We start from the raw sequence: 57,671 nt of genomic DNA, 5'->3' as shown, positions 1-57,671 counted from the left end.
ATGTGCAATTGGGGACCCAATTGCTAAAAAGGAAGCTATAAATAGCTTAAAAGATAGTAATAACTCATACCCTGTTTTAATACATCCTAGTGTAATTTACTCTGATAGAGTATTGTTTGGTGAAGGATCCATTATATGTGCTGCAAATGTTATAACAACAGATATAAAAATTGGTAGTCATGTAATAATCAATTTAGATTGTACTATTGGTCATGATGCTACCTTAGGTGATTATACAACGGTTCTTCCAAGTGTCAATGTATCTGGTTTCGTAGAAACAAAAGATTGTGTAAGTATTGGTACAGGATCAGCGATAATTCAAGGAGTGACAGTTGGAGAAAACACTGTAATTGGTGCAGGTTCGGTTGTAGTTAAGGATTTACCTGCTAATTGTACAGCTGTTGGGGCTCCTGCCAAGCCAATAAAGTTTCATAGTTAATAAAAATGTCATACTAATAATATATGTTTAATGACAAAATTGAACATTATCCTTATATATTGCCTGAAGTTATAACTTAAGAGTGTGCCCTTGTTAGGAGAATGTAGAGAAATGAAAATATTGGTGTTAAGTAACCTGGGTATGGGATTATATAAATTTAGAAGGGAACTCCTAGATAATTTATTGAGTCAAGGTCATAAAGTTTATGTATCTCTACCTAATGATAAATATGTAACAAAATTAGAAGAAATGGGTTGCAAATTTATAGAAACACATGTAGATCGGAGAGGCACTAACCCATACAAGGATTCTAAGCTTTTACTCAATTATATAAAAATGATCAAAGAAATTAAACCTGATATTGTACTTACCTACACAATTAAGCCAAACGTATATGGAGGGTTGGCCTGTAGAATAACAAAAACCCCATATATTACAAACATAACAGGACTTGGTACAGCAATGGAAAATAAAGGGTTGGTTTCTAAGCTTACAATATTATTATATAAGTGGGGACTTAAAGCATCATCATGTATTTTTTTTCAGAATGAAAACAACAGAAATTTTTTTGTTAGGAATTCTATTGTAAAAAATAAAACAAGATTAATTCCAGGTTCGGGAGTTAACCTAAAAGAGCATAGATTTGAAGAGTACCCAAGGATTAATAATCCAATTAGTTTTTTATTCATTGGACGTATTATGAAGGCTAAGGGTGTAGAAGAACTATTTGAAGCTGCTATAAAGGTAAAAGAAAAATACCCAAATATACAATTTGATTTAGTTGGTGCTTGCGAGGAAGACTACACCGAACGGTTAGCGAAATTAACCAAAAAAGGTATTGTTAAGTACCATGGACAACAAGATGATGTTCATTCATTCATTAAGGACTCTTACGCAACTATTCTTCCTTCATACCATGAGGGTACAGCTAATGTCCTATTAGAGTCTGCCGCAACTGGACGACCAATACTAGCAAGTAAAGTTCCAGGTTGTATAGAAACGTTTGATGAGGGGATTAGCGGTTTTGGTTTTAAAGTAAGAAATGTTGATAGTTTAGTTGAGTGTTTAATAAAATTTATTGAGCTAGAACACAATGAAAAAAAGATTATGGGTATTAATGGTAGAAGTAAGGTAGAAAGAGAATTTGATCGTCTCGATGTAGTTGGGGCGTATACCGAAGAGATTAACCAATTAAAAAAATTAAGCTTATTAAAGTAGAGCATTTACTAGTGAACAACCCCCATGGTTAAAACCTTTGTGGGGGTTAAAAGTTAAATTTTAAATGTATGTTTTTAAATAAAGAGAGGGGTACATTGAATGAAAATACTTTATATATCTTCTTCTATCGTGCCATCTAATAATGCTAATAGTGTTCATGTAATGAAAATGTGTAATGCTCTAGCAAAAAATGGACATGAAGTAACTCTAATTGCTACTAAGGGGAGTGAGGTACAAGAACCTTATGGCTATTATAATGTAAGCCCCATATTTAAACTTGTTTTAGTACCACAAGGTAAGTTTGGGTTGTCTCCTATTCTAAGAATACTTAAAGCTATTCTATTAAAAATGAAGGGGGTTGACTTAATATATACTCGCTGGCCCTTAGCTTCATTCACTTTTTCTAAACTATCAAATAATAAAATGATTATTGAGTACCATGGTAAACCAAGTTCAAAATTAAATGAATATTTTATTCGAAAATCACTAGAAGCTAGACCAAAAAATATTTTTAATACAAGTTCATTAAGGAGTTACTTTTTAAGTAATCTTCCTAGGCTTGAACAGTTGAATACTATGGTACTGCATAATGGTGCAGATAGTGTAGTCAAACAAAAGAAGTTTCCTAATTCTTCAATAAATTGTGGTTATGTAGGATCCTTTAAAAAAGGCAAAGGAGTAGATACTGTTGTTAAAATTGCAGAAAAACTCCCAGAGATCCAATTTCACATTGTGGGAGGAACAAAGCAAGAGATAAAAGAAATGAAAGCTCAAACTATTGCTAAAAATATTATATGGTATGGATTTTTACCTCAAGGAGAAATTTCAAGAGTAATGGAAAAAATAGACATATCATTATTGCCGAATCACCCTAACGTATATGTGGATACAAAAAATAAAAATGATATAGGTGATGTTACTTCTCCTATAAAAGTTTTTGAATATATGTCATATGGGAAAGTAATTATTGCTTCTGATCTACCAGTAATAAAAGAGGTATTAAAACATGAGTATAATGCTTTACTAGTTAAACATGATGATATTGAGGGATGGAAAGAACAAATTATTAAGGTTATAACTAATGAAGAATTAAGATTAAATTTGTCAGAAATTGCCCTTAAAGATTTTAATGAAAATTATACATGGGAAATACGTGCAAAAAAGGCTTTAGAAGATATATAATAGCAATTTTAATTTACAAATAATACTTATTGAATGCTCTGTATTTATGATTAAGATTTAAACTTATTTTTAAGACCATTTATTTTTTTAGCTGAAATAACAACAAATTTTTTAGCATGTATTATATTTTTCAGGGGGATTTTATGGAGATTTTGTTGTTCTTTCTTTTGTTGTTAATGTTAGTGTTTACCATATTGGTTGTAAAGACACTTATTCATCCTTTAGTTATTTTAAAAAGTATTTGTACATTTAGTGCATTTATTCTTATATTCTATTCTAAGATATGGCAAGTATCAATATCGTTAGATACTGTAATTATCTTCATATTAGGTTTATTGTTTGTTGATTATGGCTATTTATTCATGTTCTATATATTTAATAAAAAAAGAAAAATACCAGCAATTTCCCCCATGCAGAGTAATGAAATGAAGGAGAAAGAATATAGTACGAAAATAGCACTATTATTTTTTCTATATATTTTAGGGCTTATTATTGTCGTTATTAGTAAAGGACAACTCAATATCAATAATGGTATTGATGACTTATCAGAATCTATTATGACATTAAAAGTTGATCGTAGGGATGGGAATGTTGAAGGGTTAGGAGTTTGGCAATACCCGATAACTTTTGCGACTGCAGTTGGGCTAACATATACATTGGTTAGTCTTAAAGAATGGTTTAATAAAGGTATAAGCAAGAACTTAATAATATTTCTCTTACCTGTAATATCTACATTATTACTAACTTATTTAATGGGTAGGAGAAGTTTTTTATTGATCGTTATAATTGTGTCATTAATACTATCATATGAATTTATTGTCAAGAAGAATAATGGAATTACGTTGAAACAACAAGTAAGATACCTTTTTGCTTCTGTTACATTACTAACATTATTTTACTTCTTTTTTGTTTCAGTTGGTGCGTTGTTTAATAAAAACCTCCATGGAGGAGCGTTTAATGTCTTTGCAATATATTTATCTGGTGGGATAGTTGCTTTTGATTATGTATATAAAGATTATATCCTAACTAGTGAATTGTTCGGACAAAATTTGTTTCGAATAGTCTATGTAGTTTTAAACCTTTTACCTGGTGCAAATTTTAATACTGATACTATCACACAAACAATTTATCTATCTAAAGAGTTCGCCACAAATGTCTATACAGTTAACTTGCATTATATGGCAGATTTTGGGCTTATAGGAGTAATTATTGGTAATGTAATGATTGGAATAATCCTTGGATTTGTTTATAACAAAAGTAAGAGAGAAAGAGAAATAGGGTTTTGGCATATCTTATCTGCCTTTTTTATGTTCAAATTACTTTCATATACTGGTGCTGAAAAATATTTTGTTTCTATGACTATAAATATCCAACAAGTATTTATTTTTTTATTATTATTAAAAACACCTTTGTTGTATAAAAAAGCAAATTTAAATAAATCCAACAAAAATAAAAGTAATGAGCCAATATATTGATTGAGTAAGTTAGTAAAAATTAAAAGAGGGAGGTTGGAAATGAAAGCTTTATTTGTCCATAGTCATATATTTAAATATGATAGTAATAATATTTTTTACTCTGGGGGACAATTTCCATACAAAATATTTGAGAGTAGATATTTAAAGTTTTTTGACGAGGTAATAGTAGCATCTAGAGTAGAAAAGAATGAAGACATAAAAACACTAAATGTTTCAAGTGGACCTAGAGTCCAGTTTGTAGCCTTACCTAATTTATCTACTATTAAAAATAGAAAGCGTAATACGAATTATATGGAGAAAATTTTAGAAGAGAATATAAAAAATGTTGATGTGGTAGTAGCTAGAATGCCAAGTGAACATGCCTACCACGCCATTAAGATAGCAACAACAATGCAGAAGCCTGTTGTGGTTGAGGTAGTTGGAGATGTTCTGACTTCTTTATGGACACATGGTAGTGTTGTAGCAAAATTACTTGCACCGATATACTATATTAAATATAAAAATGTAATTAAAAGAGCAACAAATTTAATATATGTTACTGAAAGGACATTACAAAGAAGGTATCCGTATAACCCAACAGCTATTACTATAAATGCCTCTAATGTAGAAATACCTGTGGTCCCAGAAAGTATTCTTAAAAGTAGAAAAAAGAAAATAAAGGATATTAATAAAGGTAAAAAAATTACTATCGGCCTTATCGGATCCTACTCTTCAAAATACAAAGGAATAGATACAGCAATAAAGTCTTTAAGAATACTAAATGATTTAGGCTGGGATTGTAACCTTTATATTTTAGGCGAAGGTAATAATAAGTGGTTAGTTGACTTGTCGGAAAAACTACATGTTCAAGATAGAGTTTTTTATGAAGGTGTATTGCCAGGTGGGGAAAAAGTTTTTGAATGGCTTGACCAATTAGATATATATATTCAGCCTAGTTTAACTGAAGGTCTCCCTCGTGCGTTAATAGAAGCAATGAGCCGTGGACTACCTTGTGTAGCCTCTTCGGTAGGAGGAATTCCAGAGTTAATCAACAATGATCTTACTCATAAACCAAAGTCAGAAAAAGAGTTAGCAGAGAAGATAGATTACTTGTTAAATAATCAAGTAATGATGTTAGATGAAGCCAATAGAAATTATTTATACTCGAAAAACTTTACTACTGATGTGCTAAATAATAGAAGAAAGTTATTTTGGGAAAGTTTTTTTGAAAGAGAGATTATAGAAAGTAAATAAAATTATAAAATATGATTTTTATTGTTTTACACTAGTAAAACCTATAGCCTAATACCTTAAGATATTATATGAACTTATTTTACCTTATAATTTAATAGCACAAAAAATGAGATGTATTTTAGGGGCGAACGTAATGATAAAGTTGAAACAATTATTAAAGAAAAAATTTATAAGAAATGTTGTGATTATTGCAACGGGTACTGCTGGTGCTCAAGCAATTAACTTATTATTTGCTCCTATTATTACTAGAATCTATGGGCCTGAAGCTTATGGAGTTTTAGGCGTATTTATGGCTGTAGTAAATATTATTGCACCAATAGCTGCATTAACTTATCCAATAGCTATAGTATTACCTAAAGAGGAAAAGGACGCTATAACAATTGGAAAAGTATCAATATATATTGCTGTTTTTCTCTCGTTAATTACCATGTGTATATTATTCTTTTTTAAAGAAACTATTGTAGCAATTCTACAGATAGATGATATAGCTCCTTTTTTATTCTTAATCCCTGTAGTAATATTATTTTCAGCATTTCTTCAAATAATTGAACAATGGCTAATCCGAAATAAACTATTTAAAATTAAAGCAAAGGTAACTTTTTTGCAGTCGCTTGTCATGAATATTGCAAAGGTTGGAGGTGGTATATTAACCCCAGTTGCATCTGTACTTGTAATTCTGGCAGCAATTGGTAATGGTTTAAAGGGAATAATGTTATTATCTAGTGCAGTCAAAGTGGATAATAGTATTAAAGAAAAATTCCTTAGTAACAAAAGTGATATTACATCATTAAAGGAAATGACGATAAGATATCGTGATTTCCCCTATTTTAGGGCACCACAAGTATTGGTTGATGGTATCACACAAAACTTACCAATTCTAATGCTTACAGCATTTTTCGGCCCTGCGGCTGCTGGATTTTACTCTATTGGGAGGACTGTTTTAGGTGTTCCTTCACAATTAATTGGTAAAGCAGTTGGGGATGTTTTTTATCCTAGAATTTCAGATGCAGCAAATAGTGGAGAAAACTTACCTAAATTAATTAAAAAAGCTACACTAGGTTTAAGTATTATTGGAATAATCCCATTTGGAATAGTTATTATATTTGGTCCTTGGCTCTTTAGTATTGTATTTGGTTCTGAATGGGATGTTGCAGGAGAATACGCTCGTTGGATTGCTATTTGGGCGTACTTTAAGTTTCTAAATCAACCTAGTATAAGAGCTTTACCAGTATTGTCAGCACAGTCTTTTCATTTGAAATTTACCATGATAATACTTACTATTCAATCCCTTTCATTAGCTTTGGGGTATTACTGGTTTAAAAGTGATTTAGTAGCAATAGCATTCTTTGCATGTACAGGTGCAATTTTAAATATTATACTTATTTATTGGACTATAAAAATTAGTGAAAAATATGTCTGATATCATAAGAAAATTGTAATGCAGTAGGTTTATTATTTATTTGATGAGTGTTAAATACTTTATTATTAAGATTTTTTCTAGGTTTTAGCATTTTAAAAAACTTACAATATATATATGAGGTGAACCATGGTTTTAAGGAAGTTTAATAGAAATTCAAAGTTTTTAATTACTGGTGGGGCAGGTTTTATTGGAAGTAATTTAGCAGATTTCCTATTAGGAAATGGTTTTGAGGTCCGTATTTTAGATGATTTGTCCAATGGTAGAAAAGCAAATATTGGTGAACTAAAGTCTAAATATGATTTTGAATTTATAGAAGGTAGTATTCAAGATATAGATTTTTGTAAAGCAGCAACAAAAGGAGTAGATTATGTTCTACATCAGGCAGCATGGGGATCTGTTCCTCGTTCTATCAAGATGCCATTGATATACGACCAAGTTAATGTTCATGGAACATTAAATATGTTAGAGGCTGCAAAAGAGAATGAAGTAAAGAAGTTTGTTTACGCTTCTTCTTCATCGGTATATGGGGATGAAAAATCCTTACCAAAATTTGAAGGGAAAGAAGGGAAACCGTTATCTCCGTATGCTATAACTAAAAAAGTAAATGAGTTATATGCAAAAAACTACTTTGACCTTTATGGTTTAGAGACCGTAGGATTAAGATATTTTAACGTATTTGGTAGAAGACAAGATCCACATTCTACTTATGCAGCGGTAATTCCTATTTTCGTTAGAGAATTATTACAAGATAAAGCACCAACTATTAATGGAGATGGATCACAAACAAGAGATTTTACTTATATAGATAATGTAATAGAAGCCAATTTATTATCATGTTTGGCTGGGAAGGAAGCAAGTGGCGAGGCTTTTAATATTGCATATGGTAAAAATATTACTTTAAATGAACTATATAAAAATATTTGTGATCTCTTAAACAAGGATATCAATCCAAGCTATGGTGAGCCAAGATTAGGAGATATTCCACATTCATTAGCGGATATCTCAAAAGCTAAAAAACTATTAAATTATGATCCAAAAATTGATGTATTTGAAGGTTTGAAGAGGACAATGGAATGGTATGTAAATAACTTAAGTGAAGAAGTTAAGTTATAGTGAAAATTTATTCTATGAATTATAAAAGTAATAACGACTATATGCGTTATTACTTTTTTTTATAAAATTAAAATTAACTTGAGGTGTGCATAAACATGAACAGAAAAATAGGTCTTGTTGGGTTAGGATATGTAGGTTTACCAGTAGCAGTTGCATTTGGACAAGAACATCAAATTGTTGGTTTTGATATTAGTGAACATCGAATTAATACTTTATTACAGGGTGAAGACTTTACGAATGAAGTTGGGCCTCATGAATTAGAAAAAGCGAATATTGATTTTACAACTGAACCTTCTCGCTTAAGAGATTGTGACTTTATCATTGTTGCAGTACCTACACCAATTAATGATAATAAACAACCAGATTTAACTCCTTTAGAAAAGTCTTCAGAAACAGTTGGTAGGAACCTTACTAAAGGAGCTATTGTTGTTTATGAATCAACAGTATATCCAGGAGCTACAGAAGAAGTGTGTATTCCAATCCTAGAAAGGGAATCTGGATTAAAAGCTGGTCAAGATTTCTTTGTTGGCTACTCTCCAGAGCGTATTAACCCAGGAGATAAAGAACACACATTCAGAACCATTCGTAAGATTGTTTCTGGACAAACTCCAAAAGTATTAGACATTGTTGCTGAAGTTTATGAGAGTGTAGTTGATGCTGGGGTCTATAAAGCTAGCAGTATTAAAGTAGCTGAAGCTGCTAAAGTAATTGAAAATACACAACGTGACTTAAATATTGCACTAATGAATGAATTATCTATTATTTTTGATCGATTAGAGATCGATACAAAGGAAGTCTTGGAGGCAGCTGGAACTAAGTGGAATTTCCTTCCTTTTTCACCTGGTTTAGTAGGTGGACATTGTATTGGAGTAGACCCTTACTACTTAACACATAAGGCGGAATCGACAGGATACCATCCACAAATCATTCTAGCTGGTCGACGAATTAATGATGGAATGGGTAAACACATTGCTACATCATTAATTAAAGAAATGATTCATAAAAACATGCCGATCCAAGGGTCAAGAGTAACTGTGTTAGGTCTAACTTTTAAAGAGAATGTTCCTGATCTTCGTAATTCAAAAGTAATTGATGTTATTCGAGAACTTGAAGAGTTTGGAGTAGAGGTTCAAGTGACAGATCCTTATGCATTCCCAGAAGAAGCACATGAAGAGTATGGTGTGGACTTAATAAACTATGAAGCCTTAAAGCCTGCAGATGCAGTAGTTTTTGCAGTACCTCATCGTTTCTATTTAGATAAAGGATGGGAGCAATTTAACCACGTTCTTAAGCACGGTAAAGGAATTGTCATGGATGTTAAGAGTAGCTTAGATAAGGCCACTGTGCCAGATGAGATTACTCTTTGGAGATTGTAACTACTTTTAGAAAGTAAATGGGGTTAATTATTTTTTATACCTAGGAATAAATGACAAGTAGATAATGAAAGTTTAGTAAGCTAATATCAAATAGATAACCTGAAAATAGTTTAGGTTGTTTTTTTGATTGGAAGTCTGTTGTACTTCCGAGTATTTAAAGGAGGTTAGTGAATGAGGGTACGAAAAGCTATCATTCCTGCTGCAGGTTTAGGAACAAGGTTCTTACCTGCAACAAAAGCTCAACCCAAAGAAATGCTCCCAATAGTAGACAAACCTACAATCCAATACATCGTTGAAGAAGCGATTGCATCAGGCATTGAAGATATCATTATTGTTAGTGGCCGCAGTAAGCGTGCGATTGAAGACCATTTCGATAAATCATATGAACTAGAGGAAACACTACTAAAAAAGGGCAAAATGAAAATGCTAGATGAGGTATCAGCAATTTCTAACATGGCAAACATTCATTACATCCGTCAAAAAGAAGCTCTAGGTCTTGGGCATGCAATTGCTTGTGCAAAGTCTTTTATCGGTGATGAGCCTTTTGCTGTTTTACTTGGTGATGATATCGTTCAATCAGAAAAACCTTGTTTAAAGCAATTAATGGAAGTGTTTGATCGTTATCATTCATCCGTTGTTGGTGTTCAACATGTTCCAGATGAAGATGTATCGAAGTATGGAGTTATTGATCCAAAAGGCTCAGAGATTGAAGAAGGGGTAATTAATGTCCAGTCTCTAGTTGAGAAGCCAAAGCTAGAAGATGCGCCTTCCAATTATGCAATTATGGGACGTTACGTATTACGTCCAGAAATCTTTGAAATCTTAGAAACTACTCCAACTGGATCTGGCGGAGAAATTCAATTAACTGATGCGATTAAGCAATTGAATGAAGAGCAAGCGGTTCTAGCATATGATTTCCAAGGTATTCGTTACGATGTCGGGGATAAGTTTGGTTTTGTAAAAGCAACGGTTGATTTTTCTTTAGACCGTGAAGATTTACGCGGTGACGTGTTAGAATACCTTAAAGAAATTATGGAAGCTCAATTAGTTTCGAAATAAGCGGAGGTCAAAGACATGAAAATTGCAGTAGCTGGTACTGGTTATGTTGGGTTATCTAATGCCGTATTATTAGCACAACATAATAATGTCATTGCACTTGATATTGTGGAAGAAAAAGTAGATTTGATTAATAACAAGAAGTCTCCAATTGTTGACCAGGAGATTGAGGAGTTTTTAGCAACAAAGCCTTTAAATCTTGTCGCAACAACAAACCCAGAGCAAGCATTTAAAGAAGCGGAGTTTGTTATTATTGCTACTCCTACTGACTATGATCCAGAGACAAATTATTTTAACACTCGCTCTGTAGAGAATGTAATAGATACGGTTTTATCGATCAATCCAAATGCTGTTATGGTCATTAAATCAACGATCCCAGTTGGTTATACAAAAGAAATCAAAGAAAGATTTCAAACGGAGAATATCATGTTCTCACCAGAATTTCTACGCGAAGGTAAAGCTTTATACGATAACTTATACCCATCACGGATTATCGTTGGGGAAAAGTCTGAACGTGCGAAAGTATTTGCTGACCTTTTAGCTCAAGGGGCTATGAAAGAAGATATTCCAGTTTTATTTACGGAGTCTACTGAAGCGGAAGCAGTGAAATTATTCTCTAACACATACTTAGCGATGCGTGTCGCTTATTTTAACGAGTTAGATACGTATGCAGAAGCAAATGGCTTAAATACTAAAGACATTATTGAAGGTGTCGGACTAGACCCACGTATTGGTGGGCATTATAATAACCCTTCTTTCGGCTACGGTGGTTACTGCCTACCGAAGGATACAAAGCAATTACGTGCCAACTTCGAAGGCATCCCAAATATCATCATTGGTGCCATCGTAGAAGCAAACGACACACGAAAAGACCACATCGCCTCACAAATCATTGCAGCTAAACCAAACACTGTCGGTATCTACCGCCTAACAATGAAAACCGACTCTGACAACTTCAGAGCATCTGCCATCCAAGGCATTATGCAAAGAGTAAAAGAAGCAGGTATTGATGTAGTGATTTATGAGCCAGTGTTAAAGGAAGACCAGTTTGAAGGGTTTACGGTTGTACAGGATTTAGGAGAGTTTAAGCAAGTTTCTGATATTATTGTTTCTAACAGATTAGATGCGGAATTGAGTGATGTTAGAGAGAAGGTTTATACTAGGGATTTGTTTAATAGGGATTGATTTATGTATTGAAACTAAGAGAGCCTCAAATGACCATTAATTGGTCATTTGAGGCTTATTTGTGGTCTTATGCTTTTCACAGATTATATTTTTAGATCGGGCAGACTCACCAAAAAAATGAAGGATTCGTCACTGTGACACCCCGTTCAATTAGGAGAACCGTCCCACTGCTTCCCAGTTATAAAATTTGCGATAATAGCGGGAAACATAATTTTTTTAATCAGGCTTTTTTATTCAATGAATCTAATATTCTTTGTAACAAATTAATTATTTCCGCAATCGCTAATAACATAATAACAGTTAAAAATGTCCCTATCCAGTAAATAAGGGCCAACGTCCATACAAACTCATATTCTGTACGAGTATGATACGTCCCCACTTCATATGTATCAAAACCATATATAATTCCTGCAATAAACCCTAAAAATGCTTGAACCATCGCTAATATTTTTATTGTTTTTGCGATTTTATTTTTCATCTCTACAAACCCTTTTATTATTTTATTCTTCGCTAGATGTGTAATACTTACCTAACACTTCATTAATTTTGTCGTTGTTTTCAAATATTTCTTCCCTTTTTGCAAAAAGCTCATTACTTACCTTTACAAACTCAGGTGTTCCAGGGTTTAATCTATCAAAAATATTAATAAATTCCTCAACCATAACAAGACCTTCTAAAGAATATTTTTGAAGTAGCAACGCATCATCTCTTTTTGTTTCATAATTTGATAAGAATTCGTAGCTTTCTTTTTGATTTATTAAAATAAATTCCTGAATACAGCTGTATCCTTTATCTTCACCAATACTATAAACACAATACAAGGCTTCATTTCGAACTGGATAAAAATATTCATCCATCGCACCTCGAAAATCCCATACCTCTTCGTATTTAGCTGTTTCATAATAAGAATAAGCAACTACCCCAAATACAGAAACAATTAAAAATGAAATCGTAATTAAAATAATTTTTAATGTTTTACTCATTGTCTTCACCTTCTCATTCCCCAATTTTTATATATTAATTCTTATTAAAACAGTACCAAAAATGCATTTAATTTCCGAAAAAAGATAGGCGTTGTCCCCCACCGCTTTAACGCAGTGGGGGGGCAGACCCTGTTTAATAGGTAGCAACGATAAAAGTATTTCCAAATGTTCAGTAATAGGACCATTTTGCTTTTGTTTACTTGCAGGATAACTAATAATAAACGTATTAAAAGTTCTTTAGTCAAAGAAGGACTCCTTTATATAATAGCTCCGTTTTGATTATAGTCGACAACATACCAATCTTTTTCGAGCCTTTCGTAACCAATGGACCCAGGTCCAGATATACTATATAAATCTTGATAATAGGATTCGACCGTTTCGCTTTATACTTTATGGCCATCAAACAAAGAAACAAGAGAATGTTTGGTGCTTCTTCTGGCACAACACTAAATGAGAAATGATAGCTTAGCTGTTATGTTTTGTGGATATGTTTTGTATGGGATATCCTTTAATTTGGTTACTGTTTAAAAGGTAGTAGTAAAAAATAGAAGGTTGATCAACCTTCTATTTCATCTTTATAGCATTAACGTGGTGTAATCGAGCTTGCTAGAATAAACGGAACGGTCACTCGGCCAGCTGCAACGCTGTCATATGTGTACGTATCTAATAAAGTTCCTTTGACTGAAATAATGCTACCTTCTAAAAGGGTAGGCGGGCTTTCGAGGATTTCTACCCAGACAGCATTGTTAGAGCTATAATTATTAGGATCAGAGATATTCACTAAGAAAGACTTAGAAGTGTCACTAAGTGCGAACTCATCATATTCAATCACTTGAGTCACTTCACCAGAGACTTCGATTTGTTTACCTAGTAATTTATCAAAGTTTTGCTTTAAGTCTGTTGCGGTTACCTGCTCGAAGGATTCCTCTACATGTGTTTCTTCAAGTGGTTCTTCATTTTCTGTTGTTTCCTCGACTTCTTCGACTTCTTCAATGGGTTCTTCTTCGATCTCTTCAACCTTGAAAACTTTATCAGGCATGGTCAGTTTATTCGCTGAAGTCAACTCAATTGAATAAGAGTTAGGGTCATTGCTTGCTGATAGACTAACAAAAGAAGAGTCCGAGTAAACTTCTTGCATGTCAGTAAACGAACCAGCAATCGTTTTATTATGTAGTAATTCGCTGTTGCTTGACTCACTAATGAAAAGCTTTAATAGTAAGTGGTATTCCTCATCATCGTTTATTTCTTCTCTAAGTTGTTCGTTAACAGTGAACACAACCTGTGAAAGGTCTGCTTCAATCGTATAGTCTTCCAGTTCAAAAAGAGGTTCAGCCGCAGCATCTAATATATATAAACCTTCTAATTTCGTTCCGTTTGGAAGATTGCTGGAAAATTTAACTGTTAATTCTAATGTTTCTTCATCAAACTCGAATTGCTTTAAAACTACTTCGAGTAGCTCTCGTTCTACGATTACCTCTGAGTTTGTCTCCGAATTCGCACCGCACCCAGTGAGAAATAAAGCAGATATAATAAATAAAATGAACAGTGTATTTCTCATTTTTTTTCTTCCTTTCAAGTTTTCCTGGTTGTGATATTTTATCTATTACTATTTTCTTATACTACACGATTTAGGAAAAGATTGTCACTGTTAATTAATCCCTTTTTGTGGCTTTTTTTCGTCGGGAAGAGAGGGGTGTTAACATAAAGTTAAGTGCTATGGCCAGTTATAGGCGCTTGTCCTCAACACGTTGTACTATTCTATATATTAAAATCAACTATGAAACTCTTTCTCAAAAAATATGTGATATTTAATCACTTCCAGTTTTTTAAATAAAATAGTTACTTTTGAACTATTAAAAGTCTTTTTAAAAGTAGCTTCTTGGTGTATTATTTATCTATCAAATTGGTGGAGGTAACAAGTTGGAAGTGATTATTGGATTTATTGTTGTTGTATTAATGGCTTGGTTAGCTTTAATGGGAGTATTGTTCCTTTGGGCAAAGATTAGTGGGCAGAAAGAGGACAATAACTTTGAACGTTTTATGAAGGAACAAAAAATTATGAAATATAGATGGACTAGGTTCTTTGATAGTCAATATTTAATCTATGATTATGGACGAGAGTGCTTGTGTGTTGCAGCGTCACAGTGACACCCCGAAAAATCTTGTTTCACAGAGTGTTTCACGCAGAGAGAAGGGGACGGTTTGATTACTTTTTTAGTTTCGAAAAACGAAGGGAAGGAGAATCTGTCACTGTGACAACCCGAAAAATCTTGTTTCACGGAATGTTTCACGATGGTAGATGATTAATGATTAATTATTAATCAATTAAATGAAGAACAAGCTGTTCTAGCTTATGATTTCCAAGGTGTTCGTTACGATGTTGGAGATAAGTTCGGTTTTGTTAAAGCAACGGTTGACTTTGCTTTAGAACGTTGTCTTTTAAAGAATTATTTTTAGCCCTAGAAATAAGTTTCACTTTCTAAGAGAAAAGTGCCTGACCCCCAGTGCAGTAATACTTTACTGTATCGGGGGTCAGGCACTCTAATCACAGGCCAATTGTGAAATATTTTTTTCTAATGAACTGTATCGTTTGACTATGCATGCTTTCATTATTTTTTCATGGAGGGGGATATAAAAAGGAGCTTAAAAATCGCAATATTATAACTTCCGTATTACACCCTCTTTAATTCCAGTAATATAATCCCCGTAAATATTCCTTGTTAAAAACTCATTTTGTACTCCTAAACTCCATTTTTCTTTTGAAGCAGCAATATAATACTTAAACATATCTTTAACATGTAAATTACTTGACTTTTTATGATAATTCTCATAGCTACTAAATGAACTTATATACCTACAAAGTATTTCAAAAAGGAGAGTTTCATCAAAATAACTATCCCCTATGAAACTGTAAGTATTGTCATTTCCAAAAAAGAACTGTGTCATTTTTAAAATTAGGTCAAACTGATGCTCTTCTAGATCAAACCACTCGTTATCAAGATGTTTAGGCTTTTCTGGTTCTGCTTTATCATAACGAATTGCAGATGTAAGTTTAGAAATATAACTACCGGTTATTACCACTAACATATCTGCTAATTGTAATCCAACGAAATCTTTAGAATCCTGATCTACCAGCACTTTTCCAAATCCGATCTTTTCAAATGGCTCAGAAGGTATACCTTGGTCAAGAATTAACGTTGACTGCTCAGGTTGCCATATGTCTTTAGAGAATCTGTCACTGTGACAACCCGAAAAATCTTGTTTCACGGAATGTTTCACGATGGTAGATGATTAATGATTAATTATTAATCAATTAAATGAAGAACAAGCTGTTCTAGCTTATGATTTCCAAGGTGTTCGTTACGATGTTGGAGATAAGTTCGGTTTTGTTAAAGCAACGGTTGACTTTGCTTTAGAACGTTGTCTTTTAAAGAATTATTTTTAGCCCTAGAAATAAGTTTCACTTTCTAAGAGAAAAGTGCCTGACCCCCAGTGCAGTAATACTTTACTGTATCGGGGGTCAGGCACTCTAATCACAGGCCAATTGTGAAATATTTTTTTCTAATGAACTGTATCGTTTGACTATGCATGCTTTCATTATTTTTTCATGGAGGGGGATATAAAAAGGAGCTTAAAAATCGCAATATTATAACTTCCGTATTACACCCTCTTTAATTCCAGTAATATAATCCCCGTAAATATTCCTTGTTAAAAACTCATTTTGTACTCCTAAACTCCATTTTTCTTTTGAAGCAGCAATATAATACTTAAACATATCTTTAACATGTAAATTACTTGACTTTTTATGATAATTCTCATAGCTACTAAATGAACTTATATACCTACAAAGTATTTCAAAAAGGAGAGTTTCATCAAAATAACTATCCCCTATGAAACTGTAAGTATTGTCATTTCCAAAAAAGAACTGTGTCATTTTTAAAATTAGGTCAAACTGATGCTCTTCTAGATCAAACCACTCGTTATCAAGATGTTTAGGCTTTTCTGGTTCTGCTTTATCATAACGAATTGCAGATGTAAGTTTAGAAATATAACTACCGGTTATTACCACTAACATATCTGCTAATTGTAATCCAACGAAATCTTTAGAATCCTGATCTACCAGCACTTTTCCAAATCCGATCTTTTCAAATGGCTCAGAAGGTATACCTTGGTCAAGAATTAACGTTGACTGCTCAGGTTGCCATATGTCTTTTAACTTGTTCTCGGATAACCATAAGTCAACATCGAAGCTCACCTTATCCCAATCAAATGATACCTTTTCAAACACTAAATTATCAGCTAAGTGTTTCCCCTTCCCAATTATTGTTATCATATTTTTGTAATCTTCTAATTGATGCTTCATTCTAGCGTTATTTTTGTGCTTTGCTACGAACCCTTTCAAATCATTTTGAATAGAATACAATATTTCGTTGATATTTTTTTGTGAATCGAAAAGATTTTTAATGACCACTTCTGATGCTTCTAGTTCACAATATTTTGTAAGACTGTATTTCAACAATATGGCGGATTTAATAAATCTTTTAGCTTCAAGTTTTAGAATCCATTGTGTGAGTCTGGCATCAACAACCATTGACATTTTATTTACTGAAAAAAGTAAGTTAGAAACGTCTGCCTCTAGCAGGATATCAAATAAATTAAGATAGAAATCACTATTAACTTTTTTTATACTCGCAATGCCAAATTTGAAATTCCCCTGTAGAATATCAATTCCTTTAAGTTCTTTTTCGACTTTATTTTTTTGTTCTTCTCTATAATTTTCAACAAGGTCAGAATATTTTTTGATAATATCTTTTAGAGAACTTTCAGGGATATAAAGTACATCCGCAACATAAGATCGCATTAAATCATCACCAAGATTTATTCTTCTATCATCACTATAGTTTCTTGAAATTCTAATTGTTTCCTGCGGTCCCTTTTCATCAATAAAAACTTGTCCCATAGTTAATCATCCTCACTTCAATTTTGGTCAGATAAACTTTTATTGATATTGTAAACTAGTTATCTGTATCCACTAAATTTCTTACAGTTCTATTTTTCAGATTCCATATCCACTCAAATTCCCATTTGTGGATAACTCAATAAAACACCCGTAACAATCCATATTAGTCATATTCAGTTTTGTGTACCGTTGCCAAATCTCTTTAAATCCGTAATAAATCAATAAAGTAATGATACATAGATTTTGAGTAAAAAAGGCTATAAGAATATTCTAAACAGCATAAGAAGTAACCTTTCAACCTGAATTTTTTTTTGGAACCTGTCACTGTGACAACCTGAAAAATCTTGTTTCACGGAATGTTTCACACTGGTAAATGTGTGTACTAAAAACATGGGGATTGGTTTAATAATTCCAATCCCCATGTTTTAATTCTCAAAGATATAATTATTTGTAGATATTCAAGCGTGGTACAAGGTCTAATATTATTCTTATTCACTCATAATTGTGGAGTATCATTTTATTGAATAGATCGTTGTACTGTGCAGCAATCAATTCTAATTTATCAACTTTAATGGTGAATCTACAACAAACTTCAAACATTTGTTGAAGTTTGTTGTTTACTAAGACCATTAGCTAAATAAATTAGATCAATAATTTCTTCAATGTTTTCTTTTATATCAAATTTTGAGTAGTGCTGGATATCCCAATGTTCACAAATTTTAATAGCTATTGCATTTTTATCTTGACTTATATTGTTTGCAACTCTTGTTTGCTGTTCTGGTGTTAAAGCACATCCTTCTTCATTGATATAAAGAGTGGAAATATACTGATCAAACGAGTCAAATTGATTAAAATTTCTACCCTTAGCTTCTTGAATGTAAATATTCTCCTTCCTTCTGTTACCAGTGTTTTCATCTTTCACCATAATATATTTCTTAACAAAATCTTCACTAGATAATACCGAAATTAAGAGTTCTTCAGGAATGTAATTCTCTATCTCCCGTCCCTCTGTAATCCAGAGTTTTAGACTAGTTTGTTTTAGAGTGGGACTTTGTTCTCGACTCTGGTTTATTTCGTCTATTTTATCACTAATATATTTAACTCTTCCTTTTAGAGCACTACCTTGTTCATTTTTGTCTGAGTCACATACTACTACAGCATACCTACCAATATGGAGCATATCTATACTGTCTTCCAAACTCAAAATATCATAGTTAGCTAGGTTAGATCCTCCGTACATAATAAAGCTATAGTGTTTACCTTCTTTTAAATTATAAGGTCCTAAATTTAAATCTTGAATCCATTTTTTTATATACACTCTATCACTTGGACCTTCAACCCAAATAATTAAATTGCTTTGAAGTAATTGGGATGCCCGGATACCCAAATCATCTAGTAAACCATGTTTATGAATGACACTCTCACAAGATAAAAAAACAGAAGGTGAGTTATTCTTTCTATACACTTGATGTACACTCCACTCTTCGTCTATTTGATCTATTAATGATGATGAGTGAGTTGAGATAAAAAAGTTGTGTCTTGGAAATTTACTCTCAATAATTTCTAGAAGTTGGACTAGAGCATCTGGATGCAAGTTACTCTCTGGTTCTTCCATAAACACATTTAAACTTTCGTCTTTATAAAGATAGAGAAACGATAAAATCATAAAAAGTTGAGACACTCCGGTTCCTAGTTGATCTAAATAGGCACATATTTTGTACGTTCCCCTGTTAATGAAGAACCTAACTTCATTTTGTGTAACATCTATCTCTAAATCTGATTCTCCTAATAACTCTTTAAGCCAGCCTTCAATTAGTGTCTTATACTCTCTAAACTCTGTAGCTTTATCTTTATCATTATGCAGGTGGATAATTTTTGCCACTATATTACTACCATCATAGTCGGACTCCTTTAATTCTGAAGTCTCACGACTATGGTGTCTAATAGGATCTATAAAAACCATACTATTTAAGAATTTATACCAGTATTCAACCGTATCAGTTAGGTAAGGCATGCCAGCACGAATGTCAGTATAACCTTGGCTTTTCGGATTATATATTTTTGGTTTTTTAGTATTCCTTTCTAATAAAGGAGTTTTGCTGTCATACATTAATGAAAATGAGACCTTACTCCCTTCAACATTGTGGTATGACTGGAGATTTAATAGATTAAATTCATGATGTAACGTAGGTTCATTTTTCATCCAACGTTCTTCCTGTTCTACTTCAATCAAAATGTCACAGATTATATCTTCTTTCATATCCGCCCATGTATCTCTTTTTGGTATCTCATAAACAAAATCGTTTAAAGCATCATATGTTTCATACTTAAAAAAATCCCCAGTTAGATTAGTTAAAACTTTCTCCTTTAGATAGTACAAGTATTTAAATAAATTTGATTTACCAGAATTATTAGGGCCTATAAATAAGTTAATACGTTTTAAATTATCTATTATGACACCATCTTCAGAATCGAAGGAACGCCAACCTTTTAATTTTATTTGCTTTATAATCATATTCTTTTAACCTTTCTGTCTTTGAGTCCAATCTTCTACTATTTTAACAACATCGTATCCCGCAGGAGGACCTTCTGACCATGATTTATGAAACTTTATGTCATTACTCTTTGGCCATGGACTTGGTTCATCAAATAAGACTTTCCCCGGTAATAGAACAGCATCTCCCGTTACTAGAGCTTCTCTATCTCTTAAACTCGGTAAAATATTAGATTGATTTCCTATAATATCTGGTAAAATTCTCTTTACCTTGTTCTGATCTAAATCACTAGTCAAACGTAAAACGATAAACGTTCCGCATTGAGAAAGTACAGTTGGAGAGACATTAGATGGTCTTTGTGTTACCACTAACAAACTTAATCCGTACTTTCTTCCTTCCTTAGCAACTTTTTCAATTCGTTGTAAACAAAGCGAGTAATCTGAAGAAGATTCTTCTGGTATATACGAATGGGCCTCTTCTAACACAAGGGCAAGTGGTAAGTTTGCGGGATCCATATCCCAATATCTAAAGTCAAAGCATAATCTACTTAATATACCAACACAAACTGACCGTACCTCCGCAGGGAGGCCACTCAAATCCAGGATTGTTATATATGAAGGGTCTGAGTTATTTAGTCCCAACAAGTTATTAAAATAACTTGATAAACTTAATTCACTTTCAATATCTTTTTTCAAAAAATCATATCTTGAATCATCGTTAACACTATTTAATTTTAATAACAATTTATTCCATGGGTCCTTTTTTGTTTGGGTTGATTCCAAAGTTTCTTTTTCTTTAATCTGTCTTATTAAGTCATTAATATCAAAAAACACAGGACTATCTACTGAAATTTTATCTTGTTTATCTTCAGAAACCCTTTCTTTTTTCAATTCCTCTATTAGATTCTTTAAAATCATTTTTTGAGTGGATCCAGCTCCAGGATAATAGGTGGCAATGAATTCATCTAAATCAAAAAACCAATATGGCAATGAAAATTCTGACCATTTAATAGAGTTAGATTTCCCTTCCCATTCACCTTTGAAAGCATGTGAGTATTCATTATGTATATCAAATATCATAATTCTAGGAAACGGATAATCTCTTAATATAGACTGTACTAAAGTCGAAACAGTACTACTTTTCCCACTACCCGTAGTACCTAAAATTGCAGTATGCCGTCCCAGCAACTTATCTAAATCAATATAAACATCTCCAGCCCCACGCATTGATCGTTTTCCAACTTTAAAGAACTTTCCATCATCACTATTTACTCCCATTATCTTATTTACTTGCTCACCATCAAGTAAAAATACATCGCATGAGATAGTAGGTAATTGCTCTACTCCTCTTGAGAAATTACCTTCCATATCTATACTTCCAATAATTGAAAGTTCAACTAGTTTAATTTCTTCATTTGCTTTATTTTCTTCAATGGTAACTCTACTAATTGAGCAAATAGTATCCCCGTGAAAACCTCCACAATTAACAAAAGCTCCTACTTCTACATTTAGTTCTGGGTTAGTAGTTTGTAAAATTTCTGCCTTTGTAACTATATTTCCTCCATCTACACTTCTAACCTTGCCAAAAGCTTGATTTTGTTTTCTGAAGCTCATGAAACTCCCCCTTTTAAAATGTTTAATAGGTAAATTATAACATTATTTCTGTGTTATAGTATTTAAGTTAAACCAATGATCTTGTAATAAATTTAGAGAATCCGTCACTGTGACACCCCGAAAAATCTTGTTTCACGGAATGTTTCACGTTGGTGATGATTATTAAGTAATTAAATGAAGAACAAGCTGTTTAGCTTATGATTTCCAAGGTGTTCGTTACGATGTTGGAGGTTTTGTTAAAGCAACAGTTGATTTTGCTTTAAAACGTGAAGATTTACGTGACGATGTAATGGAGTATCTTAAAGGGATTCTCGAAGCGCAATTAGTTTCCAAATAAGTGGAGGTCAAAACATGAAAATAGCAGTAGCTGGTACTGGATATGTAGGCTTATCAAATGCCGTATTACTAGCTCAACATAATGAAGTCATTGCACTTGATATTGTGGAAGAAAAAGTAGATTTGATTAATAATAAGAAATCTCCAATTGTCGATCAAGAAATTGAAGAGTTTTTAGCAACAAAGCCTTTAAATCTTGTCGCAACAACAAAACCAGAGCAAGCTTTTAAAGAAGCGGAGTTTGTTATTATTGCTACTCCTACTGACTATGATCCAGAGACAAATTATTTTAACACTCGCTCTGTAGAGAATGGAATCCGTCACAGTGACACCCCGAAAAATCTTGTTTCACAGAATGTTTCACGCAGGTAAAACAAAAACAGGGGATTGGTTTAATAATTCCAATCCCCTGTTTTAATTCCCCCAACTAAAGATATTCAAGCGTCAGGTGTATTTGTTAATGTTCATAGAAACTAACTTTAATAAGTGCTATATTATTTTTTTCCTTTACTTAAAACATCCCAAAGTTTAAAAAAGCCATCTAACCCTTCTACTGCTATGTTATAACTTTCAATTGCGCCTTCCGCTACAAATTTATTAGCAATCTCTTCTTTTCTTTCTTCATACTCTGATTTTGTTTGAAATGGCTCTATTCCTAACAACTTAAACATTAGGGAATAGTCCACTAAATACATAGATTTCCCATTGATATCTTTCCTGGCCGAGAAATTTTTTTCTATTCCAAATCCGAATCCCCTATTATACTTCTCCCATACCAATGCTAATTGTACATAGTTAATTCCATATTTTTTGGCAAAAGCTTTATGAAGAAGATGATCAGCGTGTAAAACTGTTGGTACAACTTCCCTAGGTAATCCATAATTAGTATTTAAAAATGCCAAATAGGGTTTACGATAATTGTCATTATCAACATGAACCCAGTATTCTTTATAATCGCCTATTTCTCTAATAAAAGCCTGGTTACTTGCAACACTAGGATCCCACATCCACTTAGATTGTGGAAACAGATTTTCAAATTGGTCTGGGTGTTGTACTCCAGCAACCATAGAGGCAGGATCATTATTAAACCCTTTAACAAAATATTCTTTTTGAATACTTAATACTTTTTCTACATCTGCATGTGCCATACTTTATGTTCCTCCAGTAATTTTCAAAAAATAGATAGTCAAAAAATTTAACTATCGGTACTTTGTCAACAACGGATTAAATTCCCCATTTTCAGCGGTTGAAAAATCCCCAATATCATCACTTTTAGAATTCGTCACAGTGACACCCCGAAAAATCTTGTTTCACAGAGTGTTTCACGGAGGACTGGTACAGTGGGTACTGGAATTTCCCGAGATCTATTTGATAAGATAACGGAATTGGTATGGGGGGAGCAGCAAATTTTGGTTGACAGTGCTTTTCCATACTTTTTATAATGATAGTAATTCTATTGAAAGACTTCTTATTTTCCTCATGTTTTTCTTCGTTTTTATCTGCAATAACTTCATTCATTCGTTATTCTTTCTTTAAAAAATTCATCAAAAAATACCTTTTTGGAGGGGTGTATTTTGTCTGCAAAAGTGAATAGTATTGGTTTGAAAGGCTTGGAGGGGTACCTTGTCCAGGTGGAAGTCGAAGTGATGGAAGGGGTGGAATCTGTCATTATCGTTGGATTGCCAGATGCTTCTGTCAAGGAGTCGCGTGAGCGTGTTTCAGCTGCGATGCATCGGATGGGGCATTCGCTAGTCGATAAGAAGGTAGTCGTCAATTTATCGCCAGCAGAGCAAAGGAAAAATGGCCCTTTGTTTGATTTAGCCGTCGCTCTAGGTGTGTTGAAAAGCGGAAAATTCATTAACGAAACGATTCCGAGTGACGCTGCTTTTATTGGAGCGTTATCGTTAGATGGTTCCATTCAGCCTGTTCATGGTATGCTCCCAGCCATCTTAGCTGCGAAGCGACTTGGAATGAAAAAGCTTTATTTGCCTTTTGACGAACAACTTCCTAACATCGTCATCGATCGATTGGAACTCGTCTATGTAACTTGTCTTGATGATGTTCTTGAACATTTAGCAGGTAAACCAGTTTTGCCGTTCACTAATCACCTTTCTGCAGCGGAGATCAAAGAGGTTCAATATGATCGGGATTTTCGGCAAATTATCGGTCATGAGTTTGCTAAAAGAGCACTGGAGATTGCGGCTGCGGGTAGGCATCACGTGATGATGGATGGACCGCCTGGCTGCGGAAAAAGTATGCTTTCAGAAACCTTTCCCACGATTTTGCCGCCTTTATCGCAAGAAGCCCAACTCGAGAAAGTCAGTCTCTATCAATTAGCCGACGCTCCGCTTGAGTCACTTACTTCACCTCCCTATAGACACCCGCACCACTCCGCTTCAGCTGTTTCCATCATTGGAGGGGGCTCGAATCCTAAGCCAGGAGAAGTTTCTCTTGCTCATCGCGGCACTTTATTTTTAGATGAATTAGCGGAGTTTTCTAAGAAAACATTAGATATGTTAAGGCAACCTTTAGAGAATGGTAAAGTCACGATTAGTCGTGCGCATTCCACGGTATCCTATCCTACTAAGTTTATCTTTATCGCCGCTATGAATCCATGTCCATGCGGTTATCGGGCTTCGAGCACTCATTATTGTTCATGTTCTGAAAAACAAGTGATCGCTTATCAAAATCGAGTATCTGGTCCCATTCGTGATCGTATTGATATTTTGCTTTCATTAAAACCTGTGAGTTTACAAGAAACCAGTATTGAAACAATGGAGACGTCAGCGGTTATCAGAGATCGGGTCATCGCAGCGAGAAAACAACAGTATGAACGATACGACTCGGAACTAACGAACAGTGAAGTGTTATTTGATCAGATTGTCTCGAAAGGAAAATTGGCAATGTCACAACAGAAAATGATTCAAAATGTATGTGCAAAGCAAGGACTCAGTAATCGAGCTCATATTAAAATCATTCGGTTAGCGAGAACCATTTCAGACTTGGATGGTTACGTGGCCATTTCAAATCGTGCGATTGTCGAGGCGTTTCAACTAAGAAAAGTGGAGATAAATGCGTCTTTGATCCCAGAGTTTCGTCTAGATGGGGATTGATAGATGAGTAGAAGAAGACGAGTGATTATCCCTGATCGCTTTTACCACATCGTATGTCGAGGTAACCGTCGTGACCCGTTGTTTCGAGATCGTAATGATTTTATTGAAATCTTGCATATGCTTGAGAAAATCTACGCAAACATCCCCTTTGAACTTGTCGCCTATTGTTTCATGACTAACCATTTCCACCTCCAATTACGTTCCCAAGAAGCATCCATTTCCAAAGTCATGGCCCTATTAAATAAACGTTATGCCAACTACTACAATACAAAATACCGCTTAACGGGTCATGTGTTTGAGAAACGATTTTATTCTGAGCTAATCGAAGATACGACAGGAATGCTAGAAGTGAGTCGGTATATTTTCTTAAATCCTGTAAAGGCAAGGATGGTACGCTCCCCTGAACACTATCCATGGAGCAGTTTTCACTTTTACACCAACTCGAAAATCCTTCCACCCAGATATCTCGATATTGAGCGTCTATTAAACTATTTCCCTGGCACGGTCGAAGAGAGGCGACAACAGATTGTCGAGTTTGTTGCAGCGTCACAGTGACACCCCGAAAAATATTGTTTCACAGAATTGTTTCACGCAAAGGGAAGGGGACGGTTCGATTGCTTCTTTAGTTTTGAAAAACGAAGGGAAGTACAAGAAGCGTCCTGTGTTCCTACCACCGCTTCGTATTGGACTTTGCTCAATTCCATACCACAACCCCAAAATACACATTACCTCTCCAACCACTGCCCCCACTGTTTTTCCACAGCAACTATTTTTCTTTTCTCAACAGTAAGTAAGTTCGATACGGTACCATAAAAATAAGGCATAAAGCTCGTTTGAATTCGCTTTTGTTTGTAACGATAAACGGTTTGTTTAAAAGCGTGTACAATGGTTGGCAGCAAGGTCTCGATCGTTGTGTCTTTAGTGAAGCGGGCTGATCGATAAGCGATCTGTGCCCGATTCCATAGTTCACAAATTTCTTTCGCACGATTAAAAAATGGTTTGACGGCTTTGATGAACGGTGTTGGGATATCATCTGGAACGAAAGAAACGTCCAATTCGTTCATATCCACATGATCGATCCTTTTTACTTGTTCCTGACGAAGATCTTTATCTTTTAATGTTTTTGTTTCAACTAAATGAGTTTCCTGTTGCTTTTTGCCTTCACCAGCCTTTGATTGTTGGGGCTTTTTGTTGTGTTCACGGGACGTCAATTGTTCGTTGTTGGGCGTGTCAAAGCGGTTGAAAATATACACACTGTGTGAATATCCGCCAGTTTCTCGTACGGTATGAATACTGGAGATGATCCCAAGCGATTTTGCTTTTCTAAGCATACGTTCAAAAGTCGATCGGGAAATTCCGCCACTTATATCTTGGCACGCTTGTACCAATTTACAAATACGTGCGTTACATACCCCTAGTACTTTGACACTGAAACGAGTGAGTACATCAAATGCAATTCGTTCACCTTTTGTAAAGTGATGTCCATGGATTTCTAGTGCTTTTTTATTGGAAACGTTAAATTCCTCTAACGTCCTGAACTGACTGTATGGCTTATATTGTTCAATTCTACCTGACTTCATTCGAATTCCCCCTAATCGTATCGTTCCGTCAATGTATATATAGGGAAATCGAGTGGAAAACGGTGAGGGGAATTAAATATTTTTTTGGGGGAGGGAAGGGTTGGACGGTTCTGTTGCTTCCAGATTTATCCATACCATGTTGGCTTATCGCAAGGAGTAGTGCCATGTTTCACTGGGCACTGAAGCTAGACATAGAAAAAACAAGGTGTCCTTCAACTCATTTTGAGTGTGACACCTTGCTAAATAGAAAAATATTTCATTGTTTTCGTTAATGGGCTTTAGCGATGTTGCTTAAACCAATCTTATCACCATCATCATAAACGGTATAAACCCAAAAGAACTCTTTTACTTCAGATGTACCATCAGACTGATAAATCTCAATAAGTTCATACGTTTTAACTAAGTACTCATTTGCGTTATTGCCTTCTCTGATATCCAGAATGTCATAGTCGATTAGATATTCACTAATCCCTTTATCATTAAGATTTTGGACAAGTTTTTTCTGATCATTGTAAAGGGGACTTCCTGGTAAAAGTGTTGGTTCTACTATTGAGAAATCATTGTAGTTAATAGCATCAATCAATAGAGGAATGTAATTACGAACGATACCATCAACATAGTAGCCATCTGCTTTTGTTGAATAATAAATTTCTTCTTCCTCTTCATCATATTCATACGTATCCATTTCATTAACTTTTATACGTTTTTGAAATGCATCGAATAACTCTTTGCGACTTCGTTTAAAAGTTAGGTAATCACTATTCAAATCATGAAATTCCAGTGTATTATCATCTTTTAATGTTAACCAACCTGAATCTCCCGTTTGGTTAACTAGGAAGATCCCTGTATCTGTAGCGTAATCGACTTTAAGCTCATATATATCCATTTCACCGTATGCACTATATAAGATTAATTTGACTTTTTCATTACTAATCGGTTCAAACACTAAATAGCCTGTCTCATCTAAATCAGTCCAATAACCTTTGATGTCAGATAACGTCACTAATTTCTGGTAAATTAAATAATTTTGAATATAAACGAGCGAATAATCTTTCACATCATCTAAAAGAATTTTTCCTTCTGTTTCTCCTAGTTTAATCGTACCAATTTTCGTTTCTTTGGTTAAATAATAAAATTGGTTATTACTATACGTATAATCCTCTAAGTCGGAAAGAAGCTTCTCTTTTTCACCATCATCCTTAACCAAAAATAAGTCCTTATCTTTGGAAATGTAGTAAATATGACCAGCTAAGACATAATAATTATAAACGTCTGAGGCGATCTTTCTTCCGTCTTTTTCAATGGTTTTGACAAAAAGATCATCGTCCTTCGTTAAATAAATCGTTTTGTCATCTATATACGTATACTGTTGGACATCCGAGGCTAGCTTTACTTTTTCTCCGTTAGCGGTTGTATAAACATATAGTATGTCATCGCTGTTTGTATAGAAAATCGCACTGCCATTTGCTGTTAGCTCGAATTCTTTAATATCAGACGCCACTTTACTACGTTGGCCATTTTCAATAATAACAAGTTCACCATAGCCTTTTTCAAAATTGTACTCTTCTAAATAACTAATTTTAGCTGCATCATCACTAATTTGGGGGTAAACAACCTCTAAATTGGAAATTTTCCCTTTTTCGTTTTCTTCATTTACATAATAAAGAAGACCGTCATTGTTCGTATAAATAAGACCTTTTTCAGCTAATTTAAAGTTCATTACATCATTAGCAATCGTTTTTTCTTGGCCATCCGTTATTTTGATCAGTTTATCATCATCTTTTAAAACATAAATAGGGCCTTCCTCATTTGTTAAGAGAAAACTCCTAACGTTACTAGCAAGTTTTTCTTTTTCATTTCCGAAAGCAGCAACATAAAGGCCACTTTCTTCGTTTATGTAATACACCTTTGTACCGTTAGGAGAGAACTCGTACGTGCCATACATTACATCAGAAGAAATTTTCTCCTTTTCTTTTCCCTTCTCAATATAATAAAGATTTTGTTCTCCATCTAAATAAAGTACCTTTTCACCCAGATTAAATGGTAATTGAGAGCCGATAATGACATCGCTAGCAACCTTTTCAATCTCTAATTCTCCATATTTTACATACAAATCGCCACTATTTGTGTCATCATATCCCTTAACAAGCCATAAAGTCGATTCAATAACCTCTTCAGCGTTATCAGATTGTAATTCTATTGAACTATCAACTGCTTCTTGTTGCTGACAGGCAAAAAGTAAGAGAGATAAGATGAGGATAAAAAGGTAAATATACTGTTTATTTTTCAACACCTTTTACTGCCCCTTTCTTCATAGTATATAAGTAGTATTTATTCATAAATATAGCACGGAATCAGTCACAGTGACAGCCCGAATCACTTTCATTTACTAGGTAAGCAGGGTGTTTGAATGTCACTCATGTAGATAATTGTCGAAAATAATAGATTGTTTAAATATACCAACCTAACTATAATCGATATGTAATGCTACTAAATACCTATTTTAGTGGTGCTTTACACAGATAAATGAATAGTGGGGGAAAATGAAAATGAAAAGAACTTTATTTATGTTTGGAGTAGTATCAGTATTAGTACTTAGTGCATGGGGTGAAAAGACAGAGCTTATTAAGCATGAGCCAGAGGCAGAAGTCGAGAATGCTGAAACTACTGAAAATACCAATACAGAGATTGCGGAAGAAGTAGTGACTAATGTAACTACACTTGGTGAAGGTGAGTATTTTCGTTTTAAGGACGAAATTTATAGTTACCAGACATGGGAGGATCATTTGAGCTTACAAACTGAGGACCTGGCTAAAAAATTAAAAGAAATAGAAGACATTTTAATACCTGAAAGTGCATTGAACATATGATATTCAAGGTTATGGAATATGAAATTCAAAATGGAGAGTATACAGATGAAGAACTTTTTATTTCTGTTGACTATAATGAAAGCGGTAAGAGTCAAATTCTAGGTACTTATCGTTATAAGCTGACTGTTCTAGGTATTGAACTCCCAACTACAGAAGAAGAACTGGAAAATATAAAGTTCAATTCTGCTGAGGTTTTAAAAATCAAAATGCAGCAATATCCAAATGATTTCGAATATGATCCTACAATTTTCCCTCAAGAAACCTTAAGAATACTTGAACAAAGTTAAAGGTTTAAAAACCAAAGTGTGACATCCAAAAACGTAGAAACCGTCAGTGACTACCCGTGTAGAAACGTCACAGTGACACCCCTAAAAATCTTGTTTCACGGAATGTTTTACACTGGTAAATGTGTGTATAAAAAAACAGGGGATTGGTTTAATAAATCCAATCCACTGTTTGAATTCCCCAAAATATAATATTGGTTGATATTCAAGCATCCGTTTACTTTAATAAAAGCTATTTCATTTTTTCTAGTGGAAACTCAAACTGATACAACAATAACAAAAGAATACCTAATGTGATTAGCCAGGCCAATAGTGGCTTTTTATAATGAATAGGAAATATTATGAACATCGCCAAAACAAATAAAACAGAATGCCACATTTCCCATCCATTATGAAAAGAAATCAAGCCTATGTGAAGGTTTATATATTCTACTGAAAGATATAATATTACCCCCAATATGTAGTGAAAAAATCTCTTTCTCCAATTATTGGTCCTAAAAAAATACTTTAAGTAAATCAAAATGGTCACAGGGTAGCAAACAAACATAATTATTAGTGAAATAGTTGTATGATTGAGGAAGGGTGACGGAAAAACGTTTTCATGAAACAACCAAAAAGGATGATTGTAAGTTAAAAAGTTATAAAATAGGTCAAGTAAAATAAAAAAGAGTATTGTTGAGTAATACTTCTGCCAGTTTTTCCAATCTCCCCAAATCAAGCCAGCCAATAAAAAGGACAAATTATATATAATATGCATAGATGATCATTCCTTATGTTATTTGGTTAATTGATATTTCCTATTATCCGAAATTTAGTTTAAGGCCGTTAACCTAATGCCTAATATAATAATAAAACCATCTAACTAACGGAAAAATGAATATGTAAAAAATAGCTGAATACCACGATTTCCAACCTGTATAGGTTAAGTAATCGAAATGAACGGTTGTCCATTCAAAGAAGGTGGAAAACGCCGCCCAAGCAAGCCAATATGGAACGAATCGAGGGAATTTTTTTGGCATGAAATTCAAAAAAGGGATTGTAAATAATGGAGACATAAAAAGCTTAACAGTAAACGCTGCTGTGCTTAATTGTTCTGTGCCCCCAAAGTAATACAATTCCATGACATACCCCAGGTAAAAGTCCACGACAATTTCAAGCCAAGACAAGCTAATCCAAATGATGACCATATCTCTAGGTTTCATATGTTTAGGCATGAACCAATTAATTAATAAAAGAATAGCTACAACAATGGATGCATAAATCAAAATATTTAACTCCTTTTATGGTCTACTTTCACCTCTATAAAGGTATTTTTCACCAAAATCTAAAAATTATATGTATGGAAGCCGACACAGTGACACCCCGAGAAATCTTGTTTCACGGAATGTTTCACGTTGGTTGTCCCAACATTACCCATACCCCAACCATAATCCCCACGGCTGCTCCTCACAAACAATTTTTCGCTTTTCCGCCACTAACTTCCCTGCAACTGTTCCATAAAAATACTGGAGAAAGCTTGTTTTAATCGTGTTTTGCTTATACTTGTAGACCGTTTCTTTGAAGGCTTGGATGATGACGGGGAGAAGGGTTTCAATTGGCAGTTCAAATTTGAGTGAGCGGTAGGCGATCATCGTGCGATCCCAGAACGTACAAATGTCTTTTATAAATCCCTCACTGTGACTACCCGAAAAATCTTGTTTCACGAAGTGTTTCACGTTGGTGTAAGGATTTTCATCTAGGTGAAGTGAGGTCTGCTTTTACTGTTCTATAAATAATGAGAGTGGGGGGATGTAACTTAAACTTCCTACAAAGTAATACAACCTTGTTGTGAATCCAGGACGAAGTTTAATACCTCCCAAAAAACGTAAACAAAGTTCAAATCAGGCCCTGGTAAGCTCATTGTGGATAAAATAAAAAAATCGATCCTTGAAAAAAAACATGTTATCATCAAAAAGGTGGATAACCTTCTAGTTATACAGAGGGTTATCCACCTTTTATGAGTTACACACAGGGGGGTCGTGAGGATTATTGGTATGAATGTATAGATCCACATGTAGTGTCGAGGGACCTGTCCGTAAGTCCTTCCTTTTTTCAACCTTGTTTTTATTTTGGGGAAAATAAACAAGTGACACCCAGAAAAAGTGAAGCTTAAAAAAGCAAGGGGTTGGTTTTATAAGACAGAAAACTCTATATTGATTACGAGAATGATAATCTGCATTAATTATTTCAGGGAGCAAAGCTTGCTACAGAGTATCGTTGTACTGTTCAGCAAAGATCATGTTAAAGATAGCTCTTATTCAACAAACGCTTCCAATAGTTGAAGAATAATATTAAAATTTTTCCCATAATCTTTCTACGTTTCTTAGCACTTTGCCATCAAAAGTTAACTTAAATATATCTGGCATATCGAGGTTTTGCCAAAAAGTAAAATCATATTGTTTGTCAAAGAAATTCATTATTAGTACCATTATATTTCCATGTGTTCCGATAACTACATTTTTATCTTTGTACCTCTCTATTACATCATAAGTGGTATCTATACCTCTTTTTTGTGCGACAATGTTAGACTCTCCACCTTCCCATGAAAAGTTGTAGTCTTCCCATACTTTTGTTATCGCAAGAGTAAAATCTTCGGCAGGGACTGTGGTTAAAGTACGTTCTTTGAAATTATCTATGATTTCTACTTTTCTATTTATGTATTCTGCTATGCCTTCGACAGTCTGAACAGCCCTTTTATAAGGACTTGAAACAACTATATCAATTTCCTCTGTTTTTAATAATTTGGTTACCTTTGTTGCATCAGTAGAACCTCTTTCCGACAAAGGTCTATTTAATTCATCGGGTGTATATGTAGAGTGTGCATGCCTAACAAAATATAATTTAGTCAATCTAATATCAACTCCTGATAATAATTATGTGACTTAAACATTCTCTTGTTGTATTAACCTGCTTCGTTACTTGAATAACCATTGTTTTAATTTTAACATTAATTTCCTTTTATAAGCACAATAAAAATGCGTATCTGCTTTATTGCAGAAACGCTCTCCGTTAATTGAATATCACACATTAGTACGCTACTATATTTATAGTCTATATGAAAGAGGTATTTTATGAACAGGTATACCCCTATTATTGAAGGTAAATCCAGTATTAGTGTGTTAGAAAGTTTAGTTTTGGGTGGTATAGAACAGTCGGTTTTAATTCGGGGAGAGAGTATTAATAATCCAATCATTCTTTTTCTACATGGTGGTCCAGGAAATGCTCAAATTGGGTGGGCCCCTAAATTCCAATCATATTTAGAAAAAAACTTTGTAGTTGTTAACTGGGACCAACGTGGTTCAGGATTATCTTATTTTGAGGGAATACCTGAAGAAACAATGAATATTAATCAGTTTATTCAAGATGCATACGAGCTAACAATGTATCTTTTAAATAAATTTAACAAGAATAAAATATTTGTTGTTGGTCATTCTTGGGGAACTATTATTGGTATGTCATTAATACAGAAATATCCTGAGTTATTTCATGCCTATTTCGGTGTAGGTCAAGGTGTAGATTTCCATCGGGGTGAACGTCTAAGTTATCAATTTACGTTGGAATATGCAAAAAATCACCAGGTCATTGAGGCTATTCAGGAATTATCGGAAATTGGGGCGCCGCCATATGAGGATATGTTCAAAGGTTTATTTACACAAAGAAAATGGTTAAATCAGTTCGGTGGAGTTGTAGCAAAAGATAGTGATTTCTTCAGTAAAATTATAAAAATAATTCAGGAAAGACCAGAGTACCTTGAAGAAGATATTGAAAGATTACAAAATGGGAACTCTTTTTCTATTAAGAGTATGTGGGCTCAAGTACTGACCGTTAATTTCCTCTTACAAATTAAAGAAGTAAATATTCCTGTTTACTTTTTTATGGGTGAATATGATTACAATACTCCAAATAAATTAGTCGAAGAATTTTACACTTCTTTAGTAGCACCGTATAAAGAAAAAATTGAATTTAAAGGTTTAGCACATTGCATCCCTTTTGAAGACCCTAAGTTATTCAGTGATACACTTTATCAACTTTCTCAACGTTATATAAACTATTGATTTTAGCAGGTATTAACCTGCTTTTTTTGTTTTCATCGAGATTTAATGATTCTTATAATCAATCGTTACTCTAATTAAATTGGAAATTTTTTTTGGTGGGTATGGACCAACCTCTATTCTAAAATAAGTCTTTCTCCACTAACCTGCCTCGTTAATTTAAGTGAAAAATCCCTCACTGTGACACCCCGAAAAATCTTGTTTCACGAAGTGTTTCACGTTGGTGTAAGGATTTTCATCTAGGTGAAGTGAGGTCTGCTTTTACTGTTCTATAAATAATGAGAGTGGGGGGATGTAACTTAAACTTCCTACAAAGTAATACAACCTTGTTGTGAATCCAGGACGAAGTTTAATACCTCCCCAAAAACGTAAACAAAGTTCAAATTAGGCCCTGGTAAGCTAATTGTGGATAAAATAAAAAACCCGATGTTTGAAAAAAACATGTTATCACCAAAAAGGTGGACAGAGGGTTATCCACCTTTTATGAGTTACACACAGGGGGTCGTGAGGATTATTGGTATGAATGTATAGATCCACATGTAGTGTCGAGGGACCTGCCCGTAAGTCCTTCCTCTTTTTTCAACCTTGTTTTTATTTTGGGGAAAATAAACAAGTGACACCCGGAAAAAGTGAAGCTAAAAAAAGCAAGGGGTTGTTTTTTTAAAGACAGAAAACTCTATATTGATTACAAGACGATAATCTAAATTAATTATTTCAGGGAGCAAAGCTTGCTACAGAGTATCGTTGTACTGTTCAGCAAAGATCATGTTAAAGATAGCTCTTATTCAACAAACGCTCACCGTTAGTTAAAATTAATCATCCACTTTAGCAACTCCCAATGCTAAATGTCCCCAAAGTACCTCTTCTACTTTCTCCACAAGTTCACTAGGGCACTCTACCACTAAAACAACTTCTGACTTCTTTCCTTTTACTACTCTTTTTCTTTTATGAATAACTTTATAAATAATATAATCGATGATAAATCCAATGATAAATCCAGTTGCTGCCCCTATTAAGCCCCAAAAAATAGGACCCCACTCCAATACGAAACCGATACTTGCTCCAATAACAGAGAAGGCAGTCCCTATTGCTGCTCCTTTATCAAATAAGCTAATCCCATCTGCTCGATGAAGCGTATCAAATAGCCTTCTCTCTTCTACTCGATTAATGAGAGGAACTGCAAGTATATGTTCTTTATTTATACCTATTTTTTCTAATGACGTAATCGCTAGCTCAAGATAAGTTGAATGCTCAAAAGTAGAAAAGATTTGCAATTTATTTCACTCCATCTGCTGGTACTGGGAACTTTACACGATGCTTTTGATAATGTTTATTAAAATATTTTCTTTGTTCACTTTCAAATAATTTATTATTTTCAACTGTATTAACATAGGAATCGTAAACAGCAAATCCAAAGTGAGAAGGTATAAACAAGAACCACTGTGGGTCTATGACTTGTGTTGCTTGTGTGATTTCACCTATAAAAAGGTAATGGATAGCAATGAGAATATTAGAAAAATACACAAAAATAATTATAAATGCCATTGTAAAAATAGCTGTTACAACTCGGTGAATATATAGTTGTCCTAAACCAGGTGTGAAAAGGGACCACACTACTGCCATCAACGGTCTCCTCTTATCTAGATAGTTAATCTCAAAAGCACCAATTGTGTAAGAATTAAACTCTGCATTTTCTCGTTCTGCTAGAATAAATACTTTATTCATATCCACGGCTGTGCGATAACTATCCCAAATGCCAAAAAAATAAACGGGTAAATACAAAAGCATCCACTTAGGTTCAAGTACCTCTTTTGCCATACTTATATTCCCAGTGAATGAATAGACAATTGCATGATTTATATTAGCCATATTATTTACGAGAATTTCCCAAAGAAAAAGTGAATAACCTCTTAGATATTTTGATAACAGAAGATGACCAAAACCAGGAAATGCTGCTGACCACCAAGCAATGATATATGGGTTTCGAAGATGTAGTTGTGTAGTACCAACAGGACTCACGTATGCTTTAAATCGACGTTCCTTGTTTGTTTGATTATAGTTATTCATAACTCATCCTCAACTTTTTAAAGTTAAGGTTAACTTTTACTATATTTGGTATTCTTATTCTAATGTAAGTATTAACTTAATTTCTTATATAAATAACTAATGCTTATTTTTCTATTTTGTATATTGTTGTACTATACAGTACTTATCATGGATAATTTCAAAATTCCTTACCAATAATAAAAATAAAAAGGGTGGGATTCATTTTATGTTGACGTCAAAAGAACAATTGGATGCCCTTGATAGAATAACCTCAATGACTGAAAAACTAACCCAATCCCAGCTAGAGTTCTGGCAACAATACTCCCATATTGATACCTGGGGTTTTAAGATAGTTTTATTTATGTTTATAGTGCCCTTAGTTTTTTTGTATTTTGTTATAGATAGGAAGAATATTCTACTTTTAGGTTTTTATGGTACCAATATTCACATTTGGTTCAGTTATATTAACATAGCGGGTGTTAAACATGGTTTTTTCAGTTACCCCTTTGAGCTAATTCCATACATTCCTGGTAACCTATCTTTAGATGCGGCTTTAATTCCAGTTGTGTATATGATTATTTATCAATGGTCAATAAACCATAAGAAGAATTTTTATATTTCTTCTGTAGCATTGTCACTAATATTAGCCTTTGCATTTAAACCTATATTGGTACATCTAAATTTATTTGTTTTAAATAAAGGGACTAATTATTTTCATCTATTTATTTTGTATTGCATAATATTTTTATTTTCAAAGCTTATTACAAACCTTTTCTTAAAGATGCAAAATTCCCCTAAGTATAGGAGTAGAGATGTATAACAACGTACATCTCTTTTTTTATGGGTGTAATTACCAAAACCATTTTTTAGAGAAGTACCCGACAGTTCGTTGCTTCTATAGTGCAGAACTTTTCCCAACATCACGTATACCCATTCCCCAACCAAGCACCCCACGGCTGCTCCTCACAAACGATTTTCCGCTTTTCAGCCACTAACTTCCCAACGACTGTTCCATAAAAATACTGGAGAAAGCTCGTTCTGATCGTGTTTTGCTTATACTTGTAGACCGTTTCTTTGAAGGCTTGGATGATGACAGGTAGAAGGGTTTCGATCGGTTGTTCGAATTTGAGTGAGCGGTAGGCGATCATCGTGCGGTCCCAGAACGTGCAAATGTCTTTGGCTCGAGGAAAGAACGGTTTGGCCAATTTGACAAAGGGTGCTGGGACGTAGGAAGGAACAAAGGTATGGTCGAGTGCTTCTAGATTTTGTTGTGAACTAGGTCTTTGTTGACGAAGGTTTTGATCTTTATGCTTTTTAGTTTTTAATAAAAGAGCTTTAGGGGTGTTTTGTTCGGCCGGAAGGCTTGCTGCGGTTGGGTTTTCTGTTGTTGGACGTGCCGTCAACTTTTGTGGGTTCGCTCCGTCAGAACGGTGAAAGACATAGACATTATGAGAATAGCCGCCTTTTTGACGGATCGTATGATGGACGGTGAGGATGCCGAGTTTTTGGGCTTTTCGTAGCATTCGTTCAAAGGTTGAACGTGACAGGCTGCCTGTCTTTGCTTGGGCAGCTGCAACGAGTTTGCAAATTCGCGCGTTGCAAACCCCATGCTTTTTTACACTATGCTGAATGAGCGTTAAGAGAGCGATGTGTTCACCTTTTGTAAAGTGCTGTTCATATTGTTTACGGACTTCTTTGATCGTTTCATTGAATTGTTTGACAGAATTAAACTCACTTAAATGAGCGAATTGGTCGATGTGGCCAGATTTCATCGGAGTGCCTCCTAGGTTTGGGGTTGGTTGTGGTTTTATATTGCGTAATGGGGGATTTGTGGGTAGGTTGTTGCTGTCGCGTCTTGAATTTTGGGTGGCGTAGTTGAAAGGGACCAGTTGTAGATAATTGTGGATAACCTGTGGGTAACTTTCAAATTTCAGTAGGGACGAGTGTGTGAAAGATGGTTGGAATAGCGGACGATGCAATATGACGTTCGCTGGAGCTGTTTCTCAAGAGTATGGTACGACACATGAAGTAACAGTTCTTTTTCATCTTGGAAGGTGACGAGTGTATGGGTGGGGATATCAGGGTGGCGTTTGATCGCTTTAATGTGGTGATAGAAGAGCCAATGGCATTCGTGGAGCGTTGGTGAGTGGGTCGGGAAGGCGAAGATTTGATCATGCGGAGAGATCGGGATCGGAATTTTGCTTTTCGCGCCTGTTTTATATGTAACGGCTGCTCTCCTGCCGTCATAGTCGGCCCCGCCCTCTAAGCAAGCCTCTTTAATCAGCTGCAGCGGGGTCTTTTTTACATAATAGCGTTGGTCTTGTTCCCAGACAATCGTTTGGTAGTCGGTGTGATAGGCAGGGAGGAGGGCGGATGTGTGTTGGTTAATGGCGTAGTGGGGAAGGATGACTTCGGTCATGGTTTGGGCTCCTTTTTTGGGGGGGATTGGTGTGGAACTTGCTGGTGATGATTGATGAAAGAGGGGATAGGGGGCATAGAATACTGGTTCATAAAAGAAAGTGGATCAGACATTACTTAAAAAACAGTAGTTTCTAATTGTCATTGTCGGGGAGAAAGTTTTTTAAGTAGTCGTTAACTTCGTCTGTTACATCTTCATAAAGTTCATTTAGGTTGAGGTCAAGAACTTGGGTAATTTTTAGAATGATGAAATGGGAAGCTGTTACTTCAGCCCGCTCAATGCGACCAAAATAAGCACGAGTGATATTAGCTCTAAACGCAACTTCAGCGCTTGATAGTTTTAATTGCTTGCGCTTGGCTCTAATCTTTTTTCCGATGATTATGTTTACATATTGTTCTAGTTTTTCTGCTATTTTTTCTTGTTCTCCCACCGTTCTTTCCCCTTTTTATCTACTATAATCAGATAACAAAAAGGTTTTTACGACGTACGATAGGTATCAAAATGAAAAATAGAAAAATAGGGGTCTGTCCCCCACCGCTTTAACGCAGTGGGGGACAGACCCCTTTATAAAAGAGTCATAGTACAAATAGTTGAAGGAATAAAATAATCGGAATAACACAAATGAGGTAGGTTTAACATTATATTAAACTATTGTAAAGACTCAAACGAGTGACATGGCAGGAAAGTAGTAGTCGCTAATTTTAAAGTTACGTATAAGTTTTCGTTAAATCTAAGCATCTATTTTATCTCAAAATTCCCTTTCATCCTCACATCCTATAATGCAGTAAATTAAGGTACTCTTCCTAACCATAGCTCACTTTATACTATAAAGTTGTATGAAAGGAATGAGCCGAATGTATAATATGTATAATCCTTGCTACTATCCTTACAGCATTAACCCACCAATGTATCACTCACATCATATGCATAATACTACTTACAAAACATACCTATATCCTCACTGGGGCAACACACCAATCTATAACCCTTACTTTAATGAACAAGACGGAATAAGTAATTTTATCTCAACCTTAGAAGAACGAGGTTTTATTGTACAGAAAGGAAACTTAAGATATATTGATATATTAAAGCTGGCCAGTGAAGGTAAAGTTGACTCGGCTTTCGGGAATATTGTAGGAGCACCCTATGCAACCTATCTCCTTCCCCCTGCACCAAATCAGGAACCATCACCTGGGCAAAGACCACCTAGTGGCTATAATCCTGGCGACCCAAATAATTACCCACCTAATATTGAATATGCAATGCCGGGGGTGTACTACAAGCTGCGTCCTGACGAGGCAATTGTTTTAATTGGAAAGACACCTCCACCGTCAGTTTACTTTAGTTTTAGAAGTTATCTGGGATTTGTTGAAAATAAACCTAAAAAGGACTACAGTGACACAGTTACAACAGGGGATGAACGTATTGGTTTTTATCACTTTATCGGTGCCAGCCTGGGGGATCAAATAAGTAACAATTTTATCTGGACTGATAGTACACCCTATGGAAGCCCTGGAAATCCCTTTGACAGTTCCACAATTATCATTACCACTGCAGACCAAGGCATAAATCAGCAAATGCGTAGTGCTCTTGTTGAATCAGGCTTTAACACTGGTATCATGAACAATGATATTATCCCTATGGACCTAGTCAGAATGGGACTGGAAAGAGGCAAAGATCACTTTCAATTTCTCATGAGGGCTGCAATTTTTCAAAATCCTGATATTGGTTGGGATTATATTTCCAATCTAGATGAGTATTTTACGGTGTTGCGTATTACCCCCAAAATCCCCTATTCTACGACAAAACCTTGGCCTATACCAGCACTTAAAATAAGAGAGACAGGTACTACTGAATTTCAAATTGTTCCAAAAGCAAGAGATACACTAGATTACCTGAGAAATCAAATTATTAGGAAATACGGACATCCCGAATATGAAATTGTCGATTTGGATTTTAATCTCGCTATACCTGATGCGTATGAGGGGATATTACAGGATGTTAATGTTTGGCTTGATAACAGAGATACAATCTATGTTAAAACGGAAACCTTTCAATTAGCTACCGATGATGATTTTGTGATTATATATGGTGTCAACAACACTCAAACGGGATTTGCAACGTATCTCAACGTTAGTTTATACGGAGATGAACTTTGGAATGGCGTTGCAGGAACCGCGTTTACTAATGAAATGCAGTATCCCGCCGATGAATATTTCCCTGAATGGTTTAAAAATGAGAAGTACTATTATGTAATCAAAATGGCAAGAAATACCAAAGAAGGCAATGAAGTTATTATACCTTATAGTACTGGCAACCCTCTAGGATCTGCATATGGTATTGACAACAATGAAGATGCTTTTGCAGTCATAAGAAGTTATGTCAATCAAAAAACCAAAGTTGCTTCAGCTCCTTTTGACTTTATCTGGGGGCATGCAATCTTGTTTACAAAAAGATAGGGGTCTGTCCCTCACCGCTTTAACGCAGTGGGGGACAGACCCCTATTATTCTTTACGTTTCTGTTTATGCCATGCTTGATACCCCGTCAAGTGTTCCTCGAGAAGATGATCATAGTAAAACCAAGAATGAGAATCTACCTTCGATGTATAGTCTCTTAGTCTCTTCCAATCAGCAATTAATTCTACTGCTGGTTCTACATACTTATCATTTTTTGCTGCCTTATGAATTAGGCTGAAACACACATCCCTTGTCCAATTTTTTCGCTCATATTTATTATCCTCATCTTCCTCGGGTATTCCCATTTGGTCAAATACTAAATAAATCATACTATCAATATCATCATTAAAAACTTCAATAGCTTTTGACAGCACTGGATTTTTCTCAAAAAGGTCTACAAACGAAGACTGCTTGCTATTATAAGAAGACAATGTACTAATTAGTTTTTTTAACACTTTATTATTATCCATTTTATAACTCCCCGAAAAAGTAGAATCTACTACTGTTAACTAATTTAAAACTTTTTTCCATGTTACTTGACGTTTGGTGAATGGATTTCGAATACATTCATAGTTATTTTGAACAAATATGCTTGGATCTGTACCCATTGTATAGCTGAAATCTGATGGTAAATCTGTTAACCTATCGGAAATATGATCCTTCTGCACTTCGTGATCTGTCGGAATATCAAATGTAATCTCGTCGATATTTAACTTACGAGCATAAATTTCAAATGCTTTTATAAAGGCATCCTTAATCGCCGCTTCATTAACTAAAATTCTATTAACTATAACAAAGAAGTCTACAATATATAATGAGGTTATATCTGTTCGGGTGACACGAAGGTTAAAGTCAACAATAATGGAGCTTTTTTCTTCAGAGTTTTTTACCATTGTCGTTCTGTAATTACTGTATGGGGAGATATTACAAGATACTCCTACTTCTGCAAGAAGGCCTTTTAAGTACTTACTATTTTTCGGACTGAAAATTTGTTGATTAATAAAAAGAGGGTTATCTTTTTGTTCTTCGTAGACTTTATCAAAATAAACTAAAGCTATATCATCTTCTATGAGGTCTTTAATGCTACAGTTAAACACTTGTGCCAATTCACTTGCACTGTCCATATTAAAGTTCTTCGAAGGATCATTTTTTATTGATCTTAGAGTGTTTATGCTGCGTTCACATAGCTTACTTAATTTATTTAGGGACATTTCCCTTTCTTCCATTAACTCTTTAACATTATTCTTGTAGTCCAATATAATCACTTCCCCCTCTTTTTTAGTCTATTTTTATTATAGATAGATATTTATAGTGTGATAAGCTCCATTATATTGGAGGGGTCTGTCCCCCACCGCTTTAACGCAGTGGGGGACAGACCCCATGAATAATTCACCCAAAAATTTCAAAAAATAACAAAGCGGTTAAAATTGAAGTTCTTTCTAGAGGGAGAAAGACTATGAATAATTCCTATTACCGAATTACCCCTATAGAAATGTCTATTGTCCTTATTTCTGCTGTACTGTCTAGTTCCATAATTACTGCTCCGAGAACATTGGCCTCTGAAATAGGAACGCCAGATGGTTGGATATCTATTTTACTAAATGGAATATTCATGGTTTTAACTGTTTCATTGTATGTTAAACTACAACGAAATTTTCCAGGTGAAACTTTACTACAATTTTTTGAAAAAGGAAGAGCTGGTAAATGGTTTGCTAAATTTATTGGTCTTATTTTAGCTCTATATTTTATACTAAATGTTGCACTTGTTGTTCGGGTCATGGTCTTTTCAGTTAAAATGTATTTATTAGATCAAACTCCATCAGAAGTATTAGTGGCTATTTTTTTGTTGACATCTTCTTATGCTGTAAGTAAAGGTGTTCAAGGTATCGTACATATCAATCTTATGTTTCTCCCAATTATTCTTTTTGTAATTGTAATGATTTGTTTAAGTAACTTTAATGAAATCGAATTTGGGAAAATACTCCCGATCATGTCTGAAGGAGTATTGCCTATTATAAAAGGAAGCCTTGCATTATCTCTTCCCTTTATCGGTGATATTCCTATACTTTTTTACCTTATGAGTTTTATGGGGGGAAACTTATCATTAAAACCTTTAAACATAGCTGGTGTAATTGTTACCCTCATGTTTTTACTTATTGTGGTCGTAACTAATTCAATCTTTAGTATAGAATCCATTCAAAAAATTACTTTTCCTTTTATGGAAATTGCAAAAGTAATTGAGGTACCTGGTGAATTTTTTGAAAGGTTAGAAAGTGTTACATCAGTAATTTGGATCATGGCACTATTCACTAGTACTTCGATTTATCAATTATTAGCCATTAAGATTATAAAGGATGTAGTCTCTCCAAAGGGTGGAGGGAGTTGGATTTCTCCAATCATTGTATTTATATCAATGATTGTTGCTTTTTTACCGCAGAATATAACGGAACTTGAAAGCCTAGGCAGCCCTATTACATATCTAGGACTTGGGATTACATATTCATCCATAGTCTTAGGATACTTGGCGGTTTGGAAAAGAAAACAAAGATAGGGGTCTGTCCCCCACCGCTTTAACGCAGTGGGGGACAGACCCCTATTATTCAACAAAAAAGTCAACAACCGTTTAGTCTGTTGTTGACTTACTTACACTCTCTGGTATCGAAATAGTAAATGTAGTTCCTGCGTTCAGTTTGCTATTTACCTTTATTTCTCCCTTCATTGCTTTCACAATACTGAAAGCGACCATTGTTCCTAAACCCGTACCCTTTTCTTTATTTGTGAAAAAAGGTACGCCTAAACGTGCAATTTGCTCAGAGGACATTCCAACTCCAGTATCCGTTAGCTGTAAAGTTATTTTATTATTTTCTTTGCTTACTTTAAACTCTAGCTTTCCACCGCTTTGCATGGATTCAATAGCATTTTTTGATAAATTAATTAAGCATTGATGGAATTGTTTTCTGTTTCCTAAAATATAGCTCTCTTTAATGAAAAATTTTTTTGTAATAGATACATTTTGCATTAATGCATAAGGCTGCATCACATTCGCAACATAGTTCATTTCATCGGTAATATTTAATAATTCCAGTTCAATATTTACATGTGGCTTTGCAAACGTAAGGTAATCTGAAATGATCGATTCAGCACGGTCTAATTCTTGAAGGGACAAGTCTAAATAAGTATCTTTCTTCTTATCGTCAATACCTGGACTTTTGAGTAGTTGGATAAATCCTCTTGTGACTGTTAACGGATTTCGAACTTCGTGAGAGATGCTAGCCGCCATTTCACTAAGGCTTTTTAATTTTTCATTATGATATAGTTGCTGTTTCATTGTGTGGATTGTAATTAAGTATTCAAGAAAATAAACAGAAAGACCCATCGTTAAAGCTTGGGCAACAATAAAGGAAGATAAAAAAACAGTTGGAGCGTGAAGGATAAAGCCAAATAATGTATGACAAGTAATTAAGCTAATAATAGCAACAAGTCCAAGCAAAGCCATCGTGCCAATTATTTTTGTTTTGAGAGAATATGTTTGATATTTTGGTATTAGTAAAAATAATAGAACAATTAATAATAAAGTACTATCTATCAAGGCAATATAAAAACCTGCGCCACCTATATAAAACCGGTAAGTTAAGATTACAAAATAGAGGAAAATAGCAACCCTTTTTCCACCATAAAGGGCTCCTAATACAAATGCAATATACCTTAGATCAAATAAATGCCCTTCATAGTTTGTAATTGGGAAATTCATACATATCAAGATTGAGATACTAAAAACGGTAGCTAATATGATGTTTTTGTACTTTAAATCTGTATTAATATAAAAGAGTTGGAAGATTAAGATAGGTAATAGAACAAAAAGTATATTAATAAGTAGATTTTCCATATTAGCACCTAATTTCCTAGTAATTACCTTAAACATATCACATAACTACTAAATAAAATAGGAATTTATAAGAAAGAGGTCTGTCCCTCACCGCTTTAACGCAGTGGGGGACAGACCCCTTTTTCAATATCATTTTCTTCAGATTGGAAACAAATGAGTTTTCCTTCTTTTAGTATAGTCCCATTTAGAAAACCGCTTTTGCAGTAGATAGTTTTAGAACACCGAGAACATGTTCCCACTTTTTCATCCATTAACGATTACTCCTAGATTAATAATCTTAAATCCAGTGTTTAGGATATTGTCTATCCTTAAATAAGTTATTATAAAAAACTGAGAACGCCACCACTAATATAGCACTTACAACAATAGCGACGAAAAATCCCCATCCCACTTGTACATTGATAGCTACTACTGCACTTGCAGCTGCTGGAGGGTGCATCATGTTTAAAATAGCCATTAAAAAAATAACTAGTGCTAACGTTATTCCTATTGTTAAATAAGTTCTCCCCAAGAACTCCCATACAGTAAGAGCAGCAAGTGTTGCTATAATATGTCCACCAATTACTGAACGAGGTTGTGAAAAAGGACCGGAATAAGCAACAAACACCAACAGACAACTTGCACCTATAGGTCCCAGAACCATTGGGTAACCTAAAGTAAAAGCAACTAAGCTAATTAAACACATCGCAAGTAGCCCTCCAAGAGCTGAAACCAAATGCTCAGTAATCTTATAGCTTGATATGTTACTTTTTTCACCTTTCATTTTCTTAATATAAATTGAAAAAAAAGATTCCTCTTGATTAAGCTCACTTTTCATTACTTTTTCTGAATTCATATCAATACCCCTCACATTTTTTTTCAAGTACTTTGTGAGAAACTCTTCCATAAATTTCATTTTAATGGTAAGTGACGATTTTGTGAACAAAAAAATTTATTTTATCTGCAAAAAAGGGGTCTGTCCCCCACCGCTTTAACGCAGTGGGGGACAGACCCCTTCTTTCATTCGCTTTTTGAAATAATCCTTTGGAGCATGTCTATATCCGTGTTAAGAGGGGGGATTCCCGCTTCTTTGCAAAGGTGCTGGGTGTTTGTATTATCAAACACGATGGTACGCTCCCAGTAGGGATGGAAGATTCGTAAAGGTTCATTAATTAATTTTTCTTCGCTTGTTAATTCACCATCATAGGTTGTCGGGACCAATACGAGCGATTGAATCCCAAGGGCCTCTTTTACTAACATATACAAAGCTTCATTAGAAGGTGGATTATTCGTAGTCAGATGATAAATTTGATCCTTCTTGGCATACTTCAAGCCTGCAATTAAAACCTCGGATACAAAATCTACTGGTACAAAATTTTGATGTGTTTCTTTATTACATAGTAACTTAAAGGGTTGATCGTAGGTTTGTTTGCTTCGCTCCATCCGTCTTTTTAATAGCTTTAAACTTTTTATTATTCCGTAGAGAGCAAACGAGGTGTCGGCTTCTCCAGTTTTGGAATCTCCCATAATAATAGACGGACGGAAAATACTCACATCGAATTGATCAGCATATGAAAAAACTAAATGCTCGGCTTGGCATTTACTTTCTTCGTAAAAATTTACAAATGATCGATCAAGGGAATGAAGCTCTTCTTTCGCATAAACTTCTGTCCCTAATGTATAAGCTGTACTCACATGGAAAAAGCGCTTAGCACTTATCTTCTTTGTTAGTTCTAGAAGATATTTCGTACCTGTTACATTGATGTGGAAAGTTTTATCCTTGTCTTTTGGATCAAAGGATAAATAGGCAGCCATATGATAAACGGCATCTATTTGATTCTGTTTTAATGTCATTATCGCATCTTGTGAAAGGCCAACATCCTCTAGAGAAATATCGCCTTCTATGATATGAAAACGCCCTCTATGTTCAGTTGGGATGCTGGCTAATAATTTATCACCTTTTCGGGTATTTCGTATGATGGAAAACACCGTATGTCCCGTTCGGAGCAAGCCTAATATAACTTGTTTTCCTACAAACCCAGTGCCACCTGTTAAAAGTACGTTCAATGTTTGTCCCCCTAATATGGTAGTGATTTATAGTATTAATTATATTTAAATAATAACACATGAGATGGGGTCTGTCCCTCACCGCTTTAACGCAGTGGGGGACAGACCCCATTTTTAACGCATTTTCTTCATTATTCTTTTAGCTTTTATATAATCAAGTGTTTCTTTTAGTAACGCCTGGTCTACGATTTCATCCTCAATAATGAGTTTGTACTTTCCTTGCAGAAGTCCTATATCAGAAATTAGATAATAATCATCGGAATTTTTATCATCGGAACGGCTAGGACTATTCGAATACCCTACTAAATAATCAATTGAAACGTTAAACAAGGAAGCAATTTTTTTCAATGTCTCAGTTTCTGGAGACCGAATCCCGTTTTCGTAACCAGAGACAGCGACCTTTGAAACCCCAAGTTTATCTCCTACTTCTTGCTGGGTTAATCCGTTTTCTTTTCTTAAACGTTTAAGCCTTGATTTAAAGTCTGGCATGAATAGCGCTCCTCCTTATTAAAACAGTATGCATTTAGTTAATTATACCATTGCAGTACAGGCTATCTAACTATGGGATATTTTAGCAATAAAGTTAACTTTTAGATGAAAAATCATTGACTGTTAACATGTAGTTAACTATACTAATCTATGTTGTGTAAAACAAATAAGTTACAAAAATTTTAAGGGGTGTAAAAGATTTTGAAAAGATTTAAGGGAATTTCAACAATTTTAGGTGCTGCTTTTGTAGCAATGACATTAGTAGCATGTTCGAACTCTACTTCTAGTGAGCCAGCAGCAGAAGTAGAAGCTGCTGAATTAACGCATGTCATCACAGAGGAAGAAGTTCTGGAATTTCAACAAAGCTGGGGAGAAGGAATTGTACATATAGGAGAAGTATACAGCGAGGGTGGCGACTATGAAGCTGCTGCTACTGAACATATCGAACGATTTTATGGTTATGACATGAGTGAAGTTCTTTTCAAACCAACTTTAGCCAGAGAGGAACGTTTCCGTGGTACCTTTGAAAGTGCTTTATCTTATTTCATAGGTGGAGATATTGCCGAGGATAAAGGGTTTGCTATTACACCTTGGTCAGATGTACGTTGGGAAAATGAAGGGGTTTTAATTGAAGGAAATAAAGCTGTAAGTATGGGCGTGTATTATTTCACACCAGCTAATGGAGGAGAGCCTGTAGAAGTAGAATACACTTTCACTTTTAAAAAGAATACTGATGGCGACATGAAAATTGTCCTTCACAGCTCTCATTTACCGTTTAGTGCTGCTCAAGCAATCACAGAAGAGGAAGTATTAGAATTCCAGCAAAGCTGGGGAGAAGGAATTGTACATATCGGAGAAGTATACAGCGAGGGTGGCGATTATGAAGCCGCTGCTGTTGAGCATATCGAACGTTTCTATGGTTATGACATGGGCGAAGTTCTTTTCAAGCCAACTTTAGCTTTAGAAGTACGTCACCGTGGTACATTTGAAGAGGCTTTATCTTATTTCATCGGTGGAGATATTGCCGAGGATAAAGGGTTTGCTATTACACCTTGGTCAGATGTACGTTGGGAAAATGAAGGGGTTAAAATTGAAGGAAATAAGGCTGTAAGTATGGGCGTGTATTATTTCACACCAGCTAACGGAGGAGAACCTGTTGAAGTAGAATACTCTTTCGCTTATACAAGAAATACTGATGGCGACCTGAAAATTACTCTTCACAGCTCTCATCTGCCGTTTAGTAACTAATTAAATGGGGTCTGTCCCCCATTGCGTTAAAGCAGTGGGGGACAGACCCCGTTTTTTGTCGAAACATTTGTTGAACTTTAAGTGCTTTTTTGTGCTACCATATTAGAGGGAAATGTATAGGAAATTAGGAGGGTTAAAAAAGTTGGCTGTTAAGACAAAATTAGATGAAAAGGCATTACTAGACATCCTGCAATATGTTCATGATAAAGCTAGTAATGACTCTTCAATCGATACAAAAAAACTAGTAGACGATATTTCAGAGAGACTAAGGCCGTTTGTAAATGAAGTAGCAAAATAAACGTTAGTGATACTTAACAAATAATATTTACTAGAGGAAGCCTATAAAATATTGTTTGAAAAAGTATTTCTAAGAAGAAAGGGGTCTGTCCCCCACCGCTTTAAAGCAGTGGGGGGCAGACCCCTTTTATTTACTATTACTCAAAGCTCGGTGCAACGCGTTTTTGTGTGGCTTGCTCATATGAATAGGCTAATTCAATTAACCTCGCTTCACTGTATGCCATACCTGTAAACGTGACACCTACTGGCATACCTACATTCGAGTATCCAGCTGGTACTGTAATAGAAGGATAACCCGCCCTTGCAGGCATTCCAGCACCTCGGTTATTGATAAACAATAACGCGTCAAGATCGTGTTCTGCCATAACCACATCGATTCCTTCTGTTGCATTGTATCTATAGTCTTTTTCACGATGGTCTAAATACGTTGGATCTAGAGGGTCGTCGCTCATACCTTGAGCACGCTCTAAGTGAACTTGTCCAAAGCGCATCCTAACATCAGGATCCTGTTTATTAAACTCAATAACATCTGCTAATGATTTGACAGGTACATCATCTGAAACCTTGCTTAAATAAGCGTTTAAATCATGTTTGAAATCATGCCATAAAACAATTGAGCTGTGTGAAGATGGCGGTCTTGGAATCGTTACTTGTTCAATAATCGCCCCTTGTGCTTTCATCTCTTCAATGGCTTCTTCTAATATGCGTCTTTGTTCCACCTGAGCTTGACCATTACCACCTGCAAAGCTGTAATCAATACCAATTCTTGCTCCTTGTAAGCCATCTTTCTTTAGATGTGGTGTGTAATCAGTTAGTGATTTTCCTTCACTTGTTTTTGTAATTGGATCTGTTTCATCGATGCCTGTCAGCACTCCAAGTGTAATCGCTGCATCGGTTACTGTACGAGTCATTGGACCAGCAGTGTCTTGAGTGCTTGAAAGCGGGATAATTCCAGTTCGGCTTATTAACCCGACCGTTGGTTTGATGCCCACCAGAGAGTTTGCACTAGACGGGCTAAGAATGGAACCAGATGTTTCTGAACCAATCCCAACAAGAGCGAAGTTTGCGGCAATCCCTGCCCCAGTACCCGAGCTTGATCCACCAACACTTCCTGTTGCAAATGTATCTGGACCATATGGATGTAAAACTTGTCCACCTAAACCACTGTAACCACTAGGCGCACCTGTTGTCATGAAATAAGCCCACTCACTCATGTTAGCTTTTCCAAGAATTATCGCTCCTGCTTCTCTTAGTTGCTTAGCAACAAAGGAATCTTCAGTAGCATAGTTATCTTTAAGAGCAATTGTACCTGCCGTAGTTGGCATATTATCTTTTGAATCAATGTTATCTTTTAAAATGACAGGAATTCCATGCAATGGACCCTGATTTCCTTTTCCACGAATTTTGTCCATTTCAGCTGCGATTTCTAACGCTTCTGGATTAACCGAAATGATCGAATTAATTCCTGGACCGTTTTTATCATATTCTTCAATTCTATCTAAATACATTTGTACTAATTCTACCGATGTAATTCTGTTTGTTTGAAGTGCTCTTTGAACCTCGGCTATCGTTGTTTCTTCAATCTGAAAGCTTTGTAGTCCAGTAGCTTTCGCCGCAGTGGGGTTTTTCGATACAGCTTCTGCTGCTTTTGGATTTACTTTGTTAGCTAAGCCCTGTGGTGACTGGGCGAAAGCGGCCCCCATTGGCAAAAATATTCCCAATATGAACACGAATGTTACTACAACTATGCTTTTAATGCTGTTTTTAACCTTCATCGTTTTTTCTTCCACTCCCTCTACTTTTTTTATATTCTCTATTAACCTCCCATTAACTGGAATAACTAAAGGGTATCTTTCGGAGTCCGTAATTTCAAATGGATTGTGAGATTTGTTTACAAGGTTTTTGAAGGGGGTCTGTCCCCCGATGTGGTAAAGCATTAACGCGGTGGGGGTCAGACCCCATATTAGTAATTTTGAACTATATAGTTGGTAAATTATGTAGTAAAATGAAACTATGCTTAAGATTCTCTACCAAAAAGGGGAAATTATTATGTACTGTCCAAAGTGTGGTGTTCAATTAAACAAGGAAGCTAGATTTTGTTCAAGTTGTGGTAATAAACGAAAAAGAAAGCCCTTTCTTCTAATAGTTTTAGTTTTAATACTTTTATCAGTGAGCGGGTTGGTGTTTGTTGAAGGGTCAAAGTTACTTCGAGATCATCAGTCAGCCAGTGAGGTACAGCCCGTTTCCGTTTCTTTAGACAAGGAACCACCACCTGTCGAAGAAGAAGCTCCACCCGTTATAAAAATAGAGCAACCGAAAGACGAAAATAAGGTTCGACAGCTTACAGACATTATTGCTGATGCCCAGCAAAATGTTTACACAATACACACCGTATTTGGTCAAGGATCAGGCTTTTTATACAATGATACTGGTATTGTCGTAACAAATGCACATGTCGTAGAGGGCAGTATTGATGTACTGGTAACCTCTATTAGTGGAACAGAGCATGCAGGGAAGGTCATTGGTTATTCAAATGAAACCGATGTCGCAATTCTTAAGGTAGAAGATTTTATTGGAAGGAAACCATCAAAAATTGAAGCTGAAAAACCATCATCCGTTGGTGAAGAAGTCATTGCACTCGGAAGTCCACTAGGCTACCAGAATACAGCGACAATGGGCTATATTACAGGTGTAGACCGAAACTTTTATATTGATAACTTTGTGTACTCAAATTTATACCAGACTTCTGCCCAGATTGCACCAGGGAGTAGCGGAGGCCCATTAGTATCACAGAAGACAGAAAGGATTATAGCAATTAACTCAGCGATAGATACAAGAGGCTCGTCCATTGGGTTTAGTATACCAATCTATACGGTACACCCACTGATTGAGTCATGGATTAAACAACCGATGTCAGAAGAGCAAATTTATGCGGAGTTCTATTATACTGACGGCCTCTTTTTCTATGACTATTTATGGGAATACATTGATAGCTGGTACTTTGACGGCGGAGATTATTCGGATAACTCTTCCTACTTTGAGTACTGGGATTTTGATTTTGAATACGATGATTACTATGATTGGGAATTTGATTATGACAACTATTATGAGTACGAGTACGGTACTGATTGGGACTGGGATTATGATTATGATGACTGGGATTTGGAGTACGATGAAGAATATGATGATTGGGAATACGACTTTGATGATGAGTATGATTTTGATGACGATGATTGGTGGTTCGAGGAAGAGTAAGATGGGGGTCTGACCCCCACCACTGTAAAGCAGTAACGCAGTGGGGGACAGACCCCTTAATAGGTCGCAGCAACAAAGGTATTTGCAATATGCTCGGTAATCGGACCATATCGTGCTTGTTTACTCGCAGGGTAACTAATAATAAACGTATTAAACGTACTATCGTTAAAGAAGAACTTCTTATATACAATCGTCCCGTTTTGATTATAGGAGATCACATACCAATCTTCTGTCATCCTTTGATAACCAATCGACCCAGAAATCCTATTTAAATCATCATAATAATAAGTTTCGATCGTTTCGTCCATATCAATGACATTTGTATGGCCGCCAAAGGCTACGACTTCAAGCTCATCGTTGTAAAACCTTCTACCATCATCGTTTGTTGGGGGAGGTGCCATCGTTAAATCACTCGGATATTGAATCGAAAAGCCAAACCGTTCATTTTTATAAGTCTGATAAGAAACTTGTTTTTTCCTAGCTTCTTCTTGTTTCTTCGCTTCCTCCTGCTTTAAAGCCTCCTCTTTTTTCTTTTGCTCTGCTTCTTCCTTTTCCTTTAAAAAGCTTTCGAGCTGTTCTTTTAACTTTGTTACATCAGCTTGATAGGCTGCTAGAATGTCATTTGAGCGAATGGTTTCCTCTAAAAGCTGTATCTTTCTTTTGATCTCATTATAATTTTCCTTGAAGCTAAGACCTTTAACTTGTTCTAGCTTTTCTTCAAAATTAGTGACTATTTCTTTTTTTGCTTGAATTTGTTCCTCTAGTTTTTTTGCTTCCTCCTGAAGTGATTTCAACCCGTTTTCTTGGTTGATCACAACCGAAAGAGATTGTAGTGCTTTTTCAAAATCCCCTTGTTCGGCTGCTTCCAAAGCATTGGCCATCTCTTTTGCCTGCTCATAGTATGCGGCAGCTTGTTCATCGTTGGCCTTCTCTTTCAAAGCTAATTCAAAATACAGTGCTGCCTTATGGTAATCTTTCTCTCCTAAGCTCTCAATCCCTTGATCCACCGCCTTTTGATACTCATTATTTGAGCATGCAAAGAGGGTGGTGAAAGCTAGCATAATAATTAATATAAGGAGTAATCGTTTTTTCATAGTTTTAGCTCTTTTCATATTTTATTGGGGTCTGTCCTCAACTGTGGTAAAGCATTAACGTGGTGGGGGACAGACCCCTTATAAGACTCGTTATAAATGTTTGGAAAGAACACAATATCCGCTTGTTCATATCTGTAAAAAGGATTTATTTGATCCCAGCCCTCTCCCATAGTCCTACTAGGTAATTTTTCATTCTCCGAATTTTTTGCTATTGTACAAACATAAAAATACTTATCTAATAATTCATAGATCATATAATATGTGAGTTGATCGTGGATTGCTGCCCTTGTTATAACCGAGATGTAGATGTTCTTTGGAACCATATGTTCATAAATTAGCTTATTACTTGTCTCCCCAGATTCGATAATTTCGACGGCTTTTTGAGTAATAAAATCAGAAATACTATGTTTCTTAGAATCTAAGTTCTTCTGTCGATAAAAACTTTCCGTAAGAAAATAGAGGTCTTCTCCTGTACCTTTTGTAAAATGGTATTTTCGCAGCCCGTCATCTTTGATCTCCTTTTTTAACAAAAGTGCGTTATATAAATTTTCTGTTAGAAAATGAATAAGCTCTTTCCTGAACGGGGAGTCCCTTAACCTATGGTTATCCATTTCTTTATTGGGCGGTTGTGTTTTAATATTTTCTTTCTTGTTATTATGAGGCTTTATGTTTATATCTACAATTGCCTTATTTCTGTTTTCTTTAGGAGAGTTTACTAGTTTTGAGTCTTTTTGGTTGTATCCCTTTTTTATACGGTTCCATTGCTCTGACCTTGTCACTGCATAGCCTATGGCTTTCTTTACTGCAGGTTCGGAATACGTTGTAAGGACATCATTATAGTACATTGATTCTTTGAAGAGATCGACCAAGTCAGCAGTAGTATAAACAATCCCATCTTCAACAACCTGTCCTAAATCATTTATAAAAAGCAAAGTTTGTTCATTTAAATTATAGGAACTTTTCACAGGGTGCCTTACACTCCTTTTCTACTTCTTTTTAGCTATCTCAAGCCATCATAGACCTACTTTTATATACCAACTTTCCACTAGCTACAACTGCAATTTCCCCTTGTTCGCTCAATCTCCTCTGAAACGAGTAACTGACCCATCTGTTTTAGAATACTGATATAAAAATATTAGCATAGGTCTATATACTTACCTTAGCGAAAATTGTCGAAATTGAGAAATATTACTTTCAAGAGATTGCATATTCTAGCACACATTAGGATAAAGTATTAAACGCAGTGGGGGACAGACTCCGCTGCTCTTGAATTAAAGGATTCCTTACTCTTGACGTGAATTAATAGAAGGATATTTACTAATTTATTGAGGAGGGAGAGAAACATATGAGCATTGTTATGATGGTAGCATATCGTCCAGTAATTAGAAGAATATAGATAGTAGGGGTGAGTGGGTTTCATACTACCAAAACATATATTAGGCTTAAGTATGGTGGAGAGTCAGATTGTATATAGAGTAGATTTGTATGAATGTTTCAAAGAATGGTTTAATTTAGTAGAGTAATAAGTTATAATTATTTTACACTCATAGCTTAACTGGTTAAAGCACACTTACTTAAGTGAGATGCGGGTTCAAGCCCCGCTGAGCCGATGAAATATTCAATTATGTTTTTTGGGCTCAGCGTAGCTTTTATTAATCATTTGAATTGAATTTCTCTGGATATTGTTTTTTAAGATCGTCGTATATTTGACGATCTATTTTTATTTTATTTAGTAATTTAGCTTGTTTTAGCTTTTCTAAATCTAAATTTTTAACATTTTTAAAATTAGCATGTGATAAATTAGCACCAATAAAATTAATATGTTCAAGGCTAGCACCTCTAAAGTCAGCGTTTTTTAAGTTTGAGTCTGAAAAATCACACTTATATAAGTCACAATTTTTAAAGATAACTCCCTTAGCTTTACTATTGGAAAAATGCCCATTACGAAGATTGCAATTAATGAAATTTACATTAGATAACTTTGCTTCTTTAAAAATAGCTCCTTTAAAATTGCATTCCTCTAGGGTACTATTCTTTAATGTACAGTTGAAAAATCTGGCACCCATTAGTTTACTGTTGTTTAGATTAATTTGGCTTAAACTAGTTTCATTAAAACATATCTTACTTAAATTAATGTTCTTACAACCTAAGTTTATTAGCTTCTTAAGTGTTATTACATTCATTAATGCTACATGTTGACCTTCTTGTTCTCTGTTGATTTCTAACAATTCTTTATTTATTTTAACTTCTGTATTCCGTTGCATTTTACTGCTTTGCTTATTAATCAATATAACTACAATAAAACTAAAAACTAAAAAATCAATAATACTAGAATTTAGATTTATCAATAATCCTATCCAAGAATCCTCACTATTATAAATCCCAAAACTCTTTGATTGTGGGAATTCATAGAAGTAAACTGATGCTAAAATAACAAATACTGAATATAAGAATACAACTAATAACACACTCCAGTAATCTATGAATAGGTTTTTCATATTCTATACCCCATTTTGATCTTAAATTTAATTGCAGCTATGTACCTGAAATAATCTCTATTAACGCAGTGGGGGTCAGACCCCCTTTTAGACCCCTTTTTATAAATTGCAATGGTCTTCTGAACTTCAATAATCATTGTGTTGATCTATGCACTCTTACTTTTTGTATAGTAAGCATGAAATGTTAGAAATAGTGTTTTCTTTGCCCGCTTATCAAACTGCCTACTGCGGTCAAATAGCAATATACAGATGCCTATAGAAAGAAGCGCAAGTAAAACTACAAAAAATGAGTTAAATCGTTCAGGAAAAATCCAAACATATCCAAATACTGGATGGAGTATTAGTACAAAGAATGTTAAACAAAATAATACTGCTAGAGAACCAAAGTAGTCTGAAATTGCAACAAATAACTTATTATCCACCTTTCCACCTAGGGCATTTAAGGCTGAACTTGCTAATGTTCTTGTTTCATCTTTTGGATCTTCATTAAGACCATAGTATTCTTTAATAGAGCTTATAACTTCGCTTCTCAAATGTTTATCTTCAATATTTTCAATACTTGTATCCCCATTATAAACACACAAGTGTAAAAATTTCTGAAATGTTGTTTGAATAACACTACCAGAAATATAGGCACAGACAAGCCCTAACACTATATATCCGATATTCCAATCTATATTACTAAAAACTTCCCAAAGTCTTTGATTAGTTAATAATAAAATTCCTAAAACACCAAACCCAGGTATCAATATTCCAACAAAATCGTAAAAACTTAATTTAATATTTTCCATTAAACATCACTACCCTTAACCTTTTTTATAGTCCAACTACATTACTTGTTAAATCTGCTAATTTATGAAAATTGTAACATTTTGTAATTTGTAGTACTATTATAGCAAACTTGAGGTTGTGTGTATCGGAAAAATAGGTTAATAGACTCATTTTGTGGGGGGAACACTGAAGTTTTTTTGGTGATAGAGCTGTACGTATGAAACATATGGAAATATATATGAGGAAGAGTGAACAAATTGTCTAATAGATTTTATGAATCTCGAGATTTGTTTAATAATGGGGAGTTGTATTTAATAATTTAAACGGACTAAATGAGAGAACAAGTGCCGAATCTAAGATAACAATTATAGGTCACTTAGATGACTTTACTAAGTCGACGCTATTTAAAAATTATGATCGTATTGCTGAAAATTTAAAGGTATACCCTACGATCACAATTTACCCTAGAGGACATGAACTAGATGGTGGTATGGGTGGGTTTTATTACGCAGATAGAAACCATATTGATATGATTGATCATTACTATTTAATATCAATTTTATCACACGAAATGAGGCACGCTTTCCAGTATATTTACTATCCTGATTTATATTACGCTACTGAATATGGAACGGCTAGAGAATATTTAGATTGCTATATTGAACGTGATGCGAGAGGATATTCACTGGATTATTGCGTAGCCAGAGAGTATTGGGAGGAAGCTGATTTTATTAGAGAGGACGAAGAACAGTTAGAATTAGTGATACAAAAGAGATTATCAGCTAAATCAAGAGGAATAAGTGAACGGTTCTTTCGTTTAAATCCTGCTGAAGCAACCACAGTGTCTCGTGACTACCATGTGCAAAAGAGTTCTACTTCTAATGATCCCCAGACTGATGGTGGAGATAAAGTGGTGGTCTTTAAAAAGAAGAAAAGGATCTGGAGTTCTTTGGTAGATACCGTTCGTAGGGTAGTAAGGTTGGGGCTCACACTTATTGTAGGCCTCTTTCTGTTAAGTTTACTTTTTTTTATATATACATAGGGGTCTGTCCCACTGGCGTTGCACGCCTTTAAAATAGTTCCATTTTTTCAAAAAATAGTATTTACAGACATAAAAAAAACTCCTATCGTAGAAGTTGTTGA

General features: G+C 34.8%; 54 protein-coding genes and 3 pseudogenes (1 of these 57 running past the window's edge). 26 read left to right on the top strand and 31 right to left on the bottom strand.

Annotation, left to right across the window (positions count from 1 at the left end; all coding sequences use genetic code 11):
- The 10 genes from GKP30_RS16815 to GKP30_RS16770 form a co-directional block, all read left to right on the top strand.
- On the top strand, window positions 1-439 hold the 3' portion of the coding sequence (locus tag GKP30_RS16815) for an acetyltransferase (RefSeq protein ID WP_216830627.1). Its footprint begins 200 nt before the window's first position; 439 of the gene's 639 nt are visible here — the last part of the coding sequence; its start codon lies beyond the left edge, outside the window; it ends in the stop codon at window positions 437-439.
- Between the two features lie 111 nt (window positions 440-550).
- Window positions 551-1,657 carry a glycosyltransferase family 4 protein gene (locus GKP30_RS16810; protein WP_216830626.1) on the top strand — a complete coding sequence of 369 codons (1,107 nt, stop codon included), beginning with the start codon at window positions 551-553 and terminating at the stop codon, window positions 1,655-1,657.
- Window positions 1,658-1,756: 99 nt separating this feature from the next.
- A complete protein-coding gene (locus GKP30_RS16805) occupies window positions 1,757-2,839 on the top strand; it encodes a glycosyltransferase family 4 protein (RefSeq protein ID WP_216830625.1) in 1,083 nt (360 codons plus the stop codon).
- 143 nt (window positions 2,840-2,982) lie between these two features.
- Complete coding sequence (locus GKP30_RS16800) at window positions 2,983-4,314, top strand: O-antigen polymerase (RefSeq protein ID WP_216830624.1); 1,332 nt, start codon at window positions 2,983-2,985, stop codon at window positions 4,312-4,314.
- A gap of 39 nt (window positions 4,315-4,353) precedes the next feature.
- Entirely contained in the window at window positions 4,354-5,547 is a 1,194-nt protein-coding gene (locus GKP30_RS16795) for a glycosyltransferase (RefSeq protein ID WP_216830623.1), read from the top strand.
- A gap of 133 nt (window positions 5,548-5,680) precedes the next feature.
- Window positions 5,681-6,967, top strand: coding sequence for a lipopolysaccharide biosynthesis protein (locus tag GKP30_RS16790; protein WP_216830622.1), 1,287 nt, complete (start codon window positions 5,681-5,683; stop codon window positions 6,965-6,967).
- Window positions 6,968-7,093: 126 nt separating this feature from the next.
- Window positions 7,094-8,080, top strand: a complete 987-nt coding sequence (locus GKP30_RS16785) for an SDR family oxidoreductase (RefSeq protein WP_216830621.1) — start codon at window positions 7,094-7,096, stop codon at window positions 8,078-8,080.
- A 95-nt stretch (window positions 8,081-8,175) separates the two neighbouring features.
- Window positions 8,176-9,456: a nucleotide sugar dehydrogenase gene (locus GKP30_RS16780; RefSeq protein WP_216830620.1), complete on the top strand. Its 1,281-nt coding sequence runs from the start codon at window positions 8,176-8,178 to the stop codon at window positions 9,454-9,456.
- A 171-nt stretch (window positions 9,457-9,627) separates the two neighbouring features.
- A complete protein-coding gene (galU, locus tag GKP30_RS16775; RefSeq protein WP_216830619.1) occupies window positions 9,628-10,515 on the top strand; it encodes a UTP--glucose-1-phosphate uridylyltransferase GalU in 888 nt (295 codons plus the stop codon).
- A gap of 15 nt (window positions 10,516-10,530) precedes the next feature.
- Window positions 10,531-11,697: a nucleotide sugar dehydrogenase gene (locus tag GKP30_RS16770; protein WP_216830618.1), complete on the top strand. Its 1,167-nt coding sequence runs from the start codon at window positions 10,531-10,533 to the stop codon at window positions 11,695-11,697.
- Between the two features lie 220 nt (window positions 11,698-11,917).
- On the opposite strand, the gene GKP30_RS16765 is transcribed toward GKP30_RS16770, so the two are convergent.
- The 3 genes from GKP30_RS16765 to GKP30_RS16755 all read right to left on the bottom strand — a co-directional run bounded on the left by GKP30_RS16765 (window position 11,918) and on the right by GKP30_RS16755 (window position 14,238).
- The gene (locus GKP30_RS16765; RefSeq protein WP_216830617.1) at window positions 11,918-12,175 is read right to left on the bottom strand and encodes a hypothetical protein; all 258 of its coding nucleotides are present in this window, start codon (window positions 12,173-12,175) and stop codon (window positions 11,918-11,920) included.
- Window positions 12,176-12,197: 22 nt separating this feature from the next.
- Window positions 12,198-12,680: a hypothetical protein gene (locus GKP30_RS16760; protein ID WP_216830616.1), complete on the bottom strand. Its 483-nt coding sequence runs from the start codon at window positions 12,678-12,680 to the stop codon at window positions 12,198-12,200.
- A gap of 583 nt (window positions 12,681-13,263) precedes the next feature.
- Window positions 13,264-14,238 (bottom strand): hypothetical protein, encoded by a 975-nt coding sequence (locus GKP30_RS16755; RefSeq protein ID WP_216830615.1) that lies wholly within the window; start codon window positions 14,236-14,238, stop codon window positions 13,264-13,266.
- 362 nt (window positions 14,239-14,600) lie between these two features.
- On the opposite strand from GKP30_RS16755, the gene GKP30_RS16750 reads away from it, so the two are divergent.
- Both GKP30_RS16750 and GKP30_RS23580 read left to right on the top strand, forming a co-directional pair.
- Window positions 14,601-14,828 (top strand): hypothetical protein, encoded by a 228-nt coding sequence (locus GKP30_RS16750; protein ID WP_216830614.1) that lies wholly within the window; start codon window positions 14,601-14,603, stop codon window positions 14,826-14,828.
- Window positions 14,829-14,996: 168 nt separating this feature from the next.
- Window positions 14,997-15,137: pseudogene (locus GKP30_RS23580) on the top strand (UTP--glucose-1-phosphate uridylyltransferase); the annotation flags it as partial.
- Between the two features lie 201 nt (window positions 15,138-15,338).
- Here the strand turns inward: GKP30_RS23580 and GKP30_RS16745 are convergent.
- A complete protein-coding gene (locus GKP30_RS16745) occupies window positions 15,339-15,947 on the bottom strand; it encodes a hypothetical protein (protein ID WP_236035157.1) in 609 nt (202 codons plus the stop codon).
- 37 nt (window positions 15,948-15,984) lie between these two features.
- On the opposite strand from GKP30_RS16745, the pseudogene GKP30_RS23575 reads away from it, so the two are divergent.
- Window positions 15,985-16,125 (top strand): annotated as a pseudogene (locus tag GKP30_RS23575) (UTP--glucose-1-phosphate uridylyltransferase); the annotation flags it as partial.
- Between the two features lie 201 nt (window positions 16,126-16,326).
- On the opposite strand, the gene GKP30_RS16740 reads toward GKP30_RS23575, so the two are convergent.
- The 3 genes from GKP30_RS16740 to GKP30_RS16730 form a co-directional block, all read right to left on the bottom strand.
- Window positions 16,327-17,640, bottom strand: a complete 1,314-nt coding sequence (locus GKP30_RS16740; RefSeq protein ID WP_216830613.1) for a hypothetical protein — start codon at window positions 17,638-17,640, stop codon at window positions 16,327-16,329.
- A 592-nt stretch (window positions 17,641-18,232) separates the two neighbouring features.
- The gene (locus tag GKP30_RS16735) at window positions 18,233-20,155 is read right to left on the bottom strand and encodes an ATP-dependent nuclease (protein ID WP_216830612.1); all 1,923 of its coding nucleotides are present in this window, start codon (window positions 20,153-20,155) and stop codon (window positions 18,233-18,235) included.
- Window positions 20,156-20,161: 6 nt separating this feature from the next.
- Entirely contained in the window at window positions 20,162-21,748 is a 1,587-nt protein-coding gene (locus GKP30_RS16730) for an ATP-binding protein (protein WP_216830611.1), read from the bottom strand.
- A 351-nt stretch (window positions 21,749-22,099) separates the two neighbouring features.
- Here GKP30_RS16730 and GKP30_RS16725 point away from each other — a divergent pair.
- Window positions 22,100-22,393: pseudogene (locus GKP30_RS16725) on the top strand (UDP-glucose 6-dehydrogenase); the annotation flags it as partial.
- Between the two features lie 185 nt (window positions 22,394-22,578).
- Here the strand turns inward: GKP30_RS16725 and GKP30_RS16720 are convergent.
- Window positions 22,579-23,232 carry a hypothetical protein gene (locus GKP30_RS16720; protein ID WP_216830610.1) on the bottom strand — a complete coding sequence of 218 codons (654 nt, stop codon included), beginning with the start codon at window positions 23,230-23,232 and terminating at the stop codon, window positions 22,579-22,581.
- 426 nt (window positions 23,233-23,658) lie between these two features.
- Between GKP30_RS16720 and GKP30_RS16715 the strand changes: the two genes are divergently transcribed.
- Complete coding sequence (locus GKP30_RS16715; RefSeq protein ID WP_216830609.1) at window positions 23,659-25,197, top strand: YifB family Mg chelatase-like AAA ATPase; 1,539 nt, start codon at window positions 23,659-23,661, stop codon at window positions 25,195-25,197.
- 3 nt (window positions 25,198-25,200) lie between these two features.
- Window positions 25,201-25,752, top strand: a complete 552-nt coding sequence (locus GKP30_RS16710; RefSeq protein ID WP_216830608.1) for a transposase — start codon at window positions 25,201-25,203, stop codon at window positions 25,750-25,752.
- 170 nt (window positions 25,753-25,922) lie between these two features.
- On the opposite strand, the gene GKP30_RS16705 is transcribed toward GKP30_RS16710, so the two are convergent.
- Window positions 25,923-26,777 (bottom strand): hypothetical protein, encoded by an 855-nt coding sequence (locus tag GKP30_RS16705; protein ID WP_216830607.1) that lies wholly within the window; start codon window positions 26,775-26,777, stop codon window positions 25,923-25,925.
- Between the two features lie 268 nt (window positions 26,778-27,045).
- Window positions 27,046-29,070: a DUF5050 domain-containing protein gene (locus tag GKP30_RS16700; protein WP_216830606.1), complete on the bottom strand. Its 2,025-nt coding sequence runs from the start codon at window positions 29,068-29,070 to the stop codon at window positions 27,046-27,048.
- A 256-nt stretch (window positions 29,071-29,326) separates the two neighbouring features.
- On the opposite strand from GKP30_RS16700, the gene GKP30_RS16695 reads away from it, so the two are divergent.
- Window positions 29,327-29,647, top strand: coding sequence for a hypothetical protein (locus GKP30_RS16695; protein WP_216830605.1), 321 nt, complete (start codon window positions 29,327-29,329; stop codon window positions 29,645-29,647).
- A gap of 11 nt (window positions 29,648-29,658) precedes the next feature.
- Window positions 29,659-29,934, top strand: a complete 276-nt coding sequence (locus tag GKP30_RS16690) for a hypothetical protein (RefSeq protein ID WP_216830604.1) — start codon at window positions 29,659-29,661, stop codon at window positions 29,932-29,934.
- 229 nt (window positions 29,935-30,163) lie between these two features.
- Here the strand turns inward: GKP30_RS16690 and GKP30_RS24040 are convergent, their stop codons facing one another.
- The 4 genes from GKP30_RS24040 to GKP30_RS16675 form a co-directional block, all read right to left on the bottom strand.
- Complete coding sequence (locus GKP30_RS24040) at window positions 30,164-30,688, bottom strand: CBO0543 family protein (protein WP_407928631.1); 525 nt, start codon at window positions 30,686-30,688, stop codon at window positions 30,164-30,166.
- A gap of 73 nt (window positions 30,689-30,761) precedes the next feature.
- Window positions 30,762-31,196, bottom strand: a complete 435-nt coding sequence (locus GKP30_RS16685; RefSeq protein ID WP_216830603.1) for a hypothetical protein — start codon at window positions 31,194-31,196, stop codon at window positions 30,762-30,764.
- A 144-nt stretch (window positions 31,197-31,340) separates the two neighbouring features.
- Window positions 31,341-31,634, bottom strand: coding sequence for a hypothetical protein (locus GKP30_RS16680; RefSeq protein ID WP_216830602.1), 294 nt, complete (start codon window positions 31,632-31,634; stop codon window positions 31,341-31,343).
- A gap of 627 nt (window positions 31,635-32,261) precedes the next feature.
- Entirely contained in the window at window positions 32,262-32,819 is a 558-nt protein-coding gene (locus tag GKP30_RS16675) for a histidine phosphatase family protein (protein WP_216830601.1), read from the bottom strand.
- 222 nt (window positions 32,820-33,041) lie between these two features.
- Between GKP30_RS16675 and GKP30_RS16670 the strand changes: the two genes are divergently transcribed.
- Entirely contained in the window at window positions 33,042-34,025 is a 984-nt protein-coding gene (locus tag GKP30_RS16670) for an alpha/beta hydrolase (RefSeq protein WP_216830600.1), read from the top strand.
- A gap of 809 nt (window positions 34,026-34,834) precedes the next feature.
- On the opposite strand, the gene GKP30_RS16665 is transcribed toward GKP30_RS16670, so the two are convergent.
- Complete coding sequence (locus tag GKP30_RS16665; protein WP_216830599.1) at window positions 34,835-35,296, bottom strand: hypothetical protein; 462 nt, start codon at window positions 35,294-35,296, stop codon at window positions 34,835-34,837.
- A 1-nt stretch (window position 35,297) separates the two neighbouring features.
- Window positions 35,298-36,089, bottom strand: coding sequence for a hypothetical protein (locus GKP30_RS16660; protein ID WP_216830598.1), 792 nt, complete (start codon window positions 36,087-36,089; stop codon window positions 35,298-35,300).
- Between the two features lie 205 nt (window positions 36,090-36,294).
- Between GKP30_RS16660 and GKP30_RS16655 the strand changes: the two genes are divergently transcribed.
- On the top strand, window positions 36,295-36,888 hold the full coding sequence (locus GKP30_RS16655; RefSeq protein ID WP_216830597.1) for a CBO0543 family protein: 594 nt from the start codon (window positions 36,295-36,297) through the stop codon (window positions 36,886-36,888).
- A gap of 100 nt (window positions 36,889-36,988) precedes the next feature.
- Here the strand turns inward: GKP30_RS16655 and GKP30_RS16650 are convergent, their stop codons facing one another.
- From GKP30_RS16650 to GKP30_RS23570, 3 genes are all read right to left on the bottom strand, one after another.
- Complete coding sequence (locus GKP30_RS16650; RefSeq protein WP_216830596.1) at window positions 36,989-37,840, bottom strand: hypothetical protein; 852 nt, start codon at window positions 37,838-37,840, stop codon at window positions 36,989-36,991.
- Window positions 37,841-37,998: 158 nt separating this feature from the next.
- Window positions 37,999-38,487: a competence protein ComK gene (locus tag GKP30_RS16645; protein ID WP_216830595.1), complete on the bottom strand. Its 489-nt coding sequence runs from the start codon at window positions 38,485-38,487 to the stop codon at window positions 37,999-38,001.
- Window positions 38,488-38,620: 133 nt separating this feature from the next.
- On the bottom strand, window positions 38,621-38,917 hold the full coding sequence (locus tag GKP30_RS23570; RefSeq protein ID WP_216830594.1) for a helix-turn-helix domain-containing protein: 297 nt from the start codon (window positions 38,915-38,917) through the stop codon (window positions 38,621-38,623).
- A gap of 424 nt (window positions 38,918-39,341) precedes the next feature.
- Here GKP30_RS23570 and GKP30_RS16635 point away from each other — a divergent pair, with 424 nt between their 5' ends.
- Window positions 39,342-40,946, top strand: coding sequence for a hypothetical protein (locus GKP30_RS16635; RefSeq protein ID WP_216830593.1), 1,605 nt, complete (start codon window positions 39,342-39,344; stop codon window positions 40,944-40,946).
- A 45-nt stretch (window positions 40,947-40,991) separates the two neighbouring features.
- Here the strand turns inward: GKP30_RS16635 and GKP30_RS16630 are convergent, their stop codons facing one another.
- A complete protein-coding gene (locus GKP30_RS16630) occupies window positions 40,992-41,414 on the bottom strand; it encodes a hypothetical protein (protein ID WP_216830592.1) in 423 nt (140 codons plus the stop codon).
- Between the two features lie 39 nt (window positions 41,415-41,453).
- Window positions 41,454-42,200 (bottom strand): helix-turn-helix domain-containing protein, encoded by a 747-nt coding sequence (locus tag GKP30_RS16625; protein ID WP_216830591.1) that lies wholly within the window; start codon window positions 42,198-42,200, stop codon window positions 41,454-41,456.
- Window positions 42,201-42,400: 200 nt separating this feature from the next.
- Here GKP30_RS16625 and GKP30_RS16620 point away from each other — a divergent pair, with 200 nt between their 5' ends.
- Window positions 42,401-43,495 (top strand): GerAB/ArcD/ProY family transporter, encoded by a 1,095-nt coding sequence (locus GKP30_RS16620; RefSeq protein WP_216830590.1) that lies wholly within the window; start codon window positions 42,401-42,403, stop codon window positions 43,493-43,495.
- 72 nt (window positions 43,496-43,567) lie between these two features.
- On the opposite strand, the gene GKP30_RS16615 is transcribed toward GKP30_RS16620, so the two are convergent.
- The 5 genes from GKP30_RS16615 to GKP30_RS16595 form a co-directional block, all read right to left on the bottom strand.
- Window positions 43,568-44,866, bottom strand: coding sequence for an ATP-binding protein (locus GKP30_RS16615; RefSeq protein ID WP_216830589.1), 1,299 nt, complete (start codon window positions 44,864-44,866; stop codon window positions 43,568-43,570).
- A gap of 59 nt (window positions 44,867-44,925) precedes the next feature.
- Window positions 44,926-45,081: a hypothetical protein gene (locus GKP30_RS16610; protein ID WP_216830588.1), complete on the bottom strand. Its 156-nt coding sequence runs from the start codon at window positions 45,079-45,081 to the stop codon at window positions 44,926-44,928.
- A gap of 26 nt (window positions 45,082-45,107) precedes the next feature.
- Window positions 45,108-45,665 (bottom strand): HPP family protein, encoded by a 558-nt coding sequence (locus GKP30_RS16605; protein ID WP_216830587.1) that lies wholly within the window; start codon window positions 45,663-45,665, stop codon window positions 45,108-45,110.
- A gap of 164 nt (window positions 45,666-45,829) precedes the next feature.
- The gene (locus GKP30_RS16600; protein ID WP_216830586.1) at window positions 45,830-46,876 is read right to left on the bottom strand and encodes an SDR family NAD(P)-dependent oxidoreductase; all 1,047 of its coding nucleotides are present in this window, start codon (window positions 46,874-46,876) and stop codon (window positions 45,830-45,832) included.
- A 114-nt stretch (window positions 46,877-46,990) separates the two neighbouring features.
- Entirely contained in the window at window positions 46,991-47,365 is a 375-nt protein-coding gene (locus GKP30_RS16595; RefSeq protein WP_216830585.1) for a helix-turn-helix domain-containing protein, read from the bottom strand.
- Window positions 47,366-47,566: 201 nt separating this feature from the next.
- Between GKP30_RS16595 and GKP30_RS16590 the strand changes: the two genes are divergently transcribed.
- On the top strand, window positions 47,567-48,613 hold the full coding sequence (locus tag GKP30_RS16590) for a hypothetical protein (RefSeq protein WP_216830584.1): 1,047 nt from the start codon (window positions 47,567-47,569) through the stop codon (window positions 48,611-48,613).
- Window positions 48,614-48,755: 142 nt separating this feature from the next.
- A complete protein-coding gene (locus GKP30_RS16585) occupies window positions 48,756-48,911 on the top strand; it encodes a hypothetical protein (protein ID WP_216830583.1) in 156 nt (51 codons plus the stop codon).
- A 136-nt stretch (window positions 48,912-49,047) separates the two neighbouring features.
- Here the strand turns inward: GKP30_RS16585 and GKP30_RS16580 are convergent, their stop codons facing one another.
- Window positions 49,048-50,685, bottom strand: a complete 1,638-nt coding sequence (locus GKP30_RS16580) for an amidase family protein (protein WP_236035155.1) — start codon at window positions 50,683-50,685, stop codon at window positions 49,048-49,050.
- 274 nt (window positions 50,686-50,959) lie between these two features.
- Here GKP30_RS16580 and GKP30_RS16575 point away from each other — a divergent pair, with 274 nt between their 5' ends.
- A complete protein-coding gene (locus GKP30_RS16575) occupies window positions 50,960-52,165 on the top strand; it encodes a trypsin-like peptidase domain-containing protein (RefSeq protein ID WP_216830582.1) in 1,206 nt (401 codons plus the stop codon).
- 56 nt (window positions 52,166-52,221) lie between these two features.
- On the opposite strand, the gene GKP30_RS16570 is transcribed toward GKP30_RS16575, so the two are convergent.
- The 4 genes from GKP30_RS16570 to GKP30_RS16555 form a co-directional block, all read right to left on the bottom strand.
- The gene (locus GKP30_RS16570) at window positions 52,222-53,259 is read right to left on the bottom strand and encodes a hypothetical protein (protein WP_216830581.1); all 1,038 of its coding nucleotides are present in this window, start codon (window positions 53,257-53,259) and stop codon (window positions 52,222-52,224) included.
- A gap of 14 nt (window positions 53,260-53,273) precedes the next feature.
- A complete protein-coding gene (locus GKP30_RS16565; protein WP_216830580.1) occupies window positions 53,274-54,224 on the bottom strand; it encodes a hypothetical protein in 951 nt (316 codons plus the stop codon).
- A gap of 687 nt (window positions 54,225-54,911) precedes the next feature.
- A complete protein-coding gene (locus tag GKP30_RS16560) occupies window positions 54,912-55,757 on the bottom strand; it encodes a pentapeptide repeat-containing protein (RefSeq protein WP_216830579.1) in 846 nt (281 codons plus the stop codon).
- A 146-nt stretch (window positions 55,758-55,903) separates the two neighbouring features.
- Complete coding sequence (locus GKP30_RS16555) at window positions 55,904-56,548, bottom strand: hypothetical protein (protein ID WP_216830578.1); 645 nt, start codon at window positions 56,546-56,548, stop codon at window positions 55,904-55,906.
- Window positions 56,549-57,018: 470 nt separating this feature from the next.
- Between GKP30_RS16555 and GKP30_RS16550 the strand changes: the two genes are divergently transcribed.
- The gene (locus GKP30_RS16550; protein WP_216830577.1) at window positions 57,019-57,570 is read left to right on the top strand and encodes a hypothetical protein; all 552 of its coding nucleotides are present in this window, start codon (window positions 57,019-57,021) and stop codon (window positions 57,568-57,570) included.
- Window positions 57,571-57,671 lie beyond the last annotated feature (101 nt).

Source organism: Alkalihalobacterium elongatum (genome assembly GCF_019024285.1).
Lineage (GTDB): Bacteria > Bacillota > Bacilli > Bacillales > Bacillaceae_F > Alkalihalobacterium > Alkalihalobacterium elongatum.
Note: the sequence above shows the minus strand (reverse complement) of the source record. Positions and strands in the feature narration are given on the sequence as shown.

Bases quoted from the DNA above. Each gene is read 5' to 3' on its own strand.
- GKP30_RS16765 (WP_216830617.1), bottom strand. From the start codon at position 12,175: ATGAAAAATAAAATCGCAAAAACAATAAAAATATTAGCGATGGTTCAA.
- GKP30_RS16800 (WP_216830624.1), top strand. From the start codon at position 2,983: ATGGAGATTTTGTTGTTCTTTCTTTTGTTGTTAATGTTAGTGTTTACC.
- GKP30_RS16785 (WP_216830621.1), top strand. From the start codon at position 7,094: ATGGTTTTAAGGAAGTTTAATAGAAATTCAAAGTTTTTAATTACTGGT.
- GKP30_RS16705 (WP_216830607.1), bottom strand. From the start codon at position 26,777: ATGAAGTCAGGTAGAATTGAACAATATAAGCCATACAGTCAGTTCAGG.
- GKP30_RS16780 (WP_216830620.1), top strand. From the start codon at position 8,176: ATGAACAGAAAAATAGGTCTTGTTGGGTTAGGATATGTAGGTTTACCA.
- GKP30_RS16630 (WP_216830592.1), bottom strand. From the start codon at position 41,414: ATGGATAATAATAAAGTGTTAAAAAAACTAATTAGTACATTGTCTTCT.
- GKP30_RS16550 (WP_216830577.1), top strand. From the start codon at position 57,019: ATGGGTGGGTTTTATTACGCAGATAGAAACCATATTGATATGATTGAT.
- GKP30_RS16555 (WP_216830578.1), bottom strand. From the start codon at position 56,548: ATGGAAAATATTAAATTAAGTTTTTACGATTTTGTTGGAATATTGATA.
- GKP30_RS16710 (WP_216830608.1), top strand. From the start codon at position 25,201: ATGAGTAGAAGAAGACGAGTGATTATCCCTGATCGCTTTTACCACATC.
- GKP30_RS16610 (WP_216830588.1), bottom strand. From the start codon at position 45,081: ATGGATGAAAAAGTGGGAACATGTTCTCGGTGTTCTAAAACTATCTAC.
- GKP30_RS16560 (WP_216830579.1), bottom strand. From the start codon at position 55,757: ATGAAAAACCTATTCATAGATTACTGGAGTGTGTTATTAGTTGTATTC.
- GKP30_RS16770 (WP_216830618.1), top strand. From the start codon at position 10,531: ATGAAAATTGCAGTAGCTGGTACTGGTTATGTTGGGTTATCTAATGCC.
- GKP30_RS16790 (WP_216830622.1), top strand. From the start codon at position 5,681: ATGATAAAGTTGAAACAATTATTAAAGAAAAAATTTATAAGAAATGTT.
- galU (WP_216830619.1), top strand. From the start codon at position 9,628: ATGAGGGTACGAAAAGCTATCATTCCTGCTGCAGGTTTAGGAACAAGG.
- GKP30_RS16720 (WP_216830610.1), bottom strand. From the start codon at position 23,232: ATGGCACATGCAGATGTAGAAAAAGTATTAAGTATTCAAAAAGAATAT.
- GKP30_RS16735 (WP_216830612.1), bottom strand. From the start codon at position 20,155: ATGATTATAAAGCAAATAAAATTAAAAGGTTGGCGTTCCTTCGATTCT.
- GKP30_RS16670 (WP_216830600.1), top strand. From the start codon at position 33,042: ATGAACAGGTATACCCCTATTATTGAAGGTAAATCCAGTATTAGTGTG.
- GKP30_RS16605 (WP_216830587.1), bottom strand. From the start codon at position 45,665: ATGAATTCAGAAAAAGTAATGAAAAGTGAGCTTAATCAAGAGGAATCT.
- GKP30_RS16580 (WP_236035155.1), bottom strand. From the start codon at position 50,685: ATGAAGGTTAAAAACAGCATTAAAAGCATAGTTGTAGTAACATTCGTG.
- GKP30_RS24040 (WP_407928631.1), bottom strand. From the start codon at position 30,688: ATGCATATTATATATAATTTGTCCTTTTTATTGGCTGGCTTGATTTGG.
- GKP30_RS16655 (WP_216830597.1), top strand. From the start codon at position 36,295: ATGTTGACGTCAAAAGAACAATTGGATGCCCTTGATAGAATAACCTCA.
- GKP30_RS16805 (WP_216830625.1), top strand. From the start codon at position 1,757: ATGAAAATACTTTATATATCTTCTTCTATCGTGCCATCTAATAATGCT.
- GKP30_RS16635 (WP_216830593.1), top strand. From the start codon at position 39,342: ATGTATAATATGTATAATCCTTGCTACTATCCTTACAGCATTAACCCA.
- GKP30_RS16575 (WP_216830582.1), top strand. From the start codon at position 50,960: ATGTACTGTCCAAAGTGTGGTGTTCAATTAAACAAGGAAGCTAGATTT.
- GKP30_RS16795 (WP_216830623.1), top strand. From the start codon at position 4,354: ATGAAAGCTTTATTTGTCCATAGTCATATATTTAAATATGATAGTAAT.
- GKP30_RS16695 (WP_216830605.1), top strand. From the start codon at position 29,327: ATGAAAAGAACTTTATTTATGTTTGGAGTAGTATCAGTATTAGTACTT.
- GKP30_RS16660 (WP_216830598.1), bottom strand. From the start codon at position 36,089: ATGAATAACTATAATCAAACAAACAAGGAACGTCGATTTAAAGCATAC.
- GKP30_RS16740 (WP_216830613.1), bottom strand. From the start codon at position 17,640: ATGGGACAAGTTTTTATTGATGAAAAGGGACCGCAGGAAACAATTAGA.
- GKP30_RS16570 (WP_216830581.1), bottom strand. From the start codon at position 53,259: ATGAAAAAACGATTACTCCTTATATTAATTATTATGCTAGCTTTCACC.
- GKP30_RS16755 (WP_216830615.1), bottom strand. From the start codon at position 14,238: ATGAGAAATACACTGTTCATTTTATTTATTATATCTGCTTTATTTCTC.
- GKP30_RS16645 (WP_216830595.1), bottom strand. From the start codon at position 38,487: ATGACCGAAGTCATCCTTCCCCACTACGCCATTAACCAACACACATCC.
- GKP30_RS16615 (WP_216830589.1), bottom strand. From the start codon at position 44,866: ATGTTTAAGGTAATTACTAGGAAATTAGGTGCTAATATGGAAAATCTA.
- GKP30_RS16620 (WP_216830590.1), top strand. From the start codon at position 42,401: ATGAATAATTCCTATTACCGAATTACCCCTATAGAAATGTCTATTGTC.
- GKP30_RS16690 (WP_216830604.1), top strand. From the start codon at position 29,659: ATGGAATATGAAATTCAAAATGGAGAGTATACAGATGAAGAACTTTTT.
- GKP30_RS16810 (WP_216830626.1), top strand. From the start codon at position 551: ATGAAAATATTGGTGTTAAGTAACCTGGGTATGGGATTATATAAATTT.
- GKP30_RS16595 (WP_216830585.1), bottom strand. From the start codon at position 47,365: ATGCCAGACTTTAAATCAAGGCTTAAACGTTTAAGAAAAGAAAACGGA.
- GKP30_RS16650 (WP_216830596.1), bottom strand. From the start codon at position 37,840: ATGAAATCTGGCCACATCGACCAATTCGCTCATTTAAGTGAGTTTAAT.
- GKP30_RS16730 (WP_216830611.1), bottom strand. From the start codon at position 21,748: ATGAGCTTCAGAAAACAAAATCAAGCTTTTGGCAAGGTTAGAAGTGTA.
- GKP30_RS16760 (WP_216830616.1), bottom strand. From the start codon at position 12,680: ATGAGTAAAACATTAAAAATTATTTTAATTACGATTTCATTTTTAATT.